The organism is Yoonia tamlensis (assembly GCF_900115105.1).
GTDB classification, from domain to species: Bacteria; Pseudomonadota; Alphaproteobacteria; order Rhodobacterales; family Rhodobacteraceae; genus Yoonia; species Yoonia tamlensis.
Genome location: NZ_FOYP01000001.1, coordinates 1,435,072 through 1,488,964 on the forward strand (window position 1 = coordinate 1,435,072; position 53,893 = coordinate 1,488,964).

At 56.2% G+C, this 53,893-nt stretch carries 71 protein-coding genes and 1 tRNA gene (2 of these 72 running past the window's edge); 25 read left to right on the forward strand and 47 right to left on the reverse strand.

The window, feature by feature from the left end:
- The 4 genes from BM320_RS07375 to BM320_RS07390 form a co-directional block, all read right to left on the reverse strand.
- On the reverse strand, positions 1-303 hold the 5' end (the start) of the coding sequence (locus BM320_RS07375) for a TIGR04255 family protein (RefSeq protein WP_165615006.1). 510 nt of this gene lie to the left of the window's left edge; the window shows 303 of its 813 coding nt (coding positions 1-303); its start codon is at positions 301-303; the stop codon falls past the left edge of the window.
- A 352-nt stretch (positions 304-655) separates the two neighbouring features.
- Positions 656-859 carry a hypothetical protein gene (locus tag BM320_RS07380; protein WP_090198346.1) on the reverse strand — a complete coding sequence of 68 codons (204 nt, stop codon included), beginning with the start codon at positions 857-859 and terminating at the stop codon, positions 656-658.
- A 179-nt stretch (positions 860-1,038) separates the two neighbouring features.
- On the reverse strand, positions 1,039-1,770 hold the full coding sequence (locus tag BM320_RS07385; RefSeq protein WP_090198348.1) for a DUF6602 domain-containing protein: 732 nt from the start codon (positions 1,768-1,770) through the stop codon (positions 1,039-1,041).
- Positions 1,767-2,525 (reverse strand): nucleotidyltransferase family protein, encoded by a 759-nt coding sequence (locus BM320_RS07390; protein WP_090200460.1) that lies wholly within the window; start codon positions 2,523-2,525, stop codon positions 1,767-1,769. The genes BM320_RS07385 and BM320_RS07390 overlap by 4 nt, the downstream gene beginning before the upstream one ends.
- Before the next feature lie 235 nt (positions 2,526-2,760).
- Between BM320_RS07390 and BM320_RS07400 the strand changes: the two genes are divergently transcribed.
- Positions 2,761-4,611, forward strand: a complete 1,851-nt coding sequence (locus BM320_RS07400) for a hypothetical protein (protein WP_131802315.1) — start codon at positions 2,761-2,763, stop codon at positions 4,609-4,611.
- 220 nt (positions 4,612-4,831) lie between these two features.
- Here BM320_RS07400 and BM320_RS07405 read toward each other — a convergent pair whose 3' ends face one another.
- The 10 genes from BM320_RS07405 to BM320_RS07450 form a co-directional block, all read right to left on the reverse strand.
- Complete coding sequence (locus BM320_RS07405; protein WP_090200462.1) at positions 4,832-5,638, reverse strand: DNA adenine methylase; 807 nt, start codon at positions 5,636-5,638, stop codon at positions 4,832-4,834.
- Between the two features lie 175 nt (positions 5,639-5,813).
- Positions 5,814-6,275: a hypothetical protein gene (locus tag BM320_RS07410; RefSeq protein ID WP_090198357.1), complete on the reverse strand. Its 462-nt coding sequence runs from the start codon at positions 6,273-6,275 to the stop codon at positions 5,814-5,816.
- Positions 6,272-6,883 (reverse strand): N-acetylmuramidase family protein, encoded by a 612-nt coding sequence (locus tag BM320_RS07415; RefSeq protein ID WP_090198359.1) that lies wholly within the window; start codon positions 6,881-6,883, stop codon positions 6,272-6,274. Before BM320_RS07415 ends, BM320_RS07410 begins: the two co-directional genes overlap by 4 nt.
- Positions 6,880-7,389 carry a hypothetical protein gene (locus tag BM320_RS07420; protein ID WP_090198362.1) on the reverse strand — a complete coding sequence of 170 codons (510 nt, stop codon included), beginning with the start codon at positions 7,387-7,389 and terminating at the stop codon, positions 6,880-6,882. The genes BM320_RS07415 and BM320_RS07420 overlap by 4 nt, the downstream gene beginning before the upstream one ends.
- Positions 7,376-7,771: a hypothetical protein gene (locus BM320_RS07425; protein WP_090198365.1), complete on the reverse strand. Its 396-nt coding sequence runs from the start codon at positions 7,769-7,771 to the stop codon at positions 7,376-7,378. Before BM320_RS07425 ends, BM320_RS07420 begins: the two co-directional genes overlap by 14 nt.
- A complete protein-coding gene (locus BM320_RS07430; protein ID WP_090198367.1) occupies positions 7,771-8,127 on the reverse strand; it encodes a hypothetical protein in 357 nt (118 codons plus the stop codon). The genes BM320_RS07425 and BM320_RS07430 overlap by 1 nt, the downstream gene beginning before the upstream one ends.
- On the reverse strand, positions 8,124-8,540 hold the full coding sequence (locus tag BM320_RS07435) for a hypothetical protein (RefSeq protein ID WP_090198369.1): 417 nt from the start codon (positions 8,538-8,540) through the stop codon (positions 8,124-8,126). Before BM320_RS07435 ends, BM320_RS07430 begins: the two co-directional genes overlap by 4 nt.
- The gene (locus tag BM320_RS07440) at positions 8,540-9,625 is read right to left on the reverse strand and encodes a hypothetical protein (protein WP_090198371.1); all 1,086 of its coding nucleotides are present in this window, start codon (positions 9,623-9,625) and stop codon (positions 8,540-8,542) included. The genes BM320_RS07435 and BM320_RS07440 overlap by 1 nt, the downstream gene beginning before the upstream one ends.
- Positions 9,625-10,515 carry a hypothetical protein gene (locus BM320_RS07445; RefSeq protein ID WP_090198374.1) on the reverse strand — a complete coding sequence of 297 codons (891 nt, stop codon included), beginning with the start codon at positions 10,513-10,515 and terminating at the stop codon, positions 9,625-9,627. The genes BM320_RS07440 and BM320_RS07445 overlap by 1 nt, the downstream gene beginning before the upstream one ends.
- A 2-nt stretch (positions 10,516-10,517) precedes the next feature.
- Entirely contained in the window at positions 10,518-13,715 is a 3,198-nt protein-coding gene (locus BM320_RS07450; RefSeq protein ID WP_131802317.1) for a hypothetical protein, read from the reverse strand.
- Positions 13,716-13,785: 70 nt separating this feature from the next.
- Here BM320_RS07450 and BM320_RS07455 point away from each other — a divergent pair, with 70 nt between their 5' ends.
- Positions 13,786-14,112, forward strand: a complete 327-nt coding sequence (locus tag BM320_RS07455) for a hypothetical protein (protein ID WP_090198379.1) — start codon at positions 13,786-13,788, stop codon at positions 14,110-14,112.
- A 295-nt stretch (positions 14,113-14,407) separates the two neighbouring features.
- Here BM320_RS07455 and BM320_RS07460 read toward each other — a convergent pair whose 3' ends face one another.
- The 20 genes from BM320_RS07460 to BM320_RS16280 all read right to left on the reverse strand — a co-directional run bounded on the left by BM320_RS07460 (position 14,408) and on the right by BM320_RS16280 (position 27,627).
- Positions 14,408-14,776 (reverse strand): hypothetical protein, encoded by a 369-nt coding sequence (locus tag BM320_RS07460; protein WP_090198382.1) that lies wholly within the window; start codon positions 14,774-14,776, stop codon positions 14,408-14,410.
- Entirely contained in the window at positions 14,776-15,213 is a 438-nt protein-coding gene (locus tag BM320_RS07465; RefSeq protein ID WP_090198384.1) for a phage tail protein, read from the reverse strand. The genes BM320_RS07460 and BM320_RS07465 overlap by 1 nt, the downstream gene beginning before the upstream one ends.
- A 9-nt stretch (positions 15,214-15,222) precedes the next feature.
- Entirely contained in the window at positions 15,223-15,609 is a 387-nt protein-coding gene (locus tag BM320_RS07470; RefSeq protein ID WP_090198387.1) for a DUF3168 domain-containing protein, read from the reverse strand.
- Between the two features lie 6 nt (positions 15,610-15,615).
- Positions 15,616-16,071 (reverse strand): HK97 gp10 family phage protein, encoded by a 456-nt coding sequence (locus BM320_RS07475; RefSeq protein WP_090198390.1) that lies wholly within the window; start codon positions 16,069-16,071, stop codon positions 15,616-15,618.
- Positions 16,058-16,405, reverse strand: a complete 348-nt coding sequence (locus tag BM320_RS07480; protein WP_090198393.1) for a phage head closure protein — start codon at positions 16,403-16,405, stop codon at positions 16,058-16,060. Before BM320_RS07480 ends, BM320_RS07475 begins: the two co-directional genes overlap by 14 nt.
- Positions 16,406-16,442: 37 nt before the next feature.
- On the reverse strand, positions 16,443-16,739 hold the full coding sequence (locus BM320_RS07485) for a head-tail connector protein (protein WP_090198396.1): 297 nt from the start codon (positions 16,737-16,739) through the stop codon (positions 16,443-16,445).
- A gap of 1 nt (position 16,740) precedes the next feature.
- The gene (locus tag BM320_RS07490; protein ID WP_131802320.1) at positions 16,741-17,076 is read right to left on the reverse strand and encodes a hypothetical protein; all 336 of its coding nucleotides are present in this window, start codon (positions 17,074-17,076) and stop codon (positions 16,741-16,743) included.
- A gap of 78 nt (positions 17,077-17,154) precedes the next feature.
- Positions 17,155-18,471 (reverse strand): phage major capsid protein, encoded by a 1,317-nt coding sequence (locus BM320_RS07495; RefSeq protein WP_090198402.1) that lies wholly within the window; start codon positions 18,469-18,471, stop codon positions 17,155-17,157.
- 4 nt (positions 18,472-18,475) lie between these two features.
- Positions 18,476-19,324: a head maturation protease, ClpP-related gene (locus BM320_RS07500; RefSeq protein ID WP_090198404.1), complete on the reverse strand. Its 849-nt coding sequence runs from the start codon at positions 19,322-19,324 to the stop codon at positions 18,476-18,478.
- Entirely contained in the window at positions 19,321-20,553 is a 1,233-nt protein-coding gene (locus BM320_RS07505) for a phage portal protein (RefSeq protein WP_090198407.1), read from the reverse strand. Before BM320_RS07505 ends, BM320_RS07500 begins: the two co-directional genes overlap by 4 nt.
- Complete coding sequence (locus BM320_RS07510) at positions 20,550-22,256, reverse strand: terminase large subunit (RefSeq protein ID WP_090198410.1); 1,707 nt, start codon at positions 22,254-22,256, stop codon at positions 20,550-20,552. Before BM320_RS07510 ends, BM320_RS07505 begins: the two co-directional genes overlap by 4 nt.
- Positions 22,256-22,732 carry a hypothetical protein gene (locus BM320_RS07515; protein ID WP_090198413.1) on the reverse strand — a complete coding sequence of 159 codons (477 nt, stop codon included), beginning with the start codon at positions 22,730-22,732 and terminating at the stop codon, positions 22,256-22,258. The genes BM320_RS07510 and BM320_RS07515 overlap by 1 nt, the downstream gene beginning before the upstream one ends.
- A 72-nt stretch (positions 22,733-22,804) precedes the next feature.
- Positions 22,805-23,170 (reverse strand): HNH endonuclease, encoded by a 366-nt coding sequence (locus BM320_RS07520; RefSeq protein ID WP_090198416.1) that lies wholly within the window; start codon positions 23,168-23,170, stop codon positions 22,805-22,807.
- A 236-nt stretch (positions 23,171-23,406) separates the two neighbouring features.
- Positions 23,407-24,087 (reverse strand): hypothetical protein, encoded by a 681-nt coding sequence (locus tag BM320_RS07525; RefSeq protein WP_090198418.1) that lies wholly within the window; start codon positions 24,085-24,087, stop codon positions 23,407-23,409.
- The gene (locus BM320_RS07530; protein WP_090198421.1) at positions 24,084-24,671 is read right to left on the reverse strand and encodes a hypothetical protein; all 588 of its coding nucleotides are present in this window, start codon (positions 24,669-24,671) and stop codon (positions 24,084-24,086) included. Before BM320_RS07530 ends, BM320_RS07525 begins: the two co-directional genes overlap by 4 nt.
- A 25-nt stretch (positions 24,672-24,696) precedes the next feature.
- Entirely contained in the window at positions 24,697-25,326 is a 630-nt protein-coding gene (locus BM320_RS07535) for a helix-turn-helix domain-containing protein (protein ID WP_165615007.1), read from the reverse strand.
- Positions 25,316-25,882, reverse strand: a complete 567-nt coding sequence (locus tag BM320_RS07540; RefSeq protein WP_090198428.1) for a hypothetical protein — start codon at positions 25,880-25,882, stop codon at positions 25,316-25,318. The genes BM320_RS07535 and BM320_RS07540 overlap by 11 nt, the downstream gene beginning before the upstream one ends.
- The gene (locus tag BM320_RS07545; protein WP_131802322.1) at positions 25,879-26,367 is read right to left on the reverse strand and encodes a hypothetical protein; all 489 of its coding nucleotides are present in this window, start codon (positions 26,365-26,367) and stop codon (positions 25,879-25,881) included. The genes BM320_RS07540 and BM320_RS07545 overlap by 4 nt, the downstream gene beginning before the upstream one ends.
- Before the next feature lie 18 nt (positions 26,368-26,385).
- Positions 26,386-26,922 carry a hypothetical protein gene (locus tag BM320_RS07550; RefSeq protein WP_131802324.1) on the reverse strand — a complete coding sequence of 179 codons (537 nt, stop codon included), beginning with the start codon at positions 26,920-26,922 and terminating at the stop codon, positions 26,386-26,388.
- Between the two features lie 519 nt (positions 26,923-27,441).
- The gene (locus tag BM320_RS16280) at positions 27,442-27,627 is read right to left on the reverse strand and encodes a hypothetical protein (protein ID WP_131802325.1); all 186 of its coding nucleotides are present in this window, start codon (positions 27,625-27,627) and stop codon (positions 27,442-27,444) included.
- Positions 27,628-27,731: 104 nt separating this feature from the next.
- Between BM320_RS16280 and BM320_RS16285 the strand changes: the two genes are divergently transcribed.
- The 13 genes from BM320_RS16285 (at position 27,732) to BM320_RS07620 (ending at position 32,742) form a co-directional block, all read left to right on the forward strand.
- Entirely contained in the window at positions 27,732-28,118 is a 387-nt protein-coding gene (locus tag BM320_RS16285) for a hypothetical protein (protein ID WP_131802327.1), read from the forward strand.
- Positions 28,115-28,390, forward strand: a complete 276-nt coding sequence (locus BM320_RS07570) for a helix-turn-helix domain-containing protein (protein ID WP_090198445.1) — start codon at positions 28,115-28,117, stop codon at positions 28,388-28,390. The genes BM320_RS16285 and BM320_RS07570 overlap by 4 nt, the downstream gene beginning before the upstream one ends.
- Before the next feature lie 228 nt (positions 28,391-28,618).
- Positions 28,619-28,858: a hypothetical protein gene (locus BM320_RS07575; RefSeq protein WP_090198449.1), complete on the forward strand. Its 240-nt coding sequence runs from the start codon at positions 28,619-28,621 to the stop codon at positions 28,856-28,858.
- Positions 28,855-29,166, forward strand: coding sequence for a hypothetical protein (locus BM320_RS07580; RefSeq protein WP_131802329.1), 312 nt, complete (start codon positions 28,855-28,857; stop codon positions 29,164-29,166). Before BM320_RS07575 ends, BM320_RS07580 begins: the two co-directional genes overlap by 4 nt.
- Positions 29,163-29,492: a hypothetical protein gene (locus BM320_RS07585; protein WP_131802331.1), complete on the forward strand. Its 330-nt coding sequence runs from the start codon at positions 29,163-29,165 to the stop codon at positions 29,490-29,492. The genes BM320_RS07580 and BM320_RS07585 overlap by 4 nt, the downstream gene beginning before the upstream one ends.
- Positions 29,492-29,707, forward strand: a complete 216-nt coding sequence (locus BM320_RS07590) for a hypothetical protein (RefSeq protein ID WP_090198459.1) — start codon at positions 29,492-29,494, stop codon at positions 29,705-29,707. Before BM320_RS07585 ends, BM320_RS07590 begins: the two co-directional genes overlap by 1 nt.
- The gene (locus BM320_RS16560) at positions 29,704-29,832 is read left to right on the forward strand and encodes a hypothetical protein (RefSeq protein WP_278246419.1); all 129 of its coding nucleotides are present in this window, start codon (positions 29,704-29,706) and stop codon (positions 29,830-29,832) included. The genes BM320_RS07590 and BM320_RS16560 overlap by 4 nt, the downstream gene beginning before the upstream one ends.
- Positions 29,829-30,080: a hypothetical protein gene (locus tag BM320_RS07595; protein ID WP_090198463.1), complete on the forward strand. Its 252-nt coding sequence runs from the start codon at positions 29,829-29,831 to the stop codon at positions 30,078-30,080. Before BM320_RS16560 ends, BM320_RS07595 begins: the two co-directional genes overlap by 4 nt.
- A complete protein-coding gene (locus tag BM320_RS07600; protein WP_090198466.1) occupies positions 30,077-30,352 on the forward strand; it encodes a hypothetical protein in 276 nt (91 codons plus the stop codon). The genes BM320_RS07595 and BM320_RS07600 overlap by 4 nt, the downstream gene beginning before the upstream one ends.
- A 3-nt stretch (positions 30,353-30,355) precedes the next feature.
- On the forward strand, positions 30,356-30,628 hold the full coding sequence (locus tag BM320_RS07605; RefSeq protein ID WP_090198468.1) for a hypothetical protein: 273 nt from the start codon (positions 30,356-30,358) through the stop codon (positions 30,626-30,628).
- 3 nt (positions 30,629-30,631) lie between these two features.
- Positions 30,632-30,871, forward strand: a complete 240-nt coding sequence (locus tag BM320_RS07610; protein ID WP_090198471.1) for a hypothetical protein — start codon at positions 30,632-30,634, stop codon at positions 30,869-30,871.
- Positions 30,868-31,518 carry an HNH endonuclease signature motif containing protein gene (locus BM320_RS07615; RefSeq protein WP_090198474.1) on the forward strand — a complete coding sequence of 217 codons (651 nt, stop codon included), beginning with the start codon at positions 30,868-30,870 and terminating at the stop codon, positions 31,516-31,518. Before BM320_RS07610 ends, BM320_RS07615 begins: the two co-directional genes overlap by 4 nt.
- A gap of 147 nt (positions 31,519-31,665) precedes the next feature.
- The gene (locus BM320_RS07620; RefSeq protein ID WP_090198477.1) at positions 31,666-32,742 is read left to right on the forward strand and encodes a tyrosine-type recombinase/integrase; all 1,077 of its coding nucleotides are present in this window, start codon (positions 31,666-31,668) and stop codon (positions 32,740-32,742) included.
- A 31-nt stretch (positions 32,743-32,773) separates the two neighbouring features.
- On the opposite strand, the gene BM320_RS07625 is transcribed toward BM320_RS07620, so the two are convergent.
- From BM320_RS07625 to iscR, 10 genes are all read right to left on the reverse strand, one after another.
- Positions 32,774-32,850 (reverse strand) — tRNA-Arg (locus BM320_RS07625).
- 71 nt (positions 32,851-32,921) lie between these two features.
- The gene (locus BM320_RS07630; protein WP_090198479.1) at positions 32,922-34,145 is read right to left on the reverse strand and encodes a cysteine desulfurase; all 1,224 of its coding nucleotides are present in this window, start codon (positions 34,143-34,145) and stop codon (positions 32,922-32,924) included.
- On the reverse strand, positions 34,142-34,729 hold the full coding sequence (locus BM320_RS07635) for a YIP1 family protein (RefSeq protein WP_090198482.1): 588 nt from the start codon (positions 34,727-34,729) through the stop codon (positions 34,142-34,144). The genes BM320_RS07630 and BM320_RS07635 overlap by 4 nt, the downstream gene beginning before the upstream one ends.
- Positions 34,726-35,226 carry a YIP1 family protein gene (locus tag BM320_RS07640; protein WP_090198485.1) on the reverse strand — a complete coding sequence of 167 codons (501 nt, stop codon included), beginning with the start codon at positions 35,224-35,226 and terminating at the stop codon, positions 34,726-34,728. Before BM320_RS07640 ends, BM320_RS07635 begins: the two co-directional genes overlap by 4 nt.
- Positions 35,226-36,512, reverse strand: coding sequence for a SufB/SufD family protein (locus BM320_RS07645; protein ID WP_090198487.1), 1,287 nt, complete (start codon positions 36,510-36,512; stop codon positions 35,226-35,228). Before BM320_RS07645 ends, BM320_RS07640 begins: the two co-directional genes overlap by 1 nt.
- Entirely contained in the window at positions 36,512-37,267 is a 756-nt protein-coding gene (gene sufC, locus BM320_RS07650) for a Fe-S cluster assembly ATPase SufC (protein ID WP_090198490.1), read from the reverse strand. The genes BM320_RS07645 and sufC overlap by 1 nt, the downstream gene beginning before the upstream one ends.
- 160 nt (positions 37,268-37,427) lie before the next feature.
- Complete coding sequence (locus tag BM320_RS07655) at positions 37,428-37,946, reverse strand: hypothetical protein (protein ID WP_090198493.1); 519 nt, start codon at positions 37,944-37,946, stop codon at positions 37,428-37,430.
- Positions 37,947-38,063: 117 nt separating this feature from the next.
- Positions 38,064-39,587, reverse strand: a complete 1,524-nt coding sequence (gene sufB / locus BM320_RS07660; protein WP_090200464.1) for a Fe-S cluster assembly protein SufB — start codon at positions 39,585-39,587, stop codon at positions 38,064-38,066.
- Between the two features lie 11 nt (positions 39,588-39,598).
- Entirely contained in the window at positions 39,599-40,633 is a 1,035-nt protein-coding gene (locus BM320_RS07665) for a cysteine desulfurase family protein (RefSeq protein WP_090198496.1), read from the reverse strand.
- Between the two features lie 56 nt (positions 40,634-40,689).
- Positions 40,690-41,151: a Fe-S cluster assembly transcriptional regulator IscR gene (gene iscR, locus BM320_RS07670; RefSeq protein WP_090198499.1), complete on the reverse strand. Its 462-nt coding sequence runs from the start codon at positions 41,149-41,151 to the stop codon at positions 40,690-40,692.
- A gap of 164 nt (positions 41,152-41,315) precedes the next feature.
- On the opposite strand from iscR, the gene BM320_RS07675 reads away from it, so the two are divergent.
- The 7 genes from BM320_RS07675 to BM320_RS07705 all read left to right on the forward strand — a co-directional run bounded on the left by BM320_RS07675 (position 41,316) and on the right by BM320_RS07705 (position 46,837).
- A complete protein-coding gene (locus BM320_RS07675; protein WP_090198502.1) occupies positions 41,316-41,969 on the forward strand; it encodes an alpha/beta hydrolase in 654 nt (217 codons plus the stop codon).
- Between the two features lie 4 nt (positions 41,970-41,973).
- Positions 41,974-42,372, forward strand: a complete 399-nt coding sequence (locus tag BM320_RS16580) for a hypothetical protein (protein WP_311135493.1) — start codon at positions 41,974-41,976, stop codon at positions 42,370-42,372.
- Positions 42,373-42,954 (forward strand): HD domain-containing protein, encoded by a 582-nt coding sequence (locus BM320_RS07685; RefSeq protein WP_090198504.1) that lies wholly within the window; start codon positions 42,373-42,375, stop codon positions 42,952-42,954.
- Positions 42,955-43,050: 96 nt separating this feature from the next.
- Positions 43,051-45,237, forward strand: a complete 2,187-nt coding sequence (locus tag BM320_RS07690; protein WP_090198507.1) for a DEAD/DEAH box helicase — start codon at positions 43,051-43,053, stop codon at positions 45,235-45,237.
- Positions 45,238-45,318: 81 nt separating this feature from the next.
- Positions 45,319-45,636 (forward strand): TfoX/Sxy family protein, encoded by a 318-nt coding sequence (locus tag BM320_RS07695; RefSeq protein WP_090198509.1) that lies wholly within the window; start codon positions 45,319-45,321, stop codon positions 45,634-45,636.
- A gap of 100 nt (positions 45,637-45,736) precedes the next feature.
- Complete coding sequence (locus tag BM320_RS07700; RefSeq protein WP_090198512.1) at positions 45,737-46,303, forward strand: putative outer membrane beta-barrel protein; 567 nt, start codon at positions 45,737-45,739, stop codon at positions 46,301-46,303.
- A 111-nt stretch (positions 46,304-46,414) separates the two neighbouring features.
- Entirely contained in the window at positions 46,415-46,837 is a 423-nt protein-coding gene (locus BM320_RS07705) for a DUF4112 domain-containing protein (RefSeq protein ID WP_090198515.1), read from the forward strand.
- On the opposite strand, the gene ndk is transcribed toward BM320_RS07705, so the two are convergent.
- Positions 46,834-47,256 carry a nucleoside-diphosphate kinase gene (gene ndk / locus BM320_RS07710; protein ID WP_090198518.1) on the reverse strand — a complete coding sequence of 141 codons (423 nt, stop codon included), beginning with the start codon at positions 47,254-47,256 and terminating at the stop codon, positions 46,834-46,836. The two genes, BM320_RS07705 and ndk, sit on opposite strands and share 4 nt — an antisense overlap.
- 152 nt (positions 47,257-47,408) lie before the next feature.
- Positions 47,409-49,568, reverse strand: coding sequence for an esterase-like activity of phytase family protein (locus BM320_RS07715; RefSeq protein WP_090198520.1), 2,160 nt, complete (start codon positions 49,566-49,568; stop codon positions 47,409-47,411).
- A 136-nt stretch (positions 49,569-49,704) separates the two neighbouring features.
- Here BM320_RS07715 and BM320_RS07720 point away from each other — a divergent pair, with 136 nt between their 5' ends.
- Entirely contained in the window at positions 49,705-51,558 is a 1,854-nt protein-coding gene (locus BM320_RS07720; protein WP_090198523.1) for an ABC-F family ATP-binding cassette domain-containing protein, read from the forward strand.
- 10 nt (positions 51,559-51,568) lie between these two features.
- Here the strand turns inward: BM320_RS07720 and BM320_RS07725 are convergent, their stop codons facing one another.
- Positions 51,569-52,837: a hypothetical protein gene (locus BM320_RS07725; protein WP_090198526.1), complete on the reverse strand. Its 1,269-nt coding sequence runs from the start codon at positions 52,835-52,837 to the stop codon at positions 51,569-51,571.
- Between the two features lie 77 nt (positions 52,838-52,914).
- Here BM320_RS07725 and BM320_RS07730 point away from each other — a divergent pair, with 77 nt between their 5' ends.
- Complete coding sequence (locus BM320_RS07730) at positions 52,915-53,544, forward strand: MarC family protein (protein ID WP_090198529.1); 630 nt, start codon at positions 52,915-52,917, stop codon at positions 53,542-53,544.
- Between the two features lie 9 nt (positions 53,545-53,553).
- On the forward strand, positions 53,554-53,893 hold the 5' portion of the coding sequence (locus BM320_RS07735; RefSeq protein WP_090198532.1) for a retropepsin-like aspartic protease family protein. 239 nt of this gene lie beyond the right edge of the window; the window shows 340 of its 579 coding nt (coding positions 1-340); its start codon is at positions 53,554-53,556; its stop codon lies beyond the right edge, outside the window.

Below are 53,893 nucleotides of genomic sequence, written 5' to 3' on the forward strand. Positions count from 1 at the left end.
GGTTGCAAGAGAAACGCGAACTGTCTTATTTGGATCAAGAAACCTCCACACAGTTGTTTCAACGGCTTCGTGGTGAATCTCGTCGTCTGAGACCCTAATTTCAACAGACTTTACCTTCTCCGCTTGAACATGCGGGTAATTTGACCGAAGAGCTTCTTGAAAATCAGCGATATATCTCTCGTCGCTGATCTTCGAAATCTTGGAAAACTGGACTAGCGCGAGAACGCGAACCAAAGGCGCACCCAAGAGTGGCACACTTTCCGGAATTTCTCCAAAAAGGGGATCATTTGATCGATTCGTCATGTTACTTCCCATCTTTTCGCCCGACTATAGCATGTGAAGTATAGTGTGAAGTGAAATTTTCTATAGGTATTTTCTAAATCTTTTCCTTTCCCATAGAACGCTCCTGCTGAAACCTCTATTGAGTGTGAGCTTTCTAGTATGAATCTGGATGAATCAGGTTTGTGATTTCGCCGTCAGAACATTCAAAACCTCAAAGCGCGGTCACGATTGTCGATGTAGTAAAACACCGCCCATGCCCGACTCCGCAAATGGTGATGTTGATAACATGGAGAGCTTCAGCCATCGGTCACGGCCCGCACGTAATCTTGCAGCCCTAAGAATGTGGCGCGGAGCTTTTTAGCGCGGTGTGCAATCATGCAAAAACGTCCGAAAGGTCCAGCTTGGCATACGAGGCGTGCGCATAGTGGCCAGTCTCATCAATGTAGGCGATCACACAACCGTCTGCGTCGATGGCTTCGCGCACCGTCGAATTCTTTTCAGGCCAGCCCCATACGCCACCAAATGCCTCTGCAACCCTGCATGCCTGCCCTGCTGATACCTTTGTGAAACCACGCATCGTCCATCTCCCATCTTTGCTGGTTCACACATGGAGCAGACGTCTTCGATGTGAAGTCTCCGGCAGCAGCTATTTTGATCAATTTGGGAGAACGGTCGGGACTGTATAGAATGGCCCAAACATGACCTGAATGGCATTCAGGGATGCCGCAGCCTGCAAGACGGAAATGGAATATTGAATCAACTATCTAGCCATTTGCTGTAGGCACCGATGTCCATCATTGGGACAGTACCGAGCGATTGCAGTCTAGCGATCAATTCAAAGAGGAATCTTGTCGTTGCCGACGACGATTCGATGCGCTTATGGGCAGTAGCTTCATCAACGAATGTGAAGACTCCGTGCGCTGCTATGCAGCCCAGATCCAATCTTTTCAAAACGCTCCGATCGCCATCCAGTTTTTCTTGAAGGGCATCACCAAGCGGTGGACTTTTCCAATCACTCTCCAGCGTAACCAGCCCTCCAAGAATGTGCTTCGGCGGTACGGCTGCGACAGGACCGTTTGCTGTGGGGATAGGCATACTGGTTCTACTGAGCGATCTAACCGTCGCCACCTTGCCTCTCGCGTAGTCGATCATCGCTGCATTGATAGATTGCTTCGCTTCAAAAACAGCGTACACGCTTTCCGCTGGGATCACTTTTGCGCCGAGAAAATCGAAAACGAACGGCGAATATTGCCGGTCAAAAATGACAATATCAATTTGGTCGCTAAAAACGCCTTCACTGTCGACGATATGCGCGCTGCACACGCGGTAACGCTCTGGAAGGTACTGTCGCAGCAAGCCAATCCATATCGCCTCTGAGGTGTCGCCTTTAGTCCCTGGGTGGTTGAGAGCTTCGCGAGCTACGCTCAGCTCCGTATCGATTTTGCGATGTAAGCTGGCGAACAGCTTGGGCAGCGACCATTCACTCATCGTATCAAGCTCTCCCAGCTACCGCTCAATGCTCTCCGTGCCGCGGTGGCAACCGCATGCTTGCCCGAGATTGGTAGGTCGTCAGATATCACATTGTTTGTGTTTGCCGGATCAACAATACGTGTGGTGGTTAGTCTACCTGATAAGAACCTCAGTACATCCGCGACGTTTTCAGACAGTCGTCCAATTGGTTTTCCATGCAATGCACTTAGGGTAGCAAGTTCAAGGTAGATTGAAGGGAAGCTCAAGTCCCATTGATCGCGCCAAAGTTTAACAACCCGGATTTCTTCTGTACGGCGGCTATCTCGGACCAATTTGATATGGGTTTGAATATTAGTTTTCGTCCAAGTGTTTGCCTTTTTTCGGTAAAGACTGTGATCGCTACCATATTGGCTCTGGCGTTTACCAGGTACCAAATCAACTTGATAGCCGGCCACTTTGACACCAAGAGAAACATTTTGATCTCGATACTGATAACCATAATGATTGAGGCAGTTCCCGAGCGAGCTTCGTATCTGTGCCAGTGTGTCGGGTGTACTACTCGACAAAGTCAGAAAGAGATCAATATCTGTACTGCTCTTGTTTGCCGTGCCTTTTGCGAACGATCCACTTGGCTCAATGGCAAGAAGGTAACCATTGCCCCACGAGTTGAGCATCGGTGTAAGCGTGGTGGCGATAGAGCGCACCGGAGAAAACGAGCCGGTGTCCACTTGCTCGCGAGTTAGGACGTTCCGGAGATAATTATCAGATGACATTTTGATGGGACCAAGGTTCACCGACTGCATTAATACAATGCATAAGGTGATCTCGTCGGGAACCCAACGACTTTGTCTTAAAATTTTCGAAAGGCAGGTGTGTTCGTCAACTCACAAGTGCTCTTTGGGTAATTAGGGTGGCAATAGTGAAGACACACCGAAAAGTCATTGCTACGTCAAGCGTTGCCATGGCAGAAAAAACAGATGTCTGCATTCGCTTCCTCCGGAGCGCTTTATGGCTGTCGCAAAGAAGGTCCGGCCCTCCTTCGCAGTATCGATCGTCTCAAACAACCCAAAGCCGCCCTTCAAAGGGTGCACAGTGAATGGCAGCTTACAGACTTTCGTGACATTCCCGTCTAAAGGCGCAAAATCTACAATTGCGGACGAATCAGGAAAAATCATGTCGGACGACCCCTCGAAGCCTTCGGAGCCCCTACACAATTTGCCATATCCACAATTGGATCAGTTTGAGGTGCCATTGAGCTTCGCTGCAACGACTAAGTATCATGGCGTATATGAGACTACCCGCTTCGTCTTGCGTCTCAGTCCGATCAATCATGAGTACTTGGAAAAGTTTGAAGCCAATGCCTTTGATGATGGTCCCGTGCCGTGGGAGGCCATAAAGGCTTACTCCACCTACTTACATGAAACCATGCATTGGTGGCAGCATGTAGGTTCAACATCGGGGTTACTACTAAGTCTGAGCTATTTTTCGCAATGCCATTCGGCCATGGGCGAACTTCGAGAGTGTTTGGAAAAATTCGGGCCAATCAAACCCCTGAAACGGTGGTCGGATCAAATTCTGCAGGAAGAGGGGTGGGATGCACAGGAAAAACTCGCGCCCGCAAATTTTGCAGTAAATAATGCGCTCGATGTTTTCTATTATAAATCCTACGCGTTTCGCCCACGGGAAGCCATAAAATGGATGATAGAGCAAAACCATTTTGAAGATATCGGCTATACCTACAGTATTGTTTATGGAATGCTGATCGGCTTGATTTCAGATGCAATCGATCCCGATTTTGAATTTCTTCAGAGTATTGAACAGTTAGGCGACGAGACCTTGCGGCTATATGACGAAGGCTTTGAAGGCTTCAAAAAGGGGTCGAATATTCATCTTCCATATGTGGGCCTCCAAGCGATTTACGAAGGGCAAGCTCATTTCATTCAGCTGGATTTCCTGAGCCGTTCCCGTACTGAACCGATGACATGTGAGGAGGCGCGGACAGAAGGTTATCTGTCAGGTATATATGTCGAGGCGTTTGAAAGCTTTCTGAAACTGACTGATACATGTTGGCCATCGTCCCTGTCCGATCCAATCGTCTCTCTGTTTCTTTTGGTATGCGACCTTGCAATAAATCCGACGCGCGGAATACCATTCAAAGTAGGCCCCTTCGAAAACCTCATTGGCCAAGTAGATGTCGGCATACGATTTGCTGAATTCTGTTTTGCTATCAAAACCGCACCACATCTTAAAGCTGCTATTAAGGATCTATCCCTCGAAGAATACGTTGAAGTGTCTGAGGAGTTGTGCTTGGCGAAAGGATACGATCACCCGATGGCTGCGTTAGAAGAAGTTGTAAGGTGGATTGAGGATTATCCAAGCGTCCAAAAACTCATGGAGGAGCACCGGACATTTGAGTTTGAACCTACAAATTTAACCATACGAGTATTCCTTTCACACTACATCTCTATGTGTGCCGACAAATACGAGAACCCCCATTTCTTCTGTTGGCCGGGCGCATACATGGCAGGCCATCCGAGCGTTGCTGACGTTGAAGAAATATGGCTGCGTCACCTTTCGCTATTCAGCGATGGGAAAGACAAAGATGGCGTGTACCCGCGCAAATGGCCAAATAGATCAGACAAAGCGGTTAAGCAGACTTTTGAGCGCTTTTATGGGTCGATGGCGGTTTACGAGCTGACCGAGCAATGGATTTTGCGCGACGGTTCCTTCAAGTTAGATTTTAGTTGGATGTCGGATAACTACGATCAAGAAGTGTTTGGTGGCTGGGCGAATGACTCCTTCAAGAAGGTGTTCGGAGTGAACCTCTCGGACTTCACCATCGTAAAGGCGAAGAAGTAGCTGCGGTTGCTCACATGTGCAGCGAATGACCGCTGTCCCGCGCTTCGTGTCGAAAGATGCTACTGGCCCTTTACGGACATTCAGGAATGTATTTGGGAACACGACCGACAGATACCTGCGCACAGCTGCCGTTGGTACGGGTCGCAGCGAAAGTCCGCATTTCGCCCTTTCTCCAAACACAAATAAACCGCGTGCCGATTATTGGCGCGCAGGGTTCAGGTCATAGCAGCCCGGTCTTCACATCCCGATTAGTGATAATCAGCTCGCGCGCTTGCTTTGCAGCACACGCTGCAACGGTGTACTTCAATGACACCTCGCGGAAATTGAATGCGGCGAACAGGTCGCGCACTTCGGGCCGGTCGTTGATTGATAGCACGAACGCGCCTTCGATCGCGCCGAGCGCATCGGCGATCAGGGCGAATTGATTGCGGTCAAACATGCCTTTGCCATAGTCGTCTTCACCGCCCCAATATGGCGGGTCGAGGTAGAACAGCGCCGATGGGCTGTCATAGCGGGCCAGCACGTCAGCCCAGTCCAGGTTCTCGAACACGACGCCGTCAAGGCGCGAATGCGCGGCGTCAAGCAGCGGTTCCAGCTTTGTCAGGCTGAACCGTGGCGACGTGTCCTTGGACACGCCAAAGACGCCACCCACCTGCCCGCCAAACGCCAATCGCTGCAGAAACAGAAAACGTGCGGCGCGCTCTAGATCCGTCAGCGTTGCGGGATCACATAGGCGCAGCCGCTCAAATTCGCGCCGGGACGCAATCTGAAACCGCATTACCTCCATAAACTGGGGGTAATGGCGCTGCAGGATGCGAAACAGATTTGTGATTTCGCCGTTCAGATCATTCATGACCTCAAGGCGCGGACGCCACTGACGGCGCAAGAACACACCACCCATGCCCACGAATGGCTCGACATAGGTTTGGTGCGGAATTGCATCGATTACTTCGATGATCTTTTGATTTAGGGCCTTCTTGCCGCCAAGCCACGCAGCTATAGGTGCAGCGGGTGACACTTTAGTCATTGTCATGGTTGTAGATTCCAGAATATCAGGGCCGCACTCTCGCGAGAGTCGGGCGGCATATTCTGTTTGGGATGTCGGCGCAGCTGGGTTCCAATCAGGCTGCGTGGTGGTCGTAATTGGCCACCCCCGCCCGAAGGCGGATTTGGCATTGGTTATCGATCGGATTTCGGGGCAGCTACGGCGTCACTGCGCCCTGCCCCAACGCCCGCACGTAATCTTGCAGCCCTATGACTGTGGCGCGGAGCTTGTCAGCGCGGTGTGCCATGTCTCGATATTTTCCTGTGCATTCGGCAAGGAGGGATCGGGCGCGGGCTGCATCAAGCTCGCCGGGGGCGCCGGGATCTGCACGGGCGTTGGCGTCACGTATGGTTTGGCGCAGCCGCTCAACGCTATCGTCAGCAGCAGTAAGCCGCGATTGCATCGCATTGCGTTCCTGTTCGGCATTTTCGGCCACCCTTTCGACGGCCCGCATCAGGGCCTTTTGTTGTTCCGCTGCGGCTGCCTCGGCTTCTGCATAGGCAACGGCATATTCACCCTGTGCCCGCGCATAGCCGCGTTTGTCGCCCAGCAGCTGGCCACCCGCGAAAACGCCACCAAGGGCCACAATGGCCGCGAGGATCAGTGACAGGCGGTTCATGCCGGATAAGGCGTGTCACGGATGCGCGCCCAATTCTTGAATGCCGCTTCAAGCTTTGTGTGATACCCGTACCGGGCATAGCCTGGACCGTTGTAACCGCGCGCAAAGCCGCGCCAGTCGTGCGACCGCAGTTCGTCATCAAGGCCCGCATTGACGATGAACATCACCATGCCCGCCAGCTGCGCCTCTTCGTCGGCCGCAAAGGCTTTCACCATCGCTTCGGCACTGGCGAACCCTGCCAGCCCCGCGTTGAACCCCATCATTTGCGGCAAGCCCCAAGAGGTCGACCGCAGGGCCGCGTCACGGTCGATCACGATTGCGGCTTCGATGCGCGGATAGCTGTCGCGCGGGTAGCGCTTTTCACCCCACCGGCGATAGGCAAGCCCCTGGGCAACAGCCGCGTCACGCTTGGCCCCCTCTCCCAATTGGCGGTAAAAGATATGCGGCTCAAACAGCGCCTTGAGCCGCCCCTTCGCGTCAAAGCCCGACCCCGACGCCTCAACATCCAGCACCGCGTGAATTTCGTCTTCACCCACGCCGATGGTCGCACCGATGCGCGGCAGGTCGATGTCATCAAGCCGCTTCGCTTTGCCCTTCCAGATGTTCATAGCGGAACCTCGCTTGTTGTTTGCGTGAAATCTTTGCAGGTGAACGGGGTATCAAACGCATTGCCAAGCCGCGTAACCCCGTCATAACGAAGGCAGATGCGAAACGGCGCACTTGGCCGGCCACATGAAAGCGGATCGCTGCTTTCTGCCCAGCTATCCCACGACCAAGGCTTTCGAACAGAGAGGTTCGGGCTGTAGGGGTAGCTCTTTGTCGATCGGTATGAGCAGACGACCTGGTCATCTGTTGTGCGCGTTTGCAGCGTAAAATGCGCATGCACGGGGCGGGCAGCGACGGCACGATAAAGCACGTGCCAATCGCTCGCATCGGCAACAAACTGAAAATCGGCAATGACGCTGTCGCTCAGGTCTTGTCGCTTTTCAACGGTTCGCGCGATTGCCGGCCAAAGAACAAAGATGAGCAGGGCCATGAACAAGCCCACCCTGCCCGTTTGCCACATCGTTTCGCCCGGCGTTTCCGTCGCTTTGCGGATCTTAAGCACTTCCATTGTTTGCATCCTTCTCGTCAACAAACCGCCCAATAATCATCGTGCCAAACAGGCCTATGGCAAAGGCGATGCCGCGCGTGGCCTTATCGCCAGACAGCACCTCACGCAGGAAGCTGTCGTCGCCTTCGCTGTTGAGGTAGGTAGCGATCAGCGGGCCGCCCAATGTGTCCAAACCAACGGCCAGTAAGACGCCCAGTGGCACCCACGACAGGTTTGAGGTCCATTTGACGCGACTGGACCCGACCCAGCGTGCCATGCCACCCAAGCCGCCATAGACCGCCGATTGCATCACGGTATCTGGAAACACATCACCAAACATGGCCATCGACGCCGAACTCACGCCAACGCCAAACAATGTGTTGAGTGTCAAACCACTTGGCATCAATAATGCCCCCCGTCCTGAGAATTGAGAAAACCGCCCAGCATATCGGCCAGCTCGCGCCGCCATACGTCAGGGGATGTCTTGTGCCGTTTCAATCGGGATGTCGTGAAAAACTCGCGCGGCCATTCGCGGAAAAGAACCGTGCAAACGGTCCAGTTGTGCAGCGTGTTGAGCACCGCGAAAAACACCAGATAGGGCGAGGCGACATACCACCACCACAGCAGGTGCCCCAGCTTGCGATCCATCCAGTAGCCCAAGGAATAGACCACGTAGACCAGGGCGATGGCGGGTCCAAGCAACATCAGCCCAAACACTGGCACAAACCCGATCAGGCGGGTGTCAGCTTGCATGTTCATGGCCAGTGCACATCGTCTGCAAAATCGGCGGGGATTGGGTCGGAGTTGGTCAGGATCGTAGCGGCACCCATGATTACACCCGTTGCCGCCGCAAACGCCGCATTGAGAGTCAAAACACGGTCGGCCATCTGGTCAACGGTGAACCCGCGCGCACCAGCAAGGCTTGCCAGCATAGGCGTGGGTGCCATGTTGTCGGCCTTGTATGCCGTGGCCTCACTAACCTGCACAGGCCACGTTTCGCGTTCTGGGCGCTTATACGTTGATACAAGCGCTTCCATACGGCGGTCGCGTTCAGCTTCGATCCGTTCAATCAGTTGCGCTGGTGGCAACGTGCGATCCGCGACATCCTGTTTGGTTAGATCAACACGCTCTTTGGCAACCTTGCCCGCGTTCTTGCGAATGACGACTTTCATTAGCGATACCCCCGCACAGTGATGTTGCCGTTTTGGGACGTTCCAGGAAACACGAACCGGATAGCATCGTGGGCTTCCTTGGTGTCGTACCGCCCGCCCGCAGATGAGGTGCGGCTGCTGTCAGACCCAGCGATGCTGCTATGAGCGGTGTATTGCGCCGCGTCATTAAAGTTGAACAATCGACCACTTCCGCTGGCATAGTCCGAACTCGTGCGGATAACGCCAAAACTGCCAGTGACAGACGACGACGATACACCGTCGACAATCCCGCCGACATAACCAGTTGTTCGCCAACTTGTGCCATTGTTGTGGGACACCTGGATATCGAAACCCCCATCTGCGTTTGTGTCTACAGTGATGTCGTACTCAATGAACCTGTAATCGCCAAGGTCCAGAAATTCGACGGTCGAAGCCGCGCCATCTATGGCGTGGTCAAAAGTAAATTCATCGTAAACGTTGGCCCGACGAAACGAAATTCCACCCGCGCCGTCTGTGGCCAAGACCTTGTCTTCGTCGCTGTCAGCGGTCGGCAACGTCAAAGCGGCGAGGAAGGCGGTCAGGTTGGCCGACTGAGCCTTTGTTTCGGCATGCACTTGCGCCACCCAATCGGTGAACACCAGCGGATCCCCGGTCCCGGTGCGCGTATAGATCTCAACTGCGGAGCCGCTAATGCTGACAATTTGCGTGATGCTGGCTCCGCCGCTATATGCGCGCTTCACAACTTGCACCGTGGCGGAATATCCAGTTGAGGCACCAGACGCCAACGGGCCATTAACCCAGTCGCCGGTGATCGTGTGGTTGCCGCTTTCGATGAGCGCACCGGTGTCAAAGTCACCGCCGTCCGGATCGGTATCATCAGTAACCGGCGCATCGCCCAACAGCTCTTGCAAATCCGCGACAGCGTCGACAAGCGTCTCTGCACCTGCCAGCGCTGCATTCATCCAATCCAGGTTGGCGTTGATGCCCGGAATAATGTCGGAGGCCATGTGTTCAAACACATAGGTCGCGTCGGCATGAAAATTTGTCTCATCCGCTACATCCGGGATGCGACCTGCATCAAAGTTAACGATCGGCGTGCTGGGCATTAGCTGACCCCCTGTGTTGTGATTTCAAACATGAAGTTATTGGGGAGCTCTGCTGGCAGCTCCCAATCAGTGATGAAGCCGTAGTTGATGAACTGCTCCCATCCGACTGCGGCAAAAGTCACAACGCGCAACCCATCAACGCTGTCGAGGAACTGCGCCTTTGCGCCAAATCCAGCGCGCTCTGCGGCAATCGCATAGGTGACATCGCGCGCAATCGCCCGGCGTGTGACAGTCACATCGCCAAAGTCATTTGTTTCGATCTTCGTGAACGTGCGACGGCGCAGCTTTGTGGCGCCATCCATCAGTGATGTTCCAATGCGAACAACCCGCCCCACGACCAGCTCACCCAGTGCAGGCGCATCGCCATTGATGGTGATCCGAATGATTGACCCCGAAAATCCGGACAGACCCGTCAAGACAAGCCGGTCTGTGCTGGCATAGAAGGTTGTGTTCAGCCAATCCCACCAGTTATTGACCGGCTCTGCACCGGTAAAGATCGTCGCAACCTCGGTGGTTGTCGGCCCGGTGATGATCTCAACGGTCGTTTCCGATGCCACCAATCCGAACATAGCAATGGCCGTGAACCGCTCGGACGCCGTTACCTCAATGACAAGTGGATCCGTGCCAGTTGTCTTGGTTGATGGCGATGCGTCCATGAACTTGCGAATGTTGGTGGCACCCCGCAGCACCCAGCGAACACCCGTCAATTCTTGCTGTTCGAGCGACGGATCAAGCCCCAGATTGCTGTCAATCGATGAAACGTAGACAAGCCCATCCTGCATGACGGAATCGCCAAAATCATAAGTGGTTCCGATGTCCCAAACGGGCGCATCATCTTCCAGCTCGCTGATGCTAGTGAGCGTGAAATCGACAGGCTTAATGACTTGCATAGTTATCCCAAGCTGCTTTGAAAATTGCTGTCGGCGGCAGCATTGGATTGCTTGACCAGTTCCTTTTGCATCTTTTCCAAAAGGTCGGACTGTCGGCGCAATTCAATGTTCTGCGCTGTGATCAGGTCTTGCGAAATCTTGCCTTGGTTCGCGGCCTCATAGGCGATCTTTGCATCAAACGCTGTGGCATATCCTGATGCATCCAATTGATATGCGCCGCGCATTTCCAACGCAGCGCTTTCCAATGCAAGCGCCGCATCAGTGACGCTGTCGAACACCGGTGCCAATTGGATCAGGCTTGCCGCGAGATCGGTGTCACCACCCTGCATCGCGGTCTCAACCATTTCGCGGAACGCTGCGTTGGTATTAGGGACAAAATCCACGCCCAGCCCTGCAAGGCTTTCAGTCAAGCGCGCCGTGGCGTTGGCGAGCTTCTCTTCATCGGTATAGAACTGATCGTAATAGGCAGTCGTTGCTGTGCCGAAGTTTTCGAGCGACCCAAACAGATCCGCGAAATATGCTGCAGCATCGGCGCCAGCCAGCGACACATTGTAGGCATTGAATCCAAGGTCGCGAAATACATCGTTCACCGTCACCAGTGCCGTTGATAACCGCGTCAGCGCCGTATAGGCGCCCTCGCCCATCATTGTGAATTCGTCCAGCCCATCAATCTGCGCGGCCATTCTGTCGCCAAGGCCTTCAAGCGCGTCGGCGATTGCAGCTTCTTTGGCCGCTTCGTCGAGACCTTTCAGCGAGACCTTGAATTGGTGCGTAAAGCCGTCAAACACATCCGACGAAATACCAAGTGCCTCGGTTGCGGAAACCACCCCATCCTGCACGCCGCGCACCGCATCATTGAGCGGATTGCTTTCCCCTTCGGACAATGCGCTATATTTGTAGCTGGTCTTTTTCGACAGCCCCCAGAACTTGCTTTTCTGGATCTTCTCAAAACTCTCGAACATGGCGCCTTCCATGTCGATGGTCGCGCGAATGCCGCTGTCTAACAGTTTGGTCTTTGTCTTGAAGAACGACACCGCTGCTGCGGCAATGCCGATCACCGGCAAGGCCGCGCCAATGCTGGACATCAGACCCGCACCGCCGCCAATGCTACGGAACAAGCCGCCAATGCCGCCGCCCGCCCCGAACGTGCCGGCTAATGTATTGCCAAGCCCACCCATGAGGCCACTACCACCCGCAAGCCCGCTAAACCCAGCAGCAAGGCCCCCACCGCCTGTCAGCGCGCCCATGATGCCACCGGACCCGCCCATGCTGCCCATCAGGCCGGAAAACAGATCTCCGCCCAATCCGCCAGTAGCACCAGCGATCCCACCCCCACCGATACCGAGCGCCAACTTGATAGGGTTAGAGATTGCAAATTTGATCGCCTGTTTGATTGTGTTTTTGACGATATCGAGCAGGCCAGAAAACCCATCCTTAAAGCCGTCCAGCGTGTAGTTCAAAGCGTTCTCAAATCCCTCTTGGAAAGTCTCGGTGAATGCACTGGTCGCACCCTGCGCGGCGCGCAACTCTTCCGCCAAACCTTCCACCGCAAGCGCATATGCACCGTCAGACAGGCCAGCCAGCTTGAGCGCATCCAGTTCCGCCATCCCGCGTGTGTATTCGCGCATCGGATCGGCTGCATCTTCGAGCACGCTAATTTGCTGCCGCAAGGCGTCCGTTGTGGACTTTACTCGTGAAGCACCACCGCCCGATCCGCTATTTAGGCGCGCCAACCAAGCGTCCACATCGCGCGTGTTCCATGAAAGGAAGTCACCGCCAAATTCGCGCGGATCACCGCCACGACCGCCGCCCGCGCCGACCGGCGCTTGCTGCTGACCCAGCGCATTCATGCGCGCCGCAAGTTCAACTGAAATCCCCAACGCCGCAGCAAGACGTGCGGCACTCGCTTCAGCTTCAGAGAAATTTATGCCCTCGGTAAGTACCGCGAGGCGCTCTGTGAGATCAGTCGCTGTGATAACCTCGCCATCAAATGTGACCATGCCGTCAACGGCATTTGCAATCGCCTCGCGAATGCGCGCCACAGTTTGGGCAGCTTCATCATAGTTGCTGTTGAGCGTACTTTGAATCGTACGTAGCTCCTGCATGTGCTGCAAGATCTCGACAGTTACTGCCTCTTGCTCCTCATACGCATCTGTGCCCGCACGGATGTTACGCAATTTGGCCTGCTGGTCTCTGTAATCGTACTGCGCCTCTGCCATCTGCAGAGCAATTACCGCATTGGCTTCTTCCCGTTTGGCGTCCGCCGCGCGAAGGTGTGCTTCGGCTTCCGACAACGTAGCCAACGCGGCAGACTGTGTCATCGTGGTGCCAGTGCCCATCAAGGTAAATAGCGCGTTCGCTTGGGTAATTTCATCACCCATTGCCAATGTCACGTTATCGATAGCACGCGCCGCATTTGACTTGGCAAGCTCTAACCCCTGCACGCCCTCGACCAATGAGACAAACCCGGTTGCGGCACCCTCCAACGCAGGCGCAAGCGAACCAGCGATCCGATTTCGGAGCGCCACCATTGTTTCTTTTGCTTCGTTCATCGCCATGTCTGCGCGATGCAACGACACAACGGTGCTGTCATCCATCACAGAACCAAGCGCGTCCGCACTGCCAGCAAGGCGGTTCATTTCAGTGGCGTTGTCGCGAAGCAACGGCAGCAACAACGTGCTGTCACTGGCCATTGCCTCCATATAGAAGGTCATTTCGGCCTGTGAGAGATTGGCCTTTTCAAGGCTGCTAATAAAGAGCTGCAATGACTGCGGACCCGATAGATTGCGAAACGCATCGGCTGTGATTCCGACTTTGGGCGCAACGTTCTCAAAGAAGTCAGCCATCGGACCGCCGCCGGTCGTTAGAAAGTCGCCAACGCGGTCATTCACATCCTTAAGAATGTCCGAGAGCTTTTCCTGCTCAATACCTACTGTTTTCGCACCGACTGCCCACAGCTGGAAAGACCGAGGCGTCGTGTTCGCGACCTGTGCCAGCCGTGTAATCTCTGTTGCCGTCTTGGACGCCGAAACAGTGATGCCCGCCATAGCTGTGCCTACCGTCGCAGCCACACCTGCGAACGCAAGAAACCGCTTTCGCGCAACGTTAAGGTCTCGATTTGTCCGGCTGAGGCCACGCTGGAACTGGGCACTATCAAGCCCAAGATTAACGCGAAGGCTGCCGATAACTGATGATGTCATATCGTAAGTTCCTTGTAGATTCAGCAAAACAGCCCTAGCGTGCAAAGCTTGAACTTTTTGGAGAAACGCTGTGTGGAAATTCGTAACTGTGGGCGTGTTGGGTTTGGTTGCAGTTGGAGCCTGGGGCTATGTCTACAACGGTGATTGCAGTAAGAGATCGCTGTACAGCGCCTTGAAAACAGTTGCGGCTGAACAACTTCGATCACCCGCCACAGCTACTTTTGAAGATGCGAATGGCGCAATTACGCTTTATAGCAAGGATCAATGTTCGATCATTGTCGATGGATTTGTTGACAGCCAAAACGGATTTGGCGCGACCGTAAGGAGCAGTGTGAGCGGCGTCGCCAAGTACGCAGGTGGCGACTATGAAGTGAACGTCTTCGTGACTTCCCGCTAACCCTTCGATCGCAACGCCAACGCAATAAATGCCCCGCGTGCTCTTGCTTGCTGCGCCTCATCTGAAACTAGCTCAGACTTGGCAGAAACAGCTTGATACTTCGGCATCTTCTTTGGGTCGTGCTGCGCAAAGATGAACAGGTTTGACAGCTCATAGTTGCGGATGCGCGCCGCCTCATGGTCCTGTTTGTCGCGGGCACGGACCGCAGTGACAATCCGAATGACCTCGGCTGGTGTGAGTTCCCAAAACAGCAGGTACTCTTGGCGCGCATCAATCCACGCGCCAAGAAGATTATCTATGTAGTCGGTTTTTTCGGCTTGGCGGCTTTCGCCGCTCTCCCGTTTCCCACCGCATCCCCATCACTGGGCTGCGGGAATGCAAGCGCGGCAGCTTCAGACACCTTCTCAAGCGCTACTGCAAACCCAACTTCATCCATCAGATCGCCTGCCTTCTCTGGCGTCATGTCTTCGATGTGCGAGACACCAGCCCAGAACAGATTGCGCATACGGCGCACGTCGCTCTGGCTGGTCTGCAACGCGGCGATTCCATCCAGAAACGACTCCCCCGAATGGTCTTGATAGCGAACCATCGCGTTTGTGGTGACGCGCACGTCGTAGTTCGTGCCGTCGACCAAAAGCGTCACGCCGCCGCGTTTGCTGTTCATTAAGCCGCAGTGCCTTTCGTCCAGGTCACATCGCCCGTTGTGCGGATGCTGATGGCCATACCAATCAACGCGCCGACATCATTGGCTTCGAGGGATGGGGTCGGAAACCCGCGAAACTCGAACTTGTCGCCAGTTGATTGTGACGGCTGCGGTTTAAGCGTGCAGCGGTAATAGATCGCGGCAGGTGCGGCCTGATCGGCCAGCTGCTGTTCATAGCCGGCGGCAGTGTAGCCAGCAGGCACGCTAATCACGCCAGCGTCCTTCAAGCCTTTGACGTATTCTTTAAACCCGTTCGGGCTGTCCAGCGAGGTTGCTTCCTGATATTCCGTTTCAACAATTGGGATTGCGACGCCCTTGCATTCCGGGATTGTATCCCAAGCTACGCCGTCAGTAGAGCGCTCTACGGTCGCGCCATATGCAATAATCTGTTCGCTCATGAGAGCCTCCTAAGTGTTTGTGAATTGGACCATAAAGTCCATTGAAGTGCGGTAGGGCCGTTCCGCATCATTTGATCCGCCCTCACGGCTGTCCCGCGATCCCGCGAGAAAGACGCCCTGAAACGCGCCGTTCTGATAGCCGCTCAAGAGCGACCGCACAGCGCGCGACAATAGTTTTGCAGCGCCGTAGCTGTCCGCATAGCAATCGACCTGCACGCGCGCCTCACTGACGCCGTTTGGCCCTTGCAGCGTGTACCCTTCGCTGTCGCTGATCGTGGTCAACACGACAGCAGGAAATGGCTGGCCTTGCGGGTGTGTGCCAAAGTTGACGCGGTTCGCGACATGGCTTGAAATCCCGCCGTCGTTCAACAGCAGCGCGCGCAATTGTTCTTCCATGTCGGCTTACCCCTTGGCTGCTTTACGTGCGGCACGCTTGCGTGATTTTTCAAACTCATCCCAAAGATGACGTCCCAGCCGATCCAAAGTTGGCTTCACTTCAGCGTCAAAGGCGGGGCGTGCAAACGGCTGTGCGCCGTGGTTCACGTTGCCAAATTCTTGGTTCCAAGCAGCGGGATCTGGCCCCGGCCCGACAAACATCTCCACCGCCGCGCGGTCATCGCGAAACATCTTGCGGTGCAATCCGGCCTGCCGCTTCGACAACTTCGATCCGATAGTTACAGAATCTGCCAGCTCATCTGTCGCCGTGTCGCCGCGTGGCGCTAGGTCTTGCATCAGATCCTTCATCGGTGTAGCGGCAATCTTGAGTGACCGACGCAATACCCCCTTGCCCGCGGATTTTGTCAGTTTCGCCAGCTCACGCTCAAGTTCGCTAAAACCTTCAAGCTTAACCGTTGCCATTGCTCACCTCCGCACCTGCGGTGATCTCCAATCGGTCATTACGCCCGATCTCTTTGATCCCGAAAATCTCAAACGCGACACCGCGATAAACAAGCCTGTCCTTGGCGGTCAGATCGCGCGTGAAGGCCGATGACCGAACAACAAAGCGCGCGGTCAGCGAGGCTGATACATTGCCCGCACTCATCCGTTCACCGTCAGAGACATCTTTCTTGCTGGCCCACACCGGGCCACCATGATCTGCAAACGCTTCGACCTCTTGAAATCCATCATCGACCAATGCTGCGCGGCGAAATTGAATGCGCCGGTCGAGTGATCCTGCGCGGTGGTCATTCATGGTTGCACCTCTTGACGGTTAATCGGCGGCGCGGCGTTCATGCCAAGCAACGCAGGCCCGACAGCAGATCCTTCACGGCGTGCGGCAGCGCTGAACCAGCCCCGCCATCGGCTGTTGGTTCGCGGTGTTCGTACCAGTGGCACGTCAGCAGTCGCACAGCTTGATCTGCTTCGAACGGCCATCCGTCTGGAAACTCAGTGTCCAGATCACGACGCAGATACCGTGAGACATAGGCCTGCGCCGCTGATAGATACCGACCGATGACGGTGTCTTCATCGGCATGGTCCACCCGCAAGTGGGCCTTGATATCCGCGAGATTAACGGCGCTGGCCATCTTATTTGCCGTCCTTGTCAGCTGCGGCTTTATCGGCGGCAGCCTTGTCAGCTACGGCCTCGTCAGCGGCAGCTTGGTCGGCGGCAACCTTGTCAGCAGAGGCCTTGTCAGCAGCTTCCTTTTCAGCCGCAATCGTTGCAGCCGAAGCTACAACCTCGTGGCCCTTGGCGTTGATTTCAGCCAGTGCCTTTTTGCTGATCTTTTCAGCAAACTTGCGTTCCAGCAGGTTATCCGCGTCCCGCTTTTGAAGGTGCTTCTTTTCGTCGATTTCGTAGATCACACCGCAGCGGTATGTTCCCGAGACGCAGCTTTGGCTGCGAAGCATTTTGATAAACATAATTGGCCCCTTGCCATTGGTCATTTGAATTTGCCGGGAAGCAACAGGCCGCCCGGCAATGTCACGTCAGCGCCGCGCTTATGCGAAGGTGAAGTCGCCAGTCACCAACGACGTTGGGCGTGTGACGGCCAGCGCGAGGCGCTTTGTCGATTTCACAGTGACCATGCCAGTGACGAAGTTCTGATCGTGCTCGGTCGAAATCAGGATCTCGTTTTGCTGGCGATCATAAAGCTTGGCCGCCATATACATTGACCCGACCAGCCATTCCCCTGCGGTCATGGTGTTGCTTTCGACAACGGGCAGGCGCCACAACGCAGGTGAAGCCGCTGTGCCAGGAACACCAAACAAGAACGCGCCGCCCGCAGTTTCGCGCATCAATTCAATTGCGGCCCAATCTGTCGGGTTCAGGACAATGCCGTCAGCCGCATAGTCAGCCAAAGTTACCTGCAAAATGGCAAGGCGCAGGCGCTCGATGCGATCCGTGTTTGGAAGGCCGGCCGCAGCAGAAAACGCAGTTGCTTCGGTGATCAAGCCCGACAGGTTTTGACCCGTACCGTCGCCGCTGAGCGTTTGCGCTTCTTCTGCCAAGTCGGTGCCATAGGCCAGTTCACCATCGATTTCGCCCGCAAGCTGGTCGCTATCAGCCAATGCTTCTTCGCTGACATTGATGTGATGGCCAATTTTCTTGACGCTTGCCTGCGCGATTTCCCAGCCGTAATCCGATTCAGGAAGCGCCGCGCCCTCGGCAGTCATTGCCGCATTGTTGGTCCGCAAGACCTGCTTGGAATAATCAACAGCGTTGGATCCGGTTGGCACCACATTCAGCAGGTTCCGGATGAACAATTGACGACGCGGCAAATTCACCGGCGTCTTGTCGCGTTCAGACCAGATCAGACCGCCCGCATCCCCGGACACAGACGTGATCGCGGCTTTCGGGTCATATTTGAACTGGCCTTGTGCACCACCTGCAATATGCGCTTTGAACGCATCGCTTTCAGCCATTTCGCGGCCAGCAGACACCCGATCCGACTTACCACGACCGGAACCGGCAATCGCCTGCGCCAGATCGAGGTTTGCGGTTTCAAGCGCTTCAATCTGGCCTTGTAGCTTCTTTTGTTCGCCAGATGCCGCGTTGTAATCAGCTAGCACCTTATCGATTGATGCCTTCAACTCATCCGTCAGCTTTTCGCCTTTGGCAGCAAGTTTGAGCGCCTCTTCGGCTTTTGGCATGACATCTTCACGCAATGCCTTGATGCTCGCACCAACTTCCGTCAACTGCGCAGACACACCGCCCGCATCAGCGCGCGGTGCTTGCAGCAGGCCGTCAGGAGTGTTTGCGGCATGCGCCATCAAGGCGGGCACTGAAAGCGCCGCCGTCATCATCGTCTTTTTCATTGGATTATCCTTTGAGTGATTTAACTTGCGCAAGAAGGTCGGCGACCCCTGCGTCGATTTCGGCAGCGCCAGACATGCCGGATGGGGCAGCGCCAGACTTGCCCCCTTTCAAGCTGGCGAGCAGATCCCGCCCAGCAGATTTCGTAACGCCCGCGCGGGCAGCCATGACATCGAACATGCGCTCTGCGCGCTGTGCCGATGCCGTAGCATCTTCGTCGTGAGACACGCTCACCTGGTCGCGCGGCAGAAAATCGTCAGCAAAGCCAAGATCAACAGCATCCTTGCCACCGATCCAGGTTTCTTTGTCCATCATGTCGGTCAAGCTCTTGACGTCTTGGCCGCTGCGATCGGCGTAGATTTCGGCCATTGATCCATCGAACGGCGCCAGCCAATCTGCCACCTCGCGCAGCGCATGCTGGTCACCCATCGCGATGACCCATGAATTGTGGATCATAAAGAACCCGGATTTGGCGATTTGGATTTCATCGCCGGCCATCGCGATGAATGACGCCGCGCTTGCCGCAAGCCCGATCACTTTGACCGTGACCGCTGCCGGGTGTTCGCGCAGCAAATTGTAGATCGCGAGACCTTCAAACACGTCGCCGCCCGGCGAATTGATTGTGACCGTCACCGGGTTGTCGCCGATGGCACGCAGCTGCGCCGCGATGCGCTTGGCTGTGATCCCGTCGCCCCAAAAATCCTGCCCGATCACATCAAGAATTGAGATCGTGTTCTCGGTTTCAGTTGATGCCAGCAAGTCAGGCGTCCAGCGCGACAGGGCTTGCTGGCTAATATCCGAACGCACACCGGGTTTTGCACCAATGTCAGCGGCTGGTAGTTTGCGCAAAGTCATGTTTCGCTCGCTTTCGTGATAAGTTGTTCCAAACCAGCCATTGCGGTCTGGGCCATGAGTTCATCAGCCGCGCCACCGCGCCGCTCTTCGTTGAGTTTCACACGGGCCTCGTCGCGGCTGATGATGCCGACAGAAACCATCTTGGACAGGAATTCGGACTTCGCTTTGCTGTCCATCTGCATCATCGCGTCGCGGTTCCATTCCCAGTACCAGACATCGCGCTTATTGGCCGGGATCAGGTCACGGTTGATCCGTGCCTCGATCCGCCGCAGCAGCGGGTTGATCCCCATCGTGCGCCACGCCAGCATGATCGATTCAACGCCGCTGCCCCACATCGTCGTGCCTTCGGATGCATGGCCGATGACAATCGGCGGCGTGCCAAACCAGCGGCAAATATCGTCGACTTGGAAACGCCGCGTTTCAAGCAACTGGGCGTCTTCGGGGTTCATGCTGATCTGTTGGTATTTCAGCCCAGCTTCAAGCGTGAGCGTCTTGCCTGCTTTCTTCGATCCGATGAACGTCGAAAGAAGGGTCTGCAAATCTGCGCGCTGTTCCGATGACAATGTCTGATCTGATTGGATAACCCCGCCAACGGTCAAGCCATTGGCAAAGACCGTGCCAGCAGCTTCATCCGCTGACAGGGCTGAACCCAGCGACTGCACACCATAGCGCACCGCCGACAATCCATCGCCGTCACCCGCACCAAAACCCGGAATGTGAAACACCTGATCGGCTGCCAAAGTGCGCAGCCGGCCATTTTCGCGCACCTCAAAAACGACCTTGCCGTCGCGCTTGATCCGGCGCTTGGCATTGAACAATGGGCGCAGGCCCACAAGCCGCCCCCCGATCATCAGCTTTTCATTGTAACCATTACCCTGCAGCAGGATTTGCGCAGTATTGCCTTCCCAAAACTCGAAACCCGTTTGCCCCGGATTTGGTTGCGCCGCGAGAATGCGGGAAAGATCGTTGACGACCTTCTTGCGACCACCATCTGCCTGACGCTCATAAAGCGCGCCGGGCAATGAACCGATCAATCCCGATGTCCGCGCCACACATGCCCAAACCGCCGACAGCTGCAGCACCGACTGCTGATTTACGTTCTGTCCGGACTTCGATACCGCACCAAGCACATTAAGCGCCTGCTGCTGGGTCATGCTCATCCAGCCGCTATCGCCAGCTGCGATTTCAGCACGAACGCCGCGAACGGCTGCTTTGATAAACCGCCTCATGCGACCATCACCGGATTTGCCAGGAACGAGCCAACATCGACAAAGTTGGACTGCGGATTCATATCCATCAGGATTGTCGCATTGAAGAGAGCAATCAGCGGATCAATCTTCGATACCCCTGCCCGTTCTTTGGTAATCATGACGTTGTTGCCCCGCGCTTCCGCTTTTGCATTCCCAACACACCAGGTCATCATCGGTTGCCCCGCATGCAGCAATGTTTTGTCCATCAATCGGCGCTCGATACCTTTGATAGCCCCATTCAATTTGAACCCCTGCCCCACGGCTGCGATCTGCTCGATTGTGAAACCTTCCAAGAGAAGCGCATCAACCAGACCAGCCACGCCCCAAGGGTCGAGGCCGATCGCGCTTTCCGAAGGCAGCAGCCCCGCATCGCGCACCTGGACACAGAGCGCGACCATGCCATCAACATGCGCGCCCGTATCCGCTTCGATAATCAGGTCGCCCGTTTCCGCGAGATCCAGCAACTTCGGTGCGATCTCTTTGCGACGGTCCAACACATCCGGGCTGCACCATGCTTTTGCCCAAGTCAGACGCCGCCCTGTTACCTTTTCGCGCCCCAAGACATTCAGCGATGCAAGGTCATCCGCGCCGCCCATATCGCCCCCCAAAACCGCGACTTCGCAACGGTCCAGAATTGCGGCCAGATCAAGAGCCTCATCCGTGCAGCCCGCCCAATAATCAGCGGCAAGCCATCGCTGGCTGTGCAGCCCGATGCCAATTTCAACATTCAGGTGTTGCGAGGCGAACAGCGCCATCGCATCGGCCCCATCCGCGACCGCCTTTTTGAATTCGTCGCGCAGATAGTCGAGCGACACCGACACATCGAGGTTCGGATTGATCAGGCCCCAGGTTTCCTCGTTGCGCCAAGCCTCATTTTTGGTCATCTGCGGTGGCAGTTCATAAAGCACCGCCAGGACAGGCAGCTGCTCTGTGCCATCGCGTACCGCGCGGGCCCGCATCAATTCGCGCTTGAACTGACCTTGCGGTTCTTTCTTCGACTGCGTCGTGATCGTCAGCAAGAAGCCTTCGGGGCGCGATGCCAATCCACCGCGCAGCTCGGTCATAATCTCGTCTGCCTTTGGCTTTGCGCCCAAGACATGCAGCTCATCGATCAGGATGAACGATGCTTTCGACCCGGTCACCAGATCGCCGTCAGCTGACACAATTGCGATTGTCGCTTCGGTGTTGATCAGCGTGATCATTTTGAGATGCGGCTGCACGTGAAACGTATCGCGCAATACAGGGTCAAGGGCGATGATACCCTTGCAGGTCTTGAACGAAATACTCGCAATCTTTTGCGTCGGTGCGATCAGGAACAACTCCGCCTGTGGCCGGGTGTTCATGATCGTCGCGGTCATGATGATCCCTGCGGCAATCGCAGATTTTCCGTTTTTCTTTGGGACCAGCAAGAAGAACTCGCGCAGCATGCGCTTTTTCAACACCGGATCATATGACCCGAAAATTGTGCGCACCAGATCAAACACCCAGTCTTCGCAAACCTCACCAAACGTGGGACACCCCTCAAGATCAGGGATCCGCATCCGTTTGAAGATCACAAGCGCCTTTTCGGCGACCGCGTCGAACAAAGGCAGTGTCGGGACCAGGCTTTCGCCGCGCACGATCCGCTGTTCCCAATCTGGAACCGCCGTTGACCAATCTGAGGTGCGAACAGGTGCCGCCATCAGTGAGTCATCTTCGCTGGCAAGAGTTCACCCCAGCCGCTGCTCGTCGCCGCATCGTCGGCGGCCTGAACTCTTTGTTGCTTCACGCCAATGCGCGGCGCTTTGGGCAAATCATCCCCATCGCCAAGTTCGGCAATCGCCTTTGCACGGTCGCGGTTGACCATCAGTTTGCCCAATTCCTTGAGCGCAGAAACATTGCCTTCATTCGCTAACTCGGCCAGCTGGTGCACCCGCCACAATTCGAACCGGTCACGCTGCATGTCGCGGCGCTTCAACTCGGAAAAATAATACTTGCGTAAAGTAGGCGAGGTAATCCCCAGACCGTTTGCAATCTCATCCGTGGTCATGCCCATCGCCAGCCCCAAGATCACCTTGTCGGCAGAACTTTTTGACCATTTATGAGCAGGCCTTCCACGACGCCCCGAGGGCAGCGTGACAGCGTCCCCAAAAAGGTCAGTCGTCAAAATATCACTCATGTCGAAAAAAATCTCCGCGTTGCTGGGCGCGGGTCTAGGGAAATCAGGGTTTCTGACTTTTGCCCTACCCCCCTATGCGAGGCCGCGCCGTTCTAAACTTTGCTTTGTGCTGTCGTGATAGGCTTTTGACACTGATTGCAGGTTGTCGATGTCCCAGAACAGTTTCGGGTCACCGCGATGCGGCACCTTGTGGTCGACGACCGCGCTGTCATCGGCAGGGTATGCGCCGACCAGCAGCACGGCCGTTTGTTGGCAAACGTAGCCGTCGCGCTTCAGAACCTTCAGGCGAAGCTTTTGCCAGCGCGCGGTCTTGTACCAAGCGCGCCAGCCTTGGCTGCGGTCACGCGACCGCGAGCGATCCGCATCTGATTGCAGCGGCGCGGCAAGGCGCGGCTTTGCCGAACTCAGACGCGGCTGCGCTGCAGTGAGGCGAACCATAAGGGCGCTCCCAATTTGGTGCGGGGCTTTCCCCCGCCTGGTGCATGATGCACTCCGTTGATTTTCAGATGATCAAACGCAAAGCGCCCGACCGGAATTTCCAATCGGGCGCAGTTATGTTGCTGGCTGTTTAGCAAGGGGGCTAGGATTTCGTCAACAACTATTTTTGACACCACACGAAAAGCAAGCCACCCAGCACGGCCATGCAGCACCCCGCACAGGGCCGCGCAAAGGCATTACTGAACAAACCAAGGGCGCAGCGGTGGGAGTTGATCACTCACAACCCATGAGGTCAGATCATTCGCAAACTGGAATGTGGTGCGCAGTTCCAGCAGTGCCGCGCGGAACAGCAACCAATGGCGACGGCGCGCCGCGACAACAGCCGCACTGCCCTGCACAATCACAGGGCAATAGCGTACCGCGTCGGACACACGCACACCCTTGCGATTGACCCGCTGCTGCGCAGGCCAGCCTGTCACACCCAGCGCCGCAGCATCGGCGGTCTTGGCTGTCTCCCCGTGACGGTTGATAAACCAATCACGCGGCTTGATGGATGTCTCAACCCGCCAATCAGGCATGGTGTTTGCGCGGGCATGTTCAACGATGGTCAATGCCATCTTCTGGCCACCGCAGCCTTCAGGCAAAACCGAAAGCGCCGAAGCCACGAGATCAGCGTCGGGATGCGGATCAGAGCGGCCGCCACCATCAACACGGCACCCCAGCTTTTCATGCTCGGCAATGATCGCGGTCATGCTGGTATAGCCAAAACCCTGCAACCAATCACCACCGAGGCCAACATGCTGCAAATCCAGTTGCGCGGCCTCGCGCTGAAATGCCCAGACGATCAGGCCCCAGATATCAATGGATTGACGCGCACCGGTCGCCGCAGTCGGGCGCATGCCTTGCACCGCCATCATGCGTCCACCCCACCTGATTGCCCTAGAGCTGCGATGTCGCGGCATTTGCGCAGCGCAGCAAGGCGACGGGCGCGCCAGCCAGACACATCAGACGAAAGCGCATCGCCGCGCGCCAGCGCCTCATCGCAGCGGGTCAAACGGGTCACGCTGTCGCCGGCCGCCTGCTTGATCTGGGTGATCACATAGGCGTTCGGCCAACGGCGCGATTTCTTGAGTTCGGCCAGCAGCTCAGGTGCCCAACCGCCGACCAACGCATCAGCGCCCAACTGCGCGGCAAACACGGCCCGGATCAATGGCGATGCCTCATCGCTGGGCGGCTGGATCTGGCCCGCCCATTCCAGGATGCGATTGGCAATTGGAAACCGGTCACGGTCTTTGCCAGCGGGATTGGATGCCGCCTGCTCTTCGAGCGCCATAAGGTTTGGCTCGGTCATGTAGGCCAGCCGGGCGCAAAGGTCTTTGACCATTTCATCGAATTGAAGCTTGGTCAGGCTTCCCGGCTTTGCCAGACCACGCCGCTGCAACGGTTGGATCAAAATCATATCGACGCGCTTCTCGCCATCGGCCTGTTGCGTGCTATCCATCAGCGCTTTCCCCTTCTCAGCAAATCTACGTTTCGGCGACACGCAATGCGTGCGTGGTCATTTCATCGGTCGAGAGCAATTCCAAAGCTGCGATACAGCGGCGAACCCTGTCGCCAACAGCTGCAGCGTTGATGCGACCACCACCGCGAATGTGATCGGCGATTTGCTTGGCTTCGGTGCGCTCATCGGCGGTGAAGAATGGCGCAGCATTTCTCGCGCGCGCTGTTCTTTTCTGGTTCCCTTCAGGTTCGTGTCCGACCGTCCGGACACGGGATTGGCCATTTTTCGGACACGGGATTGGCTGTTTTTCGGACACGGCTTTGGGCTTTTTCCGTGTCCGGTTTTCGGACACGGGTTTATCTACATCTTGTGGTTTTTCCTCATCACACCCCAAGACATAAAGCGTCCGTTTTTGGGTCTTCGTGCGGGCGTTTGAACGCTGGACGCGGCGGATATATCCGCCGTCTTCAAGCGTTTTTAGATGCAGGTTCAGAGTTGATCGCGACATCTCACACTCACTTGCAAGCAGCGCCTGCGATGGGTCACACTGCTTGGTGTGCTTGTTGTGGCAGTCCGCCAAAAAGACCAGCACAAGCTTAACGGCAGGCTTCAGGCCACGTTGACTAAAGGCCCAGCTTGTCGCCTCAATGCTCATGATCAATCCCCCCATCGGATCCTGAAACTACGTCGTCGATTGATTGTGCCCGTGTCCGAATTCCGGACACGGGTTTTGCGAACCGAGCGCCCGCCTCCAGTTCGGGATATGGTTCATTGGACAGCCCATATGCCTCAAGGCGTTTGACGATGTCCGGGACTGCTCGCAGGCGGTGCCAGCGCTGCTCTATTGCGATGCAGGGACGGCCCAGCCGATCAGCAATTGCGGCAATGCCATCTCCCGCCGATTTGGCGGTCAACAGCGCGCGATCGTCGCGCGAACACCAACGCGGATGGAACACAGATGCGAGATCCCTGTGTATCGGTCTCCGCTGTACAGGGGGGGGCTTTACGGCCACCAGCGGGGCGACCTCATTGGGTTCGGGTACCGATTGCGCGCGGCGCAGGCCAACGCTGTTGAGCCGCCCCCGCGCCTGCGCCGAGCAGACCGCCGCAGGCTTCACACCCAAGGCACGTGCCGCCTGCGCCTGCGATAGGTAGGTGACGCCGCGGATGACGATCGGCTGGCCCTTGCGGTCAGATGCCGGTTGTGTCATTGCCGCGCCCCCTTGCTGGTGGCCGCATATTGCATCGCAGCCGCAAAGACGCGTTCAAGCATGGATTGGGAATTGCGCTTAAAGGCCTTCTGAACGTAATCCTTACCAAAACCCAAAGCACGGTCTGCATCGCGCATCGACCGGAATGAAACCGGACCGATGACCACGGGCTTGGCAATGTGCTGGCCGCGCGCGTTAGGCCGGCCAATGTCGTTAGGGCGACCAGCGGCCAGTCTGCGATAGACAACAGAGATGTGAAGCCCGAAGTGCGCCGCCGCCGCTTCAGCACTTTCAAAATCGACACCGCGCACGCACACAGGCATCGGTTCCACACCGCTTTTGCCAGCACCACACCGGTGCAATGTGCCCGCACGGGCATGGGCACGCACGTTAACGGGATGAACCTTCAATTTAGCGGCAGCATGGTCTGCGTCACGATAAGTGACACCGCGAATGGTCAAATTAGTATGGCGACGCGCTGTCATTGCAGTCCCCCATTTTATTCATGTGAAATCACCCACTTGCGATGCGTCGAGAATGCCCGCCACAGCGTCCCGACAACCAAGATCGCAAGACCGCCACAGCAGCCATTCACGCGCGGCAGGCCAGCCGTTACGGGTCGCCTCCAAAGGGTTGCGCAGCTGCACAAACAAAAACGCATCGAGATAATCGACCAGCTGCAGGCAGTCCGCGTCATCCAGCGTCAAATGTTCATCGAACCCCATCGCACGCAACACCTGCGTCTCTAGTGCGGCATGGGCGACAACAAGATCGCCACCACATTCCTTGAATGGGCGCGACAGATCACCGACGCGGCTTTCGGCAGCATCATGCGTGACAGCCGCGCGCAGCAGTGCAATCGAATGATCGGGAAACAGAGTGATCACCAGCTGGGCGCAGCGCCCCTGATGTCCGCAGTTGTAGTCATCGAAACATGACATCGCCGGGTTCATATGCCAGCGGCGGGTAAACCCCGTAGCCCAAAGCGCATAGAGGCGGTCCCCGAGACCAGTCAAACCCATATCGGCATCAGAATTCATTGCACCACCCCCAAGCAAGTCTGGGCGCGCGGCATCACCCACGCGCCCAGCCCCAACAGGGAGGAGGTAGAGGGGCACATCATTCGGGCCACCACGCCCCCCTCGGTATGGTGCATACAGGGGAAAGGCACCCTGCCCGGATGTTCTGACTTTGCGCGCGGCTTGGACATCCGAGCTCTGGCGCGCTCAACTAATCGTTTGAAAATGGGGGGCACATTGATTGCGACCGGCCACGCCCCCCCGGTATGACCTTCCCGGCGATCCAAGCCCCAAGTGGGAAAAAGATCGTGGTCGCATGTTTCGAAAAAAGCGGGTGCAGCGAAGGGAAACGCCGCACCCGCAGTTGGCCGCGCGGCAGTTGGTGCGCGGCTTGGCAGGATCGGATGGTTGATCACCTGGGGAGGAAGACAGGCAATCCGATCTGATAGGTAAGCGACATGATGCGCCGCCATAATTTGTGTCGGAACTTTCGTTCCTACAGGCGCAGGGTGCATGGGCTGTACCACCATCCCCATGACCCTACGCCGCCCATTTCAAAAACGTTGCCGCACCAGCGGGATGGGTTTGATAGGCGATGGCGACCTTCGCGCCATTTGGCCCGCCGATCCCCAGCCACCATTTTTCCGCCGCCTTCTCAGTAACGCCATAGCAATAAGCGACCTCGATCTGGTTGCGGTAATGCGCATGCAAAAACGCGCGCCACATTTCAGGGAACGCTGCGCCAAAGGCATAAGGGTCAGCGGCCTGCGACTTTTGTGCGGATGCATTTCCAGACGACTGTCGTGGGCGCAGCGCGATAACGTTGTCGCATGGAACAGAAACTTGATTATCAGATATGCGGGCGGCTTGCGTCATGCGGATTGACCCTCCGTCACTGGATTATCGACCGGCAATGGCTTCGCGTGCAGACGCACAATCAAGTCCGCGTCGATTGGAAAGCCGCGCGCGACACCGCACTGAATTACTTGTGCATGAAACGCCGCAGGAATTGCGTTACTCAACGCCCACTTGTGGACACGATCGGCACTTACACCAACCTCATCGGCAAGGGTTCGGCGAAACGGCCACAAATCAATCAGGTCTTTTATCGTTTGAATTTCCATAGTCAGGATATTTCTGGAAGATTTTTCCAATTGTCAGCACTGGAATTTGTTTCAATAGATATTTTTTCCAGCATGGATATGTGTGACGTATGAAAATTGACCTCGAAGGCGTCGGCATACGACTGGAAGCAATACGCTCCGCACTCCACCTCCCAAAAGGTGAATTCGCCAAATCATTTGGCGTTGATCCCTCAAGCTATTCCAAGATCATCAAGGGCGAAAAGCCCTTGCTGGCAGATGCTGCATTTCAAATTTCAGAGCAATGGGGCGTCACAATGGACTACATCTATCGCGGGCGCCTTCTGGGGCTACCGGAAGAAATTGCAGACGACCTCCGCAAGCGCAGCGCAGCCAACCAGCCATAGGCTCTGTCAATCGAAACCCCGGTAATGCCACAAAATCCAAGCAGCAGTCGCTCCCTTACAGGGTATTTCACAATCATAAATGTACTCCAGCAAAAAATTTACTGCTTTTGGTAGCATAGCTTTAGGTCGACGCTATACGAAAAATGGAATATTTTTCTAATTTGCATTTGACAATGGAAACATCTTCCAATTAAACATTGCCCATCACTTCCCGATGGAGCAACAAAAATGCAAACCCAAAAGACCACGCACCCGCCTTCCAATAATCAATCCCTGCGCGATATCGTCACCGACCCGCAGCGCTGCGCGGATGACCCACAACTGCGCCGGAACACATGGCAGTTGCTGATGAACAGCCGCGGCAAATCCACGAACCACAAGCAGATTGTCAAAATGCAGCGCGCCGCCGGTCTCTACGGTCCATTGGCGCAGGATCAAATCCGCACAACCGAAGCAGAGCGCGCGTGATGGATGGGTATGCTCACCCGCTGATGGGTCTGCAAATACGCTGCGCCAATTGCGACAGACTATTGCCCCTGCAGATGCGCGAAACCGCCGACAGCTCCTTCAACGGTAGCGGCATATACCCAGAAAACTGGTCGCACACCAATAACGACCGCGAGTTTCACAAGGACAAGCATTCGATCTATCCGCTCGTTTTCACGATGGTCGCCCACCCCTGCGAGACCTGTATCGACAATGTAACCGCCCCCGCCCGCGCGCTGACCGATGCGATCGCCAACATCACCGATGGCAAGAAGGCGAAAAAATCATGACACCACTCTTTCAGCACAGCCCTATGGTGGCGTTCCTGGACCGGCTGACCCGCGACAGCACAGATGGCCACAACGACGCCTTCATGAACGAGGTCATGGAAAACGGCGGCAGCTATGTACCCCCAGCTGGCACCACTACGTCCAGCCACCTATTTGAAATCAGCCTGCACAACGTCAGCGCTTTCGGTGCGACCGAGGCCGAAGCGATCCGCAACTGGATCAAGGCCGCGACTGCAATTGTCGCCCGGACCGAAGACGACGGCTTTATCACCGTTCACCCTGCCATCGCGGAAAACTGCACAAACACGCCAATCGGTGGCCAGTGATGCGCAGACGCGAAAACATCCTCTATGCGCCGACGCATTCGCAAAGCTTTCCGATCTATCGGGAACTGCTTGCCCGCGATCAGGCCAAGGCGCGGCGCGCCAAGACCCGCCGCCGGATTGTTCTACTGACCGCCCTGATCCTTGCCCCATTTTGCGCAGCGCAACCCGCCGATACCCAACAGACGCCACCAATCGCAAAGGACCAGTTTCAATGATCACTGAACCCGCATTCATCTTGTTCGCGTTGAACCTCAAGAACACCACTGAACTCTCCGCGATCGTAGAGAAAGATGCCCCGAAGAAGCGCACTACCAAGCGCAAGGCAAAGGCATCCAAGTGACACGCCCCACCCCCACTACTCACGACGAAAAACAGGGGCTGGCCGCGCTGCGCCTTAGTCGGGCACAGCGACTGGGCTGGGCGCGCGGCATCCTTGACGACATCGAAACCCACTCTGATGCGCGCATCCGGCGCGCCTGCCGGACGATCTTGAACCACAGCGCCGATCACGCCGAACACCAACTGGCCAAAGACCTGTGGCGGATGGTGAATGACGGTAAATCAGCAGAAGCGAAGGCACGCAAATGACCAAGCCAGAGCGCAAGCCATTCAACACGCTGGAACCCGCCCAACAGGCAGGGATCCTGTGCAACGACCCGCAGTTCCAAAAATTCGCAGCCACGCGCAGCGGTCTGCCCGATCAACAATTCAGCGCCAGCGCAGCCGCGCAATACCTGCGCGATTGCTGCCAAATCCAAACCCGCCGCCAGCTGGCATCCGAGCCAGCCGCCCGCACCAACTTCCAGATCCTGCGCACCGAATTTGACGCATGGGCTGGCCGCATTCAAGCACCGAGATAGATCATGGCGGGACACACTTCATGTACAGCGGCACCCGCTACACAAGCGCCCCCTGCCATCGGCCACAATAGCCAACAAGCCATTGAACCCAATGAGCCTTTCGGGCTGCGCGCGGCATGGCTCCATTTCGCAAACATGGTCGAGGTGCGCCGCCTGGCCAAGCTTCACGGGCGGATAACCCGCCGCAAACAAAGCCTCGATGAACTGGTGGCAGAGCGCCAACTGATCATGAACCGTTGCATCCGGCGTATGCGCCGCGCTCAAGGAAAGAATTGACAAATGAAAAACAAGCTCTCCGATTTGAACGATCACCTCTTTGCGCAGCTCGAACGGCTATCCGATGAAGGCTTAAGCCCCGAGCAAATCGAGAATGAGGCAAAACGTGCAGCGGCAATCGTCTCAATTGCCGATCAGGTAAGCCGCAATACGGATCAGCGCCTGAAGGCAGCTAAGCTTTTTGCCGACCACGGGGCCGTTATCATGCCGATGCTGCCGGAGATTGGTAACGGTACAAAATGAACCGGCGCGCGATCAGATACAGCGATGCCGAACTCGCATGGATTGCCGCGCGCAAGGATTGGACGCGGCGCGAGCTTCATATCGCATTCGTCGCGCGCTTCAAGCGGCCAGACGTGAGCCGGCAGAACCTGACTTCACTGTGCAAACGCCGCAACTGGCTGACCGGTCGCACGGGTCACTTTGTCCAGGGGCAAGTGTCGCACAACAAGGGCAAGCGCGGTGAATGCGCAGCCGGCAGTGAAAAAGGCTGGTTCAGGAAGGGTGCAAAACCCGCCAACCGCGTGCCGATGTGGACAGAGCGTAGTGGTAAAGACGGCTATATCGAAATGAAAGTGCCGTTAGAAAACCCTTACACCGGCGCGAAGACACGGTTCATGCACAAGCACCGTTACCTTTGGGAGCAAGAGAACGGCCCGCTGCCCGATGGTCATTGCCTCAAATCGTTGGATGGCGACAAACTCAACTGCGATCCCGCCAACTGGAAAGCCATCCCGCGCGCGCTTCTGCCACGCCTGAATGGGCGTTTCGGGCGCGATTATGACAGTGCCGCGCCCGAGGTAAAGCCGACCATCCTTGCGATCGCAGAACTCGAACATGCCGCGCGCGTCGCAAAGGCGAACAGGAAAGTCGAAAAAGCGAATGACTAGACAACTCCTAACTATTGATGACGCCGCCCTTGAATGGGGTATCCCAAAGGCCCCGCTATTGCGTGCCGCCGAAAAACACGGCTATCTGATACGATTCGGGCGATCATCACGCATCTACGCCCGCGAAATGCCGGAGCTTATTGAAAAATGCCGATGCCCTCAAAAGGTGCCCGTCTCTTCTTACGAAAACGAAAAGGGCGAAAACCAACCTTCGTCATCAAGGATTCTGGCGCCGAAATCAGCACAGGCACGTCAGATCGCGGAGCAGCTGAAGTCCAGCTTGCACAATACATCTCGACCAAAAACCGCCGCAGTGGTCCAGTTGAAACCCGCGAAATAACGATATCGGATATTCTGTCGATTTACGGCAGCGAACACGCACCCACGGTCGCAGACCCCGTACGGATCGGCTACGCGATGTCCGCCTTGCTGCCGTTTTGGGGTGATCTTGCAGCCGATGCCGTCAAAGGCGAAACATGCAGGCGGTACGCAAAAATGCGCAACCGCGCACCCGGTACCGTCCGTCGTGAATTAAACACACTGCAGGCCGCGCTCAATTATTGCCAGCGCGAGGGTTACATCCTCACTGCCCCCAACGTAACGATGCCGGCCACACCAGAAACAAACCAGCGTGCCCTAACCCGTGATGAAGTCGCAGCATTGATCCGCGCCGCACGCGCCCGCAAACAAGATCACATCGCTCGATTCATCTTGGTCAGCATCTACACAGGAACGCGCAAAGCAGCCGCACTCAACCGGCGCCTTGCTGGCCCGTCCGTGAATGGTGGTTGGTTCGACCTCGACGCCGGCCTTCTTTATCGCCGTGGCGAAGGCGAGAGAATCACAAACAAGCGACGCACCCCCGTCCGGCTACCACGCCAGCTCTGGGCGCACGCCAACCGGTGGCAGCGCTCTGGGAATACATGGGCAGTCGAATGGCGCGGCCAACGCATTGCCGACCTCAAGACCGCGTGGGCCAAGATCGTCAATGATGCGGTCGACGATGAGGATTCAGTTCTGGATTGGAAGCCCACACCGCACAGCCTCAAGCACACAGCTATCACCTGGGCAATCCAAGGCGGCGCATCAGTCGCAGACGCTGCAGGCTTTTTCGCAACCAGCATTGAGACAATCGAGCGAACCTATTGGCATCTTTCGCCCCATTTTCAAAGCGGGGCACTTGCCGCAATCGAGGGGAACCGAGGGCGAAACAGGGGCCAATAAAGTAGAACAAGAACAAAAGTCTTTATTTTATTGGCGCACCCGAGAGGATTCGAACCTCTGGCCTCTGCCTTCGGAGGGCAGCGCTCTATCCAGCTGAGCTACGGGTGCGTTCGGGCCCTGATACCGAGGCTCTCTCTCTAGCGCAAGTCATTCTCACCGGTTGCTACCGCAATTTTGGGTTAACCGAAAAGATCGTGACAGAGTTCAAGCGCATCAATCAGCGTGTCGACCTCTTGGGCCGTGTTGTACATTCCGAAAGATGCCCGGCACGTGGCGCCCACACCCATATGCGCCATCAATGGCATCGCACAATGGGTGCCCGCCCGCACGGCTACGCCTTTTTTGTCGAGCACGGTCGAAATATCATGCGCATGGGCCGCGCCATCAATGGTGAATGAAAAAATTGCGCCTTTGGTTGCGGAATTTCCCTGTATATTCAGCCAGTTCAAACCGTCCAATCGGTCACGGGCATAGGCACATAACTGCTTTTCATGGGTCGCAATCTGCGCCATCCCGATATCCATCATGTAATCAAGTGCTGCGCCAAAGCCGATTGTTTGCACAATGCCGGGGGTGCCTGCCTCGAACATCATCGGCGGATCATTATAGGTCACCGCGTCGCGCGTAACCTCGCGGATCATATCGCCGCCGCCCATAAAGGGCTGCATTTCGCGCATCCGTTCAGGCGAAACATAGATCGCGCCAGAGCCGGAAGGGCCATAAAGCTTGTGCCCTGTAATCGCATAAAAATCGCAACCGATATCGGCCACATTGACCGGTATATGGACAGCAGCCTGCGATCCGTCGACCAGTACAGGCACGCCCTTGGCATGGGCGCCTTCGGTGATTGCTTTGACATCAACAACAGTGCCAAGCACATTTGACATATGGGTGATGGCAACCAGTTTCGTGTTCGGCCCGATCGCAGCAATTACCTTTTGCGGGTCAAGATCGCCATTGGCATCGACATCCACCCATTTGATCACAACGCCCAAACGTTCGCGCAGGAAATGCCAAGGCACAATATTGGCGTGATGTTCCATGATTGACAGCACGATTTCGTCGCCAGCCTGCATCCGCGGCATCGCCCATGCATAGGCAACCATATTGATGCCTTCGGTCGTGCCGGAATTGAATATGATGCTATCTTCGGAAGGCGCATTCAGGAATTTGGCGACCTTTCCACGGACAGATTCGTAGCGGTCTGTCGAAAGATTACTAAGATAATGCAGGCCACGGTGCACATTGGCGTATTCATGGGCATAGCCGCGCGTGATCGCATCAATGACGGCCTGCGGTTTTTGCGCACTTGCACCATTATCGAGATAAACCAACGGCTTGCCGTTCACTTCGCGCGACAGGATTGGAAAATCCGCGCGTATTTTCTGGACATCAAAGCTCATGTCATATCTCCGGAAGGGGTGATCCCCAGCAGCGCCATCAATATGACGACCGCAATAATTGTACCGATCAATGCGACGATCAACGTGACCGTCGCCTTTCCAAGCGAATTGAACCCGTGCAGCACGTTGACAAAGTTAACCGTGCACCACGCCAGCGCAAAAAGCGCCGCAAAGCCAAAGAAAACGGCAATCAGCGGACTGAGCAGCATCAACAGGATTTGCGCCCCGTCAAGCGTAAGCCCGACGGCCTGCAACCAAACCACCGCCGTCAGCGCGCCGTCAAGATCGCCCACCCCGCCAAACATCCGGCCGATTTTCGCAATCGCCGCGGCAAGGATACACATGCTTCCCGCAATCAATATCACGAGCGAAAGCGGCGTTACATGCACCGCGCCATCGATCGATGTGGGGGTGATGAGGCTGACAATTGCCAGCAATATCATATTTATAATGGACAGGACGACAACGGCCTGCAGCAAGGTGGACCGCGCAAAGCGATAGGAAAACACCCGCTCGGCCGCAGCGTCGGGTTCTTTTAGCGTCGCGGTAATTGCGTCAAACCAACCTTGCAGGGACAGCTTCATGGTGCTTCCGTTTCGCGCATACATTGGATCCAGATATAGCCGAACACGACAGCCCAAATCCCGCCGATCAAAACCGACTGCGTTCCAGGCCCGATAAACCCGCGCACAAGACCGTGCAAAAGCAAAAGCGGTGTCGTGGTTAACAAGGCCCAAAACAAGGAGAGCCGCGCCGCATACCAGCTGCCCTGCCCGCCCAAAGCCCGCGCGACCAGATGCGCAACCGCCGCAAGCCCGTACATGACCAACGGCAACATGATCACAACCGCGTAAAACGTATAGGTCATCATGCCTTCGAAATTGATCTCGGGCGGCCATGGGGATGGCTCGAACCCGTTTGCGATTCGCGACAGCCGCGGCCATTGCGCGACAAAGATCAAAAAGCACGCGATCATGACAAAGGCGACAGCGCGATCTTCGCGCCGCCCCTGGTCAAGCAAGCGGCGGATGACGGTGCGCGGTGCGCGCCATGTGCGTATGATATCGGCGGTCAGTGCCATCAGCCGTGCCGCGCCAGCCAGCCCTCGAGCCGATCACGCAATTCATCTGCCAAGGCAGAATCAGCAATTTCATCAAGCGCTTCGGCCATGAACGAAAGGGTCAGCAGATTGCGCGCCACACGTACTGGCACCCCGCGCGAACGCAGGTAAAACAAGGCTGTTTCATCAATCGCCCCAGATGTGGACCCATGCGAACAAGCCACGTCATCGGCGTAGATTTCCAGCTCTGGTTTGGCCAGAAACTGTGCGTCTTCGTCAAGCAAAAGCGATTGGCTGATCTGGTAGCCGTCGGTTTTTTGGGCGCCTGCCTTGACCAAAATCTTGCCTTGGAACACGCCTGTGGCCCCGTTGCGCAGCACCTTTTTGAACACCTGCCGGCTTTCGCCATTCAGCGCGTCATGGGTAATGAACACGGTATCATCATGGTGGAAATCCTTGCCATCACCCACACAGACACCCGCAACATGCGCAACCGCGTCATCGCCGATAATGTCCAAGACGCATTCATTGCGCGTCAGCACGCCGTTGACTGTCACGGTGAATGATTTGAACGTGGATTCCGCGCCAACCCTTGCAAAACAATGGGTTACAGTGCGGCGTTCATGGTCGCGTCCCTGCGTGCGTACGTGATGAAACGCGCCCGTGTCGGCAATATCAACCTCAAGACAGGTTGAAAAACGCGCAGCACCGGGGCCGGTTTCAAGCAATGTCACCTCGGCGCCCGCATCGACCTTGACCAGATTATGCAAGTTCGCATCGGATGTTTCATCCGCATGCAGGTAAGAGATATGGATCGGCTTGGCGACTTTGGCTGTGGCGTGGATCACGACACCATCGGTTGCCAGCGCCGTATTCAGCGCGGCCAATGGCCGTTCCACTGGGACCTGCCCGCGCGTTTCAAGCACACCGTACAGGTCTTTGGCCCAATGAATATCTGCCGCCATCGCATCACAAAGACGCATGATTTCAATGCCTTCGCCCGCCAGCGGGTCAGATGCCTGCGCATCGAACACGCCATCAACAAAGACAATATTCAGACATTCCTTGTCACCAAACAGCGGGGCTTCGCCGCCGTCGAACAGCGCAGCAGAAGGCGCATCAACCGCCGTCAGATCTGACGGGTTGGTGTATTTCCAGTATTCGTCACGCTTGGACGGCAGGCCCATCGCGCGCACCCGTGCTAATGCATCGCCCCGCGCGGCGCGCGCCCATTGGGCGCCATCAGGCAAGGTGACACCGGCCAGCCGCGCCTCTGTGGCGTCTGCTTTCAGTTTCGCAATCGCCATCAGGACACCTCTGCCAGAATGTCGGCGTAACCGTTGTTTTCCACCTCGAGCGCCAGTTCCGGCCCGCCTGTTTTCACAATCCGGCCATCGGCCATGATATGCACGACATCCGGTTTGATATGATCCAACAGCCGCTGGTAGTGGGTGATCACAAGGAACGACCGCCCCGCATCACGCAGCGCGTTCACGCCGTCGGCGACAAGCTTCATCGCGTCGACATCAAGCCCAGAATCGGTTTCATCCAAGATGCACATTTTGGGCGAAAGCATTGCCATCTGCAGGATTTCATTGCGCTTTTTCTCGCCACCCGAGAAACCGACGTTGACAGGGCGTTTGAGCATATCGGCGTCGATTTTCAGATCTTTTGCCTTGGCGCGTACTTCTTTCAGAAAATCGCCCGCGCTCAGCTCTTCTTGCCCGCGCGCTTTGCGTTGTGCGTTCACGGCGGTGCGCAGGAATGTCATATTGCCAACACCAGGGATTTCCACGGGGTATTGGAACGCCAAAAACAGGCCTAATGCGGCGCGCTCTTCTGGCTCCATCTCGAGCAGGTCGTCGCCCTCAAGAGTTGCGGAACCTTCGGTGACCTCATAGCCATCTTTTCCGGCAAGCACATAAGACAGCGTCGATTTACCCGACCCGTTCGGCCCCATAATGGCATGTACTTTGCCAGTCTCGACGGTCAGGTCCAACCCTTTGAGGATTTGCTTGTCTTCATCTTCAAGTTTGACCTTCAGGCCTTTGATTTCTAGCATTTTATTTCCTTCGGCATAGCGGCACGACTGCGCGCACAAGTGGTGAGGCGACGCCGGAAACCCGACGTTGCAATTTGTAAATCTGGATTGATTGGAACAGCATAAATCACCCCGTACGGGGCGTTATCAGCTGGTAAAAACGGTGTGTGCGGGCGGTCGTCTAGTTTGACATGAACGCAAAAACGTTGCCCTGAACGACAATCGAACCGACCTCGGTTGTGGCTTGAACCTCGGCGACATATTCCGGCGTATAGATTTTGCCCATCAGGTCCGGCCATTTCCAGATCAGATTGTGGCCGGCAACCAACATGGCGCAAAGCCCCGCGATCTGCCCAAGCCGCCCGATCGGCTGGCGCCGTTGCATCAGTGCGGAAAGCACCAGCACGAACCAGAACCCGATCAGAATATCGGTGAACGTCACCGCGGTATTCCCGCCCGACAGGCCCAGATACCGCACCCGCACGACCTGCGCGCCGAACATCGCGACCCCGCCCAAGACCATCGACACCAAGAACGCTGTTAACGCCTCGTTGCTTTTTGACGGTGGCTTTTCGATCTTGGAACGCGCGACGCGTTTGGGGATATGCATCTGCAAATCGGGGTCGTAATAGGAATTGTTGCGCGGGTTCTTGATACGCTTGATCCGCGCGTCGAAATCCTTTTGCCCCATATTCGCCATCGTTTATCGCTCCGGATTGCAATTTATCACAACCGTTTACGCGCAAACTACGGCAACTTTCGGGCCGCGCGGTGGCGCTTGCTAGGCAAGATCGCGTATGTCCAAAGACATGTCGCATCAGCCCACAGACCCTTCCAGTGAGATCGCGACAAGCGCTTGCGCTTCCATCGCAAATTCCATCGGCAGCGCTTGCAGCACCTCTTTGCAGAACCCGTTGACGACCAAAGCGACGGCTTCTTCTTCGTCCATTCCGCGTGCGCGACAGTAGAACAATTGTTCGTCGTCAACCTTCGAAGTGGTCGCTTCGTGCTCGACGCGGCTGCTGTTATTTTTGACCTCGATATAGGGCACTGTGTGGGCGCCGCATTTATCGCCGATCAACAGGCTGTCACACTGCGTATAATTGCGCGATTCCTTGGCTTTGGGGTGCATCGACACAAGCCCGCGGTAGGTGTTTTGCGCCTTGCCCGCCGAAATCCCTTTGGACACGATCCGCGATTTTGTGTTCTTGCCCAGATGCACCATTTTGGTGCCGGTATCGGCCTGCTGCATGTTGTTGGCGATGGCGATGGAATAGAATTCGCCTTGGCTTTCATTGCCGCGCAGGATGCAGCTTGGGTATTTCCAAGTCACCGCCGAACCTGTTTCGACTTGCGTCCACATGATCTTGGCGCGATCACCACGGCAATCGGCGCGTTTGGTTACAAAATTATAGATCCCGCCAACACCGTTTTCATCACCCGGATACCAGTTTTGTACGGTCGAATACTTCACTTCCGCGTCTTCTTCGATGATGATCTCCACCACCGCCGCGTGTAGCTGCGCTGTGTCGCGTTTCGGGGCGGTACAGCCTTCCAGATAGGACACGTATGAGCCCTTGTCGGCGATGATCAGCGTGCGTTCAAACTGGCCGGTGTTCTCGGCGTTGATCCGGAAATAGGTCGACAATTCCATCGGGCAGCGCACGCCAGGCGGCACATAGACGAACGAACCATCTGAAAACACGGCGGAATTCAGCGTGGCATAAAAATTGTCGGATGGTGGCACGACGGTGCCAAGGTATTTCTTAACCAACTCAGGATGTTTTTCGATCGCTTCCGAGATTGAACAGAAAATCACGCCGGCCTTTTCCAGTTCTTTCTGGAACGTCGTGCCGACCGACACCGAATCAAACACCGCATCGACGGCCACTTTGCGGCCCTCGGCGGGGGCATCTTCGGCGCCCTCAACACCCGCAAGGATCATCTGTTCCTTCAGCGGAATGCCCAGTTTCTTGTAGGTTTCCAAAAGCTTGGGATCGACATCATCCAATGACTTGGGCTTTTCGGCCATGCTTTTGGGGCGGGCATAGTAATAGATGTCCTGAAAATCGATTTCGGGATAACTGACCATCGCCCAAGTGGGTTCTTCGATCTGTTCCCAACGGGCAAAGGCCGAAAGCCGCCATTCGGTCATCCAGTCGGGCTCGTTATTCTTGCCCGAAATCAGCTTGACGATATCGGTGTTCACGCCTTTTGGGGCATAATCCATCTCGATCTCGGTATTCCAGCCGTATTTATAGGTACCAGACAGTTTGGACACCGCATCAACGGTTTCCTGATCAACGCCATCTTTGACTTCTACGTCTTTGATATCAGACATTTTCTTTTCCTCTAGGCGGCCCGAAGCCGCGCCCGTTTTTGCGTCCAAGCCTGCACAAAGCGCATGACTTCATCTTCTGTTGTTTCAATCCCCAGCGACACGCGAAGCGCGCTTGCTGCGGCATCATTATCCAGTCCCAACGCGCCCAGCACACGGCTGGTTTTCACCTTACCCGAAGAACAGGCCGACCCTGCCGACACGGCAAATCCGGCCAGATCCATCGCCATCACTTGGGTTTCACCCTTCCAGCCAGGCGTTGCAAAGCAACTGGTGTTGGGCAATCTGTTCGCGTCTTTCCCGACAAAAATAGTGTTCTTTTCGGCGGTCTCAATGGCCTTTTCTAGAATATTTCTAAGTTGTGCAACCCGTTCCCAACGGCCAGCGGCCAAATCCGCCTGCGCAGCCATGGCTGCGGCGCCCATTCCGGCAATGGCGATCACGTTTTCCGTGCCCGAACGGCGGCCCATTTCCTGCCCGCCACCCTTGATTTGCGCGGCGACATCTGTTCCTGCGGGAAAGATCAGCGCGCCCACACCTTTGGGGCCGCCGAATTTATGCGCCGACAGAAAAACCATCTGCACCCCCGACCACGCAAAGGCAAAAGGCACTTTGCCAAACCCTTGGGTGATATCGCTGACAGCCAGCCCTGCTGGCAAATCCTGCACAACGCCCGTTTCGGAATTGGCAAGCTGCAATGTCGCCACCGCCGGATCATCCACAACCGCAAGCCCGTCATGCAGGCGTAAAACCGGATCTATCCATGCATGCACCGCGTCATGCTCAATCATCGCACCCTTCAGACCGCGCCCCGCCAACGCCAGCGCCGCGGCCTCGGTCGCGCCTGATGTAAACACCACATCCGCGCCGGATGCGCCCACCGCTTCGGCCAGCTGCAACCGCGCTTTTTCAACAATTGCCTTGGCCGCACGGCCTTCTGCATGCACCGATGACGGGTTGCCCACCACATCCATCGCCGCAATCATCGCCGCGCGCGCCTCGGCCCGCAAAGGCGTGGTCGCATTATGATCCAGATAGGTTCTTCTCATATCATCTTGCCAAAACTACTCCGGGGGAGGCCGCAGGCCGGGGGCAGCGCCCCTCTTTATTCCTCATCAACAACCTCGAACAATGCGGGCACCGCAGGACAGGGGGCCAGACCATTGGCAACAACATCCGAAAGTCGCGCCTGATGCAAAAACACATAGACATGCGCACTTAGCCCCTCCCACAACCGGTTAGTCAGCGATTGTGCGCGCGACCCCGACGCGCCGCCCGATGCCCCTGCCCCTTTGTGCATGGCTGAAACGGTTTCGTCGACGGCGCCCAAAATTTCAGACACCCGCATCTCGGACGCGGGGCGGGCCAGCCGGTAGCCCCCACCCGGCCCACGTACGGAATCGACCAATCCGGCGCGACGCAGCTTGACAAAAAGCTGTTCAAGATAGGGTAGCGAAATATCCTGACGCTTTGATATCTCGGTCAGGTTCACCAATGTGTCTTTGGGTTGCAGCGCCAAATCGGCCAGTGCGACCATCGCATAGCGACCTTTTGTGCTTAATTTCATCGCTTAATCCCTTATGCAGGCGCAATTTCATTGACGGCGCGGCGCTGCGTGATTACTTCACCGTGACCAGATAATGTGGGATCTCTCCCAGATTAGAACCTTTCTAAGGTGCCTGAGCGTTTTCGTCAACAATGCACAAGCACCACAGCAGCGACGGAATCTCAATGCCCGAAGTCATCTTTCCCGGACCCGAAGGACGCCTCGAAGGGCGTTACCACCCGCAAAAAGACCGCGATGCACCTATTGCCATCGTCTTGCATCCGCATCCGCAGTTTGGCGGCACGATGAACAATCGCGTTGTCTATAACCTGCATTACGCATTTTATAACATGGGATTTACGGTTTTGCGGTTCAACTTCCGCGGTGTTGGGCGCTCTCAGGGTGAATATGACCAAGGCGTTGGCGAATTGTCGGATGCGGCATCGGCGCTGGATTACCTGCAATCCATGAACAGCAACTCCAAACATTGCTGGGTTGCCGGTTTTTCATTCGGGGCATGGATCGGCATGCAGCTTTTGATGCGCCGCCCCGAAATTACAGGGTTTATTTCCGTCAGCCCGCCCGCGAATATGTATGATTTCAGCTTCCTTGCGCCCTGCCCTTCTTCGGGCTTGATCATTAACGGATCAAACGACCGTGTCGCGCCGCCAGCCGATACTGTCAATCTGGTCAACAAGCTGCACGAACAAAAAGGCATCACCGTCACCCATGACGAAATGCAGGGCGCGGGCCACTTCTTTGAAGATCCCTATATGGATCCGATGATTGACACCGTCAAAACCTATGTGCGGCGGCGATTGACAGAAAACACACGGTAGCAACATGGCTGATTCCTATCTTGATAAGGTCGCAGACGAGCTGGCTGATCTGGCATTGGCGGATCAGGCAGCGTCCGGTGATATTGCGATTACGGAAACCATTGGCACGCTGTTGGGTGCCTCATCGCAAACCCTGCAAGAGGCGTTTTTGACCGCCGTGCGCGTGCGCCGCGCCGAAGAACGCGCACGCGCCCTGCTTGCCGAACGCAAGGCCAATAACTACCAAGATGGGCCCAAGCCCCAAGCCGCACCGCTGCAAGGGCTGTCGGACGAAGAAAAAGAAGCGCAGCTTGACGAAGAGGTTGCTGATCTATGGGGCGGCACGGTCAAACCGTCAGAAGACGAAGCAGACGCGCCAGAGCCGGAACCATCCGTCAACATGCCGCGCCGCGTCAAACGCTAGATGGCGGACCGGATCACCGCGCAGCTTGCGTTTTTGACTGAGGCCGACAAGCTCAAATCAACCCTGCGCGCGACCACGCTATGCGATGCATCACGGCGCGAAAATTCCGGCGAACATAGCTGGCATATCGCACTATATGCGATGGTCATGGCCGAACATGCGGTGCGGCCCGTGCAAATCGACCGCGTAATCAAGATGCTGTTGATCCACGATATTGTCGAAATCGACGCGGGCGATGCGCCCATTCACGGCGATCATGACCCTGCGGCCCAAGAGGCCATCGAACAGGCCGCCGCCGACCGGATATTCGGGCTTTTGCCCGCTGATCAGGCGGACGCATTCCGCGCGCTTTGGGATGAATTCGAAGCCGCCCAAACCGATGATGCGGTCTTTGCCAAATCCATCGACAGGGTGCAGCCCGTGATCGCGAACCTTGAAACAGGTGGCGGCACATGGCCCACCTATAACGTCACGCCCGCGCAGCTTGAAACCCGTGTCGGGGCCAAGGTCACACGCGGCGCGCCCGCGATCTGGGCGGCGCTAAAGGCGCGCATTGATCGCTGGTTTTTACAAAACACCTAAATTAACGCTATTATTAGCCGTAACATCACGTCTTACCCCTATACAAACGCGGCCCTTGCGCGTAGTGCGCACGCTTACCCGCCAGAAAGCCCCCCGATGACCACGATGATCCAGACACTTGCCGACGCCCTTGCCAAACAGGGCTACACCGAATTGACCCCCGTCCAAGAGGCCGTCACAGCGCCCGAATTGGAAGGCAAAGACCTGCTGGTTTCAGCGCAGACCGGATCAGGCAAGACCGTGGGTTTCGGGCTTGCGATTGGATCAACAATTTTGGGCGAAGATGGCCATTTTGGCCCTGCAGGCAGACCATTGGCATTGGTGATCGCACCAACACGCGAACTGGCGTTGCAGGTGAAACGCGAATTGCAGTGGCTTTATGCGGGTGCGGGCGTGACGATGGCGTCAACCGTGGGCGGCATGGACATGCGCGATGAACGCCGTGCGCTGGATCGCGGTGCGCATATTGTTGTCGCGACACCGGGCCGTCTAAAAGACCACATCATGCGCGGCAGCCTTGATATGTCCGACATGCGCGCGATTGTTTTGGACGAAGCCGATGAAATGCTTGACCTCGGGTTCCGCGAAGATCTTGAATTCATTTTGGGCGAAGCCCCCGAAACACGCCGCACCTTGATGTTCTCGGCGACTGTGCCGCCGATGATTGCCAAGCTCGCAAAGTCGTACCAGCGCGATTCCATCCGTGTTGCGACCGTTAGCAAGGAATCCCAGCACAGCGATATCGAATACCGCGCACTGACCGTCGCCAACCATGATATTGACGCTGCGATTATCAACTGCCTGCGGTTTTATGATGCGCCGAATGCGATTGTGTTTTGTAACACGCGCGCCTCGGTCACACGGCTGACGACGCGCCTGTCCAACCGTGGCTTTGCCACAGTGGCCCTTTCAGGCGAATTGTCACAAAACGAACGTTCGCACGCGCTACAAGCCATGCGCGACGGGCGCGCGCGGGTTTGTGTGGCGACGGATGTTGCCGCGCGCGGGATCGACCTGCCGAACCTTGAACTGGTAATCCACGCCGAACTGCCAACCAACGCCGAAACCTTGTTGCACCGCTCTGGCCGGACGGGTCGCGCGGGCCGCAAAGGGATTTCCGCACTGATCGCTCCTGCGAAAATGCGCCGCCGCGCGGAAAACCTGCTCAAATGGGGCAAGCTGACCGCAACATGGGCCGTGCCGCCAACTGCAGATGAGGTCAAAGCGCGTGACGAAGAACGCCTGCTGCAAGATCCGGTCTGGTCTGAAGAATTCAGCGAAAGCGAACAGGAATTCGCAACACGGCTATTGGCCGCGCATGCGCCCGAACAAATCGCGGCGGCCTATCTGCGGCTATATGCGGGCAAGCAATCCGCGCCAGAACATCTGTCGGAATACGCAGACGGACCGCAACGCGCCGAACGCGGCGACCGCCCCGAACGCGCGCCGCGCGAACACAAGGCCTTTGGCCCGTCCAAATGGTTCAGCGTCGATGTTGGCCGCGAAGGCAAGGCAGAAGCCCGTTGGTTGCTGCCGATGATCTGCAAGGCCGGTGACATCACCAAGAATGAAATCGGTGCGATCCGCATCCAGCCCAACGAGACCTTTGTCGAGATTGCAGAACCAGCGGTTGCCGGATTTTTGAAATCCGTCGGCAGCGATATGAAGCTCGAAAATCAGGCCAACCTGACCGCACTGGACAGCCCGCCACAATTGGGTGAACGCGGACCGCGCAAGACCAAGCGTGATTATGACGACCGCCCGAAACGCGATTTTGGCGACAAGCCCAAACGTGACTATGGCGATAAACCCAAACGTGACTATGGCGATAAACCCAAACGCGCGGCCCCGCGCGACCGTGGCGCCCCGCCCCCGTCTTCGCAGCATGATGTCGCAGCAATCCAGCCCGTACCGGGTGCCGCCGACGATTATTCCGCACGCAAACCGCGCCATAAACCCGAACGCCGCGATCACGGTGACGCGCTTGTCGCGAAAAAGGGCAAGCCGCCTTATAAGGCAAAATCAGACAGTGGAAAGCCGCCCTATAAGGGAAAATCCGACGGAGCAAAGCCAGCCTATAAAGGCAAATCCGACGGCGGCAAGCCAGCCTATAAGGGCAAGTCCGACGGCGGAAAACCGGCCTACAAAGGCAAGTCAGACGGCGGCAAGCCTGCTTTCAAGGGCAAATCTGATGGCGGCAAGCCACGTGCAAAAGCCAATGACACCTCCAAGCGGTTCACCCCGCCAGGCGGCAAGGCCAAACCGCGCAAGCCACGCAGTTAACAAATCAACAGCCGCATCCATTGATTTGGGTGCGGCTTGATTTCTCTGGGCATCCTTTTGCGCTGCGCGTATTCTGGACGCATGACAGCGCTGACATCCATCAAAAATATCGGCCCCGCTTTTGAAAAATCGCTCAAGGCTGCCGGGATAACGACCGCCGAGCAACTGCGCGAAATGGGCGCGGACGCGGCCTATCGCCGGTTGCTTGAAAATGGCGGACGCCCGCATTTCATAGGCTATTACGTGCTGCATATGGCCCTGCAAGGCCGCCCGTGGAATGATTGCAAAGGCGAAGAGAAAAAGGCGCTGCGCAAATCATTCGACCAGATCAAAGCGGGCAGTTTCGACGCTGACCGGTCCGAGCTGGAACAGTTTTTGGACCGCATTGGTGTCAGATAGGCCGACACGCGGACCTATGGCCACACATTGGTTAATGCCTATTCACATACCGCTGCCCATGCTAGGCAGGCCACGCACAAATCATTTCCGAGGATAGATTATGAATATCCATACTGGCATTGTTGCGCTGGCACTCGCGGCAATGTCGCAGGCAGTATCCGCGCAAACGCTTTCATACGAAGCCTACCTTGGCGGCGCATTCGACCTTACCGCCGACGGGCTTGGCTACAATGGCATTGATTACCCGCTGGATAATGGCGGCGCGATTGGCTTTGGCGTCTATACCGACCAGTTTGGTGAGATCGAAGTCGGTGTCGATGTCATGGCCACCGACCGTGGGTACACAGAATATGGGGATCACCTGCAAAGCCTGTCTTTGATGGTTGTTGGTCGCTATCCCATTGCTGACTTCGGCGTCGGAAACGCCTACGCGGCCGCTGGTTTGGGCGTGATTAATGTGCGTTATGACGGCAAGGATGCCTACCCTGATGCTACTGGCAGCGCGATCACAACAGGTGGCCAAATTGGCCTTGGCGCGCGGTTCCAAGCTGGTAGCGGTCAGATATTTACCGAACTCAAATATCAAACGGCATTTGACATGGTCGATATTGTTGACCCCGACATTGAATATAACAGCACGTCTTTGATTGTCGGCTATCGGTTCTAGATCGCCTTACGTCAAACAGCTCGCCCTACAGGTCGTCGGGCGAGTTATTTTTTACCCTGCGCCGAAGTAAATACCCTTCACATTTACGCGCGAATCGTTTATGTTAACGTCATGAACATTGAACAAGACATTGATTTTGAACTGTCCCGCCTGCGCAAAACCGCGCAGCGTATGGACGCGCTTTTCTATATTCCGCGCACCCGCGTGTCTGTGGGGTTTGATAATATATTGGGGCTTGTGCCGGTTGTCGGTGACTTCGCGGCACTTATCCCGTCGCTGTGGATGATCAAACAGGCGCACCGTCTTGGCGCAACACCGGGCACTTTGGTCTATATGCTGGCGAATACGCTGCTTGATTTTGCCATCGGGTCGATCCCTGTGGTCGGCGACCTGTTCGACCTTTTGTATAATGCCAATATCCGCAACTATCGCGCGCTTGAAATCAATCTGAACAAAAAAGCCGCCCGCGCCAAATCGGTGCGGACGGCCCCAAAAGATATTGCTTGGGCGCACCCAAACCTGCTGGCGGATTAACCGACCAGTTCAAGACCCGAGAAGAAGAAAGCGATTTCTTCTGCGGCTGTTTCAGGTGCGTCTGACCCGTGAACAGAGTTTTCACCGATAGACAGCGCGAATTCCTTGCGGATTGTGCCTTCGGCCGCGTCTGCTGGGTTTGTTGCGCCCATAACTTCGCGGTTTTTCGCGATCGCGTCTTCGCCTTCCAGAACCTGTACGACGATTGGCTCTGAAATCATGAATTCGCAAAGTTCACCAAAGAACGGACGCTCGGAATGCACACCGTAGAATTGCTGTGCCTGTGCCAGTGTCAGCTGGATACGCTTGGACGCAACGATGCGCAGGCCGGCTTCTTCGAATTTAGCGGCGATTGCGCCAGTCAGGTTACGTTTTGTCGCGTCAGGTTTGATGATCGAAAATGTACGCTGGATAGCCATGTTTTTAGGTCTTTCATTGCGATGGGTTTACTTTGTGGCACCCCCTAACATGGGGCGGGCGCTGTGAAAAGACCTCGCTTGTCGACTTTGCACAAAACAACAGCAGCCGCCCGAAGCGATCGGGCGGCTGCAGCTAAACGGCGCGGCGGCGCCTAGTTGTCCAGACCGTCAATCGCCCAGAACATCGTTTCACCCGAATGATCATCAACGCCGTCATTGTCGGTGACCACATAGGCAGTGCCGTTTGGCGTGAAGGTCAACCCTTCAACTTTATCAAGCACATAACCACCGGTTGATGTCAGGTCGGGGATCAGGTCGCGCACAATTTCCTTGCGCACGACAGGCAGATCGCCACCCAATGGCGCGGGCACCATCTGGTCAAGCGACACGCGGGTGATTTGTTTCACAACAGCATTCGCGCCGATCTGGTTGTCGCGTTCGATCAGGTAGACATAATCACCTTGCGCGACGATCTCGGACAGGCCGATCCAGCCTGTTGCAGGCGTCTCAAGCGGATAATGCACTGCACCCCATTCCCCGGTCTCAAGGTTATAGGCGACGAGCTTTGCCAAACCTGCGGCGTCGTCTTCCCATTCGCGCTGTACGGCCACCCAAAGCGTATCACCGACAAGGGTGATCCCTTCGAACCCAAACCGTTTCTGGACACCCAGCAACGCGTTCGGCAGGCCGATTTCCTGATCAATCGCCCCATCTGCATCCACATGGTAGATCGCGTGTGGCACGTTCCGGTCGATCCGGCCTTCGGAAGCGACCCAATAGCCGCCCTGCCCGTCCACGGCGATCCCTTCCATATCCATCAATTGCGCAGGGTAGCCCGCGCGGGTCACAGGCGTAGCCGCGATGATTTGCGCAGGTGTGACGCTGACATCAACGGTAAAGATTGTTGGCTGGTAGCTGTAAAAGCTGTCGTTGATTGCAACCAATGTGCTGTCATCAACTGCCGCCAGCCCCGAAAGCGCGCCCCAGCCAATCAGGCTGTCTGCACCCGCCGAAGTGATCATCGGATATGTGGCATCTGCGTCTGAATATTCAAAGATCATCACATGGCTGCGCACGCCGCCATCTGCGATAAGGTCGACCTCGTTTGCGGAAACAAGCAGGTTGCGCGATGGAATGGCAACATAGCCTTCTGGCCCGATCCCTGACGGCAATAGCTGGGTCAGGACGGGCGCTGACAGATCGGACACATCATAAACCCCGACCATTGACGCGCGCTCAGCGCCGACAAACACCATTGGCGTTTCGCCAAATGTTGCTGTTTCAATGGATTCAGGCTCGACACCTTTGCTGTCGGACCGTTTATCAGGGTAGTGGCCCGCCTGAATAATCGCATATTCAAAAGATGTGCCTGCATCATAAACGACTGTGCCGTCAGCGTTGAAAATGGTCCAGCCACGTGTCCCGCCGTCCATGTCGCCTTCGTTCGCGGTGGCAAAATGCGTGTCGTCGATCCATTTTACTGCATCAGGTTCGCGCGGCAGACCGGATTGGCTTTCGGTGAATAGCAGTGCCGCGCGTTCATCAGTGGCGTCGATCCCATCAAGATCAACGGTGCCCGCGCTAAAGTGGTTTTTGATCGCACCGTCACGGCCTACAACGACCATATGGTTGTTTTCTTGCATGCTGACGATCACGTCACCTGCGGCGTTAATGTCCACGAATTCGGGTTCGGGGTCTTCGGGGCTGATCGCGGCCAGATCGGTCATCGCAACATTGATCAGCGTGTCGCAATCGGCAACACCATCCGCGATTTGCACCAGTGTCAGCGCACCGGCAGGCAGTTGGCCGGTGCGGCCATCGCCCAAATCCTCGTCACGCTCGTTTTCAATCGCCACCGCAACAAACGAACCGTCTTTGGCAACCGCAATACTGTCCGGCTGCCCTGGCAGTTCACAGCTTGCCAGCTCTGCGCCGGTTGCAATATCGACAGCAGCCAAACGTCCCGACGGCGCGGTATAGCTTTCCGAGGTATTCACCCCGACAAAGGCCACGTTGCCCACGATCCCAACCGATGTCGGTTCACCGTTCATATCGATATTGCCAAGCGGCGCAGGGTTGGCAGGGTCGGTAATATCAATCCGGCCAATCGCACCCAAGGGGCTGTCAGTATATACAAGCGTCATGCCATCGGCGGTCGCTGCGATGATCTCGGCGGATGTTTCAACGGCTTGGTCGCCCGCGCCGATATTCAAATGCGTGGGGAATGATGCAATGCGGTTAAATGTGTCGGCTTGCGCAATTCCAGCGGTCAGCGCAATCACGGATGTCAGACAGTAAAAACGATAGGTCATGATGATCCTCAGGGTTAGTTGCCTTCGCCGCATGCGCCCGCGATGTGACAACGGTGTAAAGCTTCGGTGACGATTTCATGACCGAAGAAAAATCACCGGATTGACCCGCCCGTTAGGATCGCGCATAGCCCCTCTCATGCTTAAAATATCTGACATCACATATTCCGTCGAAGGCCGCACATTGGTCGAACACGCCACCGTCACGATCCCCACAGGCCACAAGGTTGGTCTGGTCGGGCGCAACGGGTCGGGCAAGACAACCCTGTTCCGTGTGATCCGCGGCGAAATGGTGCTTGATACCGGCACGGTGACCATCCCGCGCGGCTGGAAAATCGGCGGTGTCAGCCAAGAGGTTCCCGGCAACGAAGTGTCACTGATCGACACCGTGCTGCGCGCCGATACCGAACGCGAGGCCCTGCTGGCCGAAGCCGAAACCGCAACCGACCCCGACCGTATCGCCGAGGTGCAAACGCGGCTTGCCGATATCGACGCATGGTCCGCCGAAGCCCGCGCCGCCACGATCCTCAAGGGGCTCGGGTTTACGCACGAAGAACAACAACAGCCTTGTTCCGCCTTTTCGGGCGGCTGGCGGATGCGCGTGGCGCTTGCGGCAGTCCTGTTCAGCGAACCGGACCTCTTGCTGCTCGACGAACCGACAAACTATCTTGATCTTGAAGGCGCGCTCTGGCTCGAGGCCTATCTGGTCAAATACCCGCATACCGTGCTGATCGTCAGCCATGACCGCGAATTGCTCAACCGCTCTGTGGGCGGGATCTTGCATCTCGAAGACAAGGGGCTGATCTACTACACTGGCACCTATGATATGTTCGCCAAACAACGCGCCGCCAACCGTGCGGTGCAGGCTGCGGCGGCCAAAAAACAAGACGCGCAGCGCCAGCATTTGCAGGCCTTTGTCGACCGGTTCAAAGCCAAAGCATCCAAAGCCAAGCAAGCCCAGTCACGGGTCAAGGCGCTTGAAAAAATGGAAACCATCCGCGCGCCAGAAGATGCTGCGCGCACTGTGTTCACATTCCCCGAACCCGAAGAATTATCTCCCCCCATCATCGCAACCGAAGGCGCATCCGTGGGTTATGGCGAAACCGTTATCCTGCGCGACCTGAACCTGCGCATCGACCAGGATGACCGCATCGCGCTATTGGGGCGCAACGGTGAAGGGAAATCCACACTTTCCAAGATGTTATCAGGTCGTCTTGATGTGATGAACGGCAAGATGGTGACATCAAACAAGCTGCGCATCGGCTTTTTTGCACAGCATCAGGTGGATGAATTGCGGGTCGAAGAAACCCCGCTCGATCACCTGTTCCGCGAACGCGCGCACGAAGGTCAGGCCAAACTGCGCGCGCGGCTCGCGGGCTTTGGGCTTGGCGCCGATCAAGCCGATACAGAGGTCGGTCGTCTGTCCGGTGGGCAAAAGGCACGCCTGTCACTGCTGCTGGCCACCCTGCCCGCGCCGCATCTGTTGATCCTCGACGAGCCGACAAACCACCTTGATATCGAAAGCCGCGAAGCGCTGGTCGAAGCGCTCACCGCCTATTCGGGTGCTGTCATCCTTGTCAGCCACGATATGCACCTGCTTTCTATGGTCGCGGATCGTCTGTGGCTGGTCAAAGACGGGCATGTGGACCCCTATGATGACGATCTCGAATCGTACCGTAAGCTTTTGCTGACCCCTGAAAAGCAGCTTGAAAAAGCAAAGCCGAAACCCGCAGCCGCGCCCAAGCCCAGCCGCGAGAAAATTCAGGCGATGCGCGCGGACGTGCGCAAAAACGAAGAACGCGTCAATAAAATCAACGACATGCGCGACAAACTTGCCAAAAAGCTCGCTGATCCAGCGCTTTATGAGGACGGCAAAGCAGGCGAATTGGCGACATGGAACAAGAAATATGCCGAAGTCATGGATGCCCATGCCCGCGCTGAATCCATGTGGATGGTGGCCCTTGAACGGCTGGAAAAGGCAGAGAAGGCGTAATTCAACCGCTCTATTCGCCAAGTGCGACTGCCGCATCTGCTATGCACTGCGGCAGCAATCCATTGAACATATACGGCTCCTCTCTTGCCGCCATATTCGACAGGCCTTTCATCAGCGCCGACACTGCCCGTTCAGAGTTGTCGTAATCGCTTGACGCGATCAACCCGCTACTGAAAAAATCTCGGGTAAATCGGTCAAGTCCGACAATCTCGCCACGCGCGACACATTCCGCGACTTCTGCGCCGCATAAACGTTCGCAAACAGTCACCAAAGGACGCAGTGACGTCGTATAGTCTGCCTCTGCGATCAATAAGTCGCCCATCGTGACCAAGTTATCATCCCCATCCAAAGACTCCGGATTACGGTCTCTAACCATAATCGTTTGCAGATAGAATTCGGCTACTTTTTCATGCTGTTCAGCATACCTAAGCTCTTCGATAATCGAAGGTCGAAAACTGGGTAGATACGCGCGCAATTGAACAGCGTGCCAACGCCCATCGCGCAGGGCCGCATCGAGCGCATACGTGTCCTCGGCCCGCCAAGGCAAGCCACCCCAATGCGCCACGATCGCTTCCGCTTCGCCCGGTTCAAGCATGTTATTGGCCTCAACAAGACCCGCGTGGAACATGCGCATCCACCAAACAGTTGCGCGTATCTCCATATCTAAGGGAAATCTTGTTTCAAGATAGCGCGCGATGTCGATTTCCAGCAAACGCCTATTGTTTCTCAAAGCCGTTACCATACGTGGCTGATACCCTGCGGCCCATGTGCGTTCTGCCAGCGCGATCCAAGTATCAATATCTTCGACACGATCAATTTCTCTAAGCGCGGCCATCGCGGGAACCGTACCCGAATCAACATAATATGGTGAAGATATCGTCGTTCGCGCGCCTGACCGATCCGCAGGAACCAACGCCTTGCGTTCGTTCCGATCAAGTTCTGGAAAGTCGATATCCATATGAACCGCACCCATTATTCGGTTGACGAACATCCGCGCCGCAATATTTCCATCAGCGGCAATTTCACCCAAAGCCCAAAGATCCTCAGCTGGGCTTTCATTACCCAACCAACGCTGCGCCGCGATACGCAATACTGGGTCATCAGCGCCAGAGATCACCTGAGCAACCGCGGGCTGCATCATGAAAGTGATCCCAAAGACCAACGAGAGTGATTTCAGCATGGCATAATCCAAAAACCTGTTTGAACGAAACCTAAGCGAGGCAAACACCCAATACAACCATAGCATTGCATGGACAAAACCGACAGAAACGCGCTGCATATCATCTTGCCAAAAATACTCCCGCCGGAGGCATCAAATTCCTAGGAATTTGATCGGCCTTGCCGCATAAGGTTGCCATGACAGATATTACCGCGCTTATCGCTGCCTTCACCACGATGTTCATTATCATCGATCCGCCTGGCCTTGCGCCTGTGTTTATTGCCATGACCCAAGGCATGAATGCTGCGCAACGCCGCGCAATTGCGATCCGCGCTTGTCTTGTTTCTGCCTGCCTGATGATGGTATTTTTGTTTCTGGGCGAGGCCGTGCTCGGCTTTATCGGTATTTCGATGGATGCGTTCCGGATTGCGGGGGGTATCTTGTTGTTCCTGACCGCGCTGGACATGCTGTTTCAAAAACGTCAGGCCCGCCGCGAAGATAACGCCGCCGAAGGGTTGGAAGAACATCACGACGACCCTTCCGTATTTCCACTGGCTTTGCCGCTGATCGTCGGACCGGGCGCGATCACCACAATCATCCTGCTGGCCGGCCAAGCCCAAGGGGCCAGCGATTTTGTGGCCATTACGGGCGTGATCTTGCTGGTGCTGTTTATTGTGCTTTTGGCGTTTCTGGCATCAAACACGATCGAACGCGCCTTGGGTAAAACCGGCCTGAACATTCTGACGCGGGTCTTGGGGATGCTGCTGGCCGCGCTTGCGGTGCAGTTCATTCTGGACGGGTTGCGCGGTTTTGGCATTGGCGGTTAAGGGCGGATCATGACCGGCGATCAAATCGCGCGTGCGCTGTATCTTGGGATCTTGGGGCTCGCGATTGCGGGGTCGGTTCTGGTCTCGGGGCGCGAAAACCTGAACCGGACAGTGCAACAGGCCATGATCTGGCTGTTTATTTTTCTCGGGGTGATCGGGGCCTACGGGCTTTGGGGGGATATCAGCCGCGACGTGGCGGGCGGTCAGGCGCAACGCGCCGACGGGCGGATATCTGTGCCGCTGGCGCGCGACGGGCATTACTATCTGACCTTGCAGGTAAACGGTGTCGACGTTGCATTTGTGATCGACACGGGCGCCAGCAGCGTTGTGCTGACCCAATCGGACGCCC

Coding starts and splice junctions, on each gene's coding strand:
- BM320_RS07665 (WP_090198496.1), bottom strand. CDS start 40,633: ATGAGAAGAACCTATCTGGATCATAATGCGACCACGCCTTTGCGGGCC.
- BM320_RS07600 (WP_090198466.1), top strand. CDS start 30,077: ATGACCAAGCCAGAGCGCAAGCCATTCAACACGCTGGAACCCGCCCAA.
- BM320_RS07390 (WP_090200460.1), bottom strand. CDS start 2,525: ATGTCATCTGATAATTATCTCCGGAACGTCCTAACTCGCGAGCAAGTG.
- BM320_RS07530 (WP_090198421.1), bottom strand. CDS start 24,671: ATGGATAGCACGCAACAGGCCGATGGCGAGAAGCGCGTCGATATGATT.
- BM320_RS07620 (WP_090198477.1), top strand. CDS start 31,666: ATGCCGATGCCCTCAAAAGGTGCCCGTCTCTTCTTACGAAAACGAAAA.
- BM320_RS07635 (WP_090198482.1), bottom strand. CDS start 34,729: ATGAAGCTGTCCCTGCAAGGTTGGTTTGACGCAATTACCGCGACGCTA.
- BM320_RS07410 (WP_090198357.1), bottom strand. CDS start 6,275: ATGAACCGCCTGTCACTGATCCTCGCGGCCATTGTGGCCCTTGGTGGC.
- BM320_RS07380 (WP_090198346.1), bottom strand. CDS start 859: ATGCGTGGTTTCACAAAGGTATCAGCAGGGCAGGCATGCAGGGTTGCA.
- BM320_RS07535 (WP_165615007.1), bottom strand. CDS start 25,326: ATGAGCATTGAGGCGACAAGCTGGGCCTTTAGTCAACGTGGCCTGAAG.
- BM320_RS07725 (WP_090198526.1), bottom strand. CDS start 52,837: ATGCAGCGCGTTTCTGTCGGTTTTGTCCATGCAATGCTATGGTTGTAT.
- BM320_RS07430 (WP_090198367.1), bottom strand. CDS start 8,127: ATGAACATGCAAGCTGACACCCGCCTGATCGGGTTTGTGCCAGTGTTT.
- sufB (WP_090200464.1), bottom strand. CDS start 39,587: ATGTCTGATATCAAAGACGTAGAAGTCAAAGATGGCGTTGATCAGGAA.
- BM320_RS07480 (WP_090198393.1), bottom strand. CDS start 16,405: ATGAATGACCACCGCGCAGGATCACTCGACCGGCGCATTCAATTTCGC.
- BM320_RS07525 (WP_090198418.1), bottom strand. CDS start 24,087: ATGATGGCGGTGCAAGGCATGCGCCCGACTGCGGCGACCGGTGCGCGT.
- BM320_RS07645 (WP_090198487.1), bottom strand. CDS start 36,512: ATGGCGATTGCGAAACTGAAAGCAGACGCCACAGAGGCGCGGCTGGCC.
- BM320_RS07715 (WP_090198520.1), bottom strand. CDS start 49,568: ATGACCTATCGTTTTTACTGTCTGACATCCGTGATTGCGCTGACCGCT.
- BM320_RS07610 (WP_090198471.1), top strand. CDS start 30,632: ATGAAAAACAAGCTCTCCGATTTGAACGATCACCTCTTTGCGCAGCTC.
- BM320_RS07495 (WP_090198402.1), bottom strand. CDS start 18,471: ATGAAAAAGACGATGATGACGGCGGCGCTTTCAGTGCCCGCCTTGATG.
- BM320_RS07490 (WP_131802320.1), bottom strand. CDS start 17,076: ATGTTTATCAAAATGCTTCGCAGCCAAAGCTGCGTCTCGGGAACATAC.
- BM320_RS07590 (WP_090198459.1), top strand. CDS start 29,492: ATGCGCAGACGCGAAAACATCCTCTATGCGCCGACGCATTCGCAAAGC.
- iscR (WP_090198499.1), bottom strand. CDS start 41,151: ATGAAATTAAGCACAAAAGGTCGCTATGCGATGGTCGCACTGGCCGAT.
- BM320_RS07585 (WP_131802331.1), top strand. CDS start 29,163: ATGACACCACTCTTTCAGCACAGCCCTATGGTGGCGTTCCTGGACCGG.
- BM320_RS16285 (WP_131802327.1), top strand. CDS start 27,732: ATGGAACAGAAACTTGATTATCAGATATGCGGGCGGCTTGCGTCATGC.
- sufC (WP_090198490.1), bottom strand. CDS start 37,267: ATGCTAGAAATCAAAGGCCTGAAGGTCAAACTTGAAGATGAAGACAAG.
- BM320_RS07575 (WP_090198449.1), top strand. CDS start 28,619: ATGCAAACCCAAAAGACCACGCACCCGCCTTCCAATAATCAATCCCTG.
- BM320_RS07630 (WP_090198479.1), bottom strand. CDS start 34,145: ATGAGCTTTGATGTCCAGAAAATACGCGCGGATTTTCCAATCCTGTCG.
- BM320_RS07520 (WP_090198416.1), bottom strand. CDS start 23,170: ATGGTTCGCCTCACTGCAGCGCAGCCGCGTCTGAGTTCGGCAAAGCCG.
- BM320_RS07465 (WP_090198384.1), bottom strand. CDS start 15,213: ATGAGCGAACAGATTATTGCATATGGCGCGACCGTAGAGCGCTCTACT.
- BM320_RS07450 (WP_131802317.1), bottom strand. CDS start 13,715: ATGACATCATCAGTTATCGGCAGCCTTCGCGTTAATCTTGGGCTTGAT.
- BM320_RS07540 (WP_090198428.1), bottom strand. CDS start 25,882: ATGACACAACCGGCATCTGACCGCAAGGGCCAGCCGATCGTCATCCGC.
- BM320_RS07445 (WP_090198374.1), bottom strand. CDS start 10,515: ATGCAAGTCATTAAGCCTGTCGATTTCACGCTCACTAGCATCAGCGAG.
- BM320_RS07505 (WP_090198407.1), bottom strand. CDS start 20,553: ATGAGGCGGTTTATCAAAGCAGCCGTTCGCGGCGTTCGTGCTGAAATC.
- BM320_RS07415 (WP_090198359.1), bottom strand. CDS start 6,883: ATGAACATCTGGAAGGGCAAAGCGAAGCGGCTTGATGACATCGACCTG.
- BM320_RS07640 (WP_090198485.1), bottom strand. CDS start 35,226: ATGGCACTGACCGCCGATATCATACGCACATGGCGCGCACCGCGCACC.
- BM320_RS07435 (WP_090198369.1), bottom strand. CDS start 8,540: ATGAAAGTCGTCATTCGCAAGAACGCGGGCAAGGTTGCCAAAGAGCGT.
- BM320_RS07720 (WP_090198523.1), top strand. CDS start 49,705: ATGCTTAAAATATCTGACATCACATATTCCGTCGAAGGCCGCACATTG.
- BM320_RS07700 (WP_090198512.1), top strand. CDS start 45,737: ATGAATATCCATACTGGCATTGTTGCGCTGGCACTCGCGGCAATGTCG.
- ndk (WP_090198518.1), bottom strand. CDS start 47,256: ATGGCTATCCAGCGTACATTTTCGATCATCAAACCTGACGCGACAAAA.
- BM320_RS07615 (WP_090198474.1), top strand. CDS start 30,868: ATGAACCGGCGCGCGATCAGATACAGCGATGCCGAACTCGCATGGATT.
- BM320_RS07470 (WP_090198387.1), bottom strand. CDS start 15,609: ATGGAAGAACAATTGCGCGCGCTGCTGTTGAACGACGGCGGGATTTCA.
- BM320_RS07420 (WP_090198362.1), bottom strand. CDS start 7,389: ATGGAAGTGCTTAAGATCCGCAAAGCGACGGAAACGCCGGGCGAAACG.
- BM320_RS07570 (WP_090198445.1), top strand. CDS start 28,115: ATGAAAATTGACCTCGAAGGCGTCGGCATACGACTGGAAGCAATACGC.
- BM320_RS07500 (WP_090198404.1), bottom strand. CDS start 19,324: ATGACTTTGCGCAAACTACCAGCCGCTGACATTGGTGCAAAACCCGGT.
- BM320_RS07385 (WP_090198348.1), bottom strand. CDS start 1,770: ATGAGTGAATGGTCGCTGCCCAAGCTGTTCGCCAGCTTACATCGCAAA.
- BM320_RS07400 (WP_131802315.1), top strand. CDS start 2,761: ATGGCTGTCGCAAAGAAGGTCCGGCCCTCCTTCGCAGTATCGATCGTC.
- BM320_RS07550 (WP_131802324.1), bottom strand. CDS start 26,922: ATGAATTCTGATGCCGATATGGGTTTGACTGGTCTCGGGGACCGCCTC.
- BM320_RS07655 (WP_090198493.1), bottom strand. CDS start 37,946: ATGGCGAATATGGGGCAAAAGGATTTCGACGCGCGGATCAAGCGTATC.
- BM320_RS07515 (WP_090198413.1), bottom strand. CDS start 22,732: ATGAGTGATATTTTGACGACTGACCTTTTTGGGGACGCTGTCACGCTG.
- BM320_RS07685 (WP_090198504.1), top strand. CDS start 42,373: ATGGCGGACCGGATCACCGCGCAGCTTGCGTTTTTGACTGAGGCCGAC.
- BM320_RS07405 (WP_090200462.1), bottom strand. CDS start 5,638: ATGACTAAAGTGTCACCCGCTGCACCTATAGCTGCGTGGCTTGGCGGC.
- BM320_RS07675 (WP_090198502.1), top strand. CDS start 41,316: ATGCCCGAAGTCATCTTTCCCGGACCCGAAGGACGCCTCGAAGGGCGT.
- BM320_RS16280 (WP_131802325.1), bottom strand. CDS start 27,627: ATGTGGCGCGCGTTTTTGCATGCGCATTACCGCAACCAGATCGAGGTC.
- BM320_RS07425 (WP_090198365.1), bottom strand. CDS start 7,771: ATGCCAAGTGGTTTGACACTCAACACATTGTTTGGCGTTGGCGTGAGT.
- BM320_RS16560 (WP_278246419.1), top strand. CDS start 29,704: ATGATCACTGAACCCGCATTCATCTTGTTCGCGTTGAACCTCAAGAAC.
- BM320_RS07460 (WP_090198382.1), bottom strand. CDS start 14,776: ATGAACAGCAAACGCGGCGGCGTGACGCTTTTGGTCGACGGCACGAAC.
- BM320_RS16580 (WP_311135493.1), top strand. CDS start 41,974: ATGGCTGATTCCTATCTTGATAAGGTCGCAGACGAGCTGGCTGATCTG.
- BM320_RS07485 (WP_090198396.1), bottom strand. CDS start 16,739: ATGGCCAGCGCCGTTAATCTCGCGGATATCAAGGCCCACTTGCGGGTG.
- BM320_RS07440 (WP_090198371.1), bottom strand. CDS start 9,625: ATGCCCAGCACGCCGATCGTTAACTTTGATGCAGGTCGCATCCCGGAT.
- BM320_RS07705 (WP_090198515.1), top strand. CDS start 46,415: ATGAACATTGAACAAGACATTGATTTTGAACTGTCCCGCCTGCGCAAA.
- BM320_RS07695 (WP_090198509.1), top strand. CDS start 45,319: ATGACAGCGCTGACATCCATCAAAAATATCGGCCCCGCTTTTGAAAAA.
- BM320_RS07475 (WP_090198390.1), bottom strand. CDS start 16,071: ATGGCAACGGTTAAGCTTGAAGGTTTTAGCGAACTTGAGCGTGAGCTG.
- BM320_RS07690 (WP_090198507.1), top strand. CDS start 43,051: ATGACCACGATGATCCAGACACTTGCCGACGCCCTTGCCAAACAGGGC.
- BM320_RS07510 (WP_090198410.1), bottom strand. CDS start 22,256: ATGGCGGCACCTGTTCGCACCTCAGATTGGTCAACGGCGGTTCCAGAT.
- BM320_RS07605 (WP_090198468.1), top strand. CDS start 30,356: ATGGCGGGACACACTTCATGTACAGCGGCACCCGCTACACAAGCGCCC.
- BM320_RS07730 (WP_090198529.1), top strand. CDS start 52,915: ATGACAGATATTACCGCGCTTATCGCTGCCTTCACCACGATGTTCATT.
- BM320_RS07545 (WP_131802322.1), bottom strand. CDS start 26,367: ATGACAGCGCGTCGCCATACTAATTTGACCATTCGCGGTGTCACTTAT.